This is a genomic window from Qipengyuania citrea, from assembly GCF_009828015.1.
GTDB lineage: Bacteria > Pseudomonadota > Alphaproteobacteria > Sphingomonadales > Sphingomonadaceae > Qipengyuania > Qipengyuania citrea.
The window spans coordinates 676513-731419 of sequence record NZ_WTYG01000002.1; the positions used below are offsets into that span (position 1 = coordinate 676513).

At 64.3% G+C, this 54907-nt stretch carries 61 protein-coding genes and 1 tRNA gene (2 of these 62 running past the window's edge); 40 read left to right on the forward strand and 22 right to left on the reverse strand.

Features of this window, described 5'->3' with window-relative positions; translation table 11 throughout:
- From GRI55_RS08765 to GRI55_RS08790, 6 genes are all read left to right on the forward strand, one after another.
- On the forward strand, window positions 1-92 hold the 3' end of the coding sequence (locus GRI55_RS08765; protein WP_050600571.1) for a PEP-CTERM sorting domain-containing protein. The gene continues 130 nt to the left of window position 1, outside the view; 92 of the gene's 222 nt are visible here — the last part of the coding sequence; its start codon lies off the left edge, out of view; it ends in the stop codon at window positions 90-92.
- Between the two features lie 80 nt (window positions 93-172).
- On the forward strand, window positions 173-1168 hold the full coding sequence (locus tag GRI55_RS08770; RefSeq protein WP_160766866.1) for an SDR family oxidoreductase: 996 nt from the start codon (window positions 173-175) through the stop codon (window positions 1166-1168).
- Between the two features lie 64 nt (window positions 1169-1232).
- Window positions 1233-2333 (forward strand): redox-regulated ATPase YchF, encoded by a 1101-nt coding sequence (ychF, locus tag GRI55_RS08775; RefSeq protein ID WP_160766867.1) that lies wholly within the window; start codon window positions 1233-1235, stop codon window positions 2331-2333.
- Between the two features lie 10 nt (window positions 2334-2343).
- Window positions 2344-3615 (forward strand): alkaline phosphatase family protein, encoded by a 1272-nt coding sequence (locus tag GRI55_RS08780; protein ID WP_160766868.1) that lies wholly within the window; start codon window positions 2344-2346, stop codon window positions 3613-3615.
- A 63-nt stretch (window positions 3616-3678) separates the two neighbouring features.
- Window positions 3679-4479, forward strand: coding sequence for a DUF1206 domain-containing protein (locus GRI55_RS08785; RefSeq protein WP_160766869.1), 801 nt, complete (start codon window positions 3679-3681; stop codon window positions 4477-4479).
- A gap of 122 nt (window positions 4480-4601) precedes the next feature.
- Window positions 4602-5060 (forward strand): MaoC family dehydratase, encoded by a 459-nt coding sequence (locus GRI55_RS08790; RefSeq protein ID WP_160766870.1) that lies wholly within the window; start codon window positions 4602-4604, stop codon window positions 5058-5060.
- Window position 5061: 1 nt separating this feature from the next.
- Here the strand turns inward: GRI55_RS08790 and GRI55_RS08795 are convergent, their stop codons facing one another.
- Together GRI55_RS08795 and mutL are read right to left on the reverse strand one after the other, a co-directional pair.
- Window positions 5062-5550: a hypothetical protein gene (locus GRI55_RS08795; RefSeq protein ID WP_160766871.1), complete on the reverse strand. Its 489-nt coding sequence runs from the start codon at window positions 5548-5550 to the stop codon at window positions 5062-5064.
- On the reverse strand, window positions 5550-7352 hold the full coding sequence (mutL, locus tag GRI55_RS08800) for a DNA mismatch repair endonuclease MutL (RefSeq protein WP_160766872.1): 1803 nt from the start codon (window positions 7350-7352) through the stop codon (window positions 5550-5552). The genes GRI55_RS08795 and mutL overlap by 1 nt, the downstream gene beginning before the upstream one ends.
- Before the next feature lie 194 nt (window positions 7353-7546).
- Between mutL and GRI55_RS08805 the strand changes: the two genes are divergently transcribed.
- Genes GRI55_RS08805 through rodA form a run of 5 tightly spaced genes read left to right on the forward strand, consistent with a single transcriptional unit; the run spans window position 7547 to window position 13277 of the window.
- On the forward strand, window positions 7547-8590 hold the full coding sequence (locus GRI55_RS08805) for a rod shape-determining protein (protein ID WP_050600579.1): 1044 nt from the start codon (window positions 7547-7549) through the stop codon (window positions 8588-8590).
- Between the two features lie 13 nt (window positions 8591-8603).
- Complete coding sequence (locus GRI55_RS08810; RefSeq protein ID WP_160766873.1) at window positions 8604-9494, forward strand: rod shape-determining protein MreC; 891 nt, start codon at window positions 8604-8606, stop codon at window positions 9492-9494.
- A complete protein-coding gene (mreD, locus tag GRI55_RS08815) occupies window positions 9494-10045 on the forward strand; it encodes a rod shape-determining protein MreD (protein ID WP_160766874.1) in 552 nt (183 codons plus the stop codon). The genes GRI55_RS08810 and mreD overlap by 1 nt, the downstream gene beginning before the upstream one ends.
- Window positions 10045-12162: a penicillin-binding protein 2 gene (mrdA, locus tag GRI55_RS08820; protein WP_160766875.1), complete on the forward strand. Its 2118-nt coding sequence runs from the start codon at window positions 10045-10047 to the stop codon at window positions 12160-12162. The genes mreD and mrdA overlap by 1 nt, the downstream gene beginning before the upstream one ends.
- Window positions 12159-13277 carry a rod shape-determining protein RodA gene (gene rodA, locus GRI55_RS08825; protein ID WP_063506109.1) on the forward strand — a complete coding sequence of 373 codons (1119 nt, stop codon included), beginning with the start codon at window positions 12159-12161 and terminating at the stop codon, window positions 13275-13277. The genes mrdA and rodA overlap by 4 nt, the downstream gene beginning before the upstream one ends.
- Here the strand turns inward: rodA and GRI55_RS08830 are convergent.
- Entirely contained in the window at window positions 13274-13984 is a 711-nt protein-coding gene (locus GRI55_RS08830; protein WP_050600584.1) for a helix-turn-helix transcriptional regulator, read from the reverse strand. The genes rodA and GRI55_RS08830 overlap by 4 nt on opposite strands.
- Window positions 13985-14119: 135 nt before the next feature.
- On the opposite strand from GRI55_RS08830, the gene GRI55_RS08835 reads away from it, so the two are divergent.
- The 4 genes from GRI55_RS08835 (at window position 14120) to ribH (ending at window position 16417) form a co-directional block, all read left to right on the forward strand.
- Window positions 14120-14443 (forward strand): hypothetical protein, encoded by a 324-nt coding sequence (locus tag GRI55_RS08835; RefSeq protein ID WP_160766876.1) that lies wholly within the window; start codon window positions 14120-14122, stop codon window positions 14441-14443.
- Window positions 14444-14540: 97 nt separating this feature from the next.
- Window positions 14541-14616: transfer RNA gene (locus GRI55_RS08840), tRNA-Lys, on the forward strand.
- A 128-nt stretch (window positions 14617-14744) separates the two neighbouring features.
- Window positions 14745-15989 (forward strand): 3,4-dihydroxy-2-butanone-4-phosphate synthase, encoded by a 1245-nt coding sequence (ribB, locus tag GRI55_RS08845; RefSeq protein ID WP_050600602.1) that lies wholly within the window; start codon window positions 14745-14747, stop codon window positions 15987-15989.
- 5 nt (window positions 15990-15994) lie between these two features.
- A complete protein-coding gene (gene ribH / locus GRI55_RS08850; protein WP_050600603.1) occupies window positions 15995-16417 on the forward strand; it encodes a 6,7-dimethyl-8-ribityllumazine synthase in 423 nt (140 codons plus the stop codon).
- On the opposite strand, the gene GRI55_RS08855 is transcribed toward ribH, so the two are convergent.
- Both GRI55_RS08855 and GRI55_RS08860 read right to left on the reverse strand, forming a co-directional pair.
- Entirely contained in the window at window positions 16414-17505 is a 1092-nt protein-coding gene (locus tag GRI55_RS08855) for a hypothetical protein (protein WP_160766877.1), read from the reverse strand. The genes ribH and GRI55_RS08855 overlap by 4 nt on opposite strands.
- Window positions 17505-18557: a phosphotransferase family protein gene (locus GRI55_RS08860; protein WP_237452458.1), complete on the reverse strand. Its 1053-nt coding sequence runs from the start codon at window positions 18555-18557 to the stop codon at window positions 17505-17507. The genes GRI55_RS08855 and GRI55_RS08860 overlap by 1 nt, the downstream gene beginning before the upstream one ends.
- Window positions 18558-18633: 76 nt before the next feature.
- On the opposite strand from GRI55_RS08860, the gene GRI55_RS08865 reads away from it, so the two are divergent.
- A complete protein-coding gene (locus tag GRI55_RS08865; RefSeq protein ID WP_050600605.1) occupies window positions 18634-18879 on the forward strand; it encodes a hypothetical protein in 246 nt (81 codons plus the stop codon).
- A 24-nt stretch (window positions 18880-18903) separates the two neighbouring features.
- Here GRI55_RS08865 and eno read toward each other — a convergent pair whose 3' ends face one another.
- Window positions 18904-20193, reverse strand: coding sequence for a phosphopyruvate hydratase (gene eno / locus GRI55_RS08870; RefSeq protein ID WP_063505823.1), 1290 nt, complete (start codon window positions 20191-20193; stop codon window positions 18904-18906).
- A gap of 159 nt (window positions 20194-20352) precedes the next feature.
- On the opposite strand from eno, the gene GRI55_RS08875 reads away from it, so the two are divergent.
- From GRI55_RS08875 to GRI55_RS08900, 6 genes are all read left to right on the forward strand, one after another.
- Window positions 20353-20970: a hypothetical protein gene (locus GRI55_RS08875; RefSeq protein ID WP_050600607.1), complete on the forward strand. Its 618-nt coding sequence runs from the start codon at window positions 20353-20355 to the stop codon at window positions 20968-20970.
- 23 nt (window positions 20971-20993) lie between these two features.
- Window positions 20994-21431, forward strand: coding sequence for a phage holin family protein (locus GRI55_RS08880; protein WP_082850766.1), 438 nt, complete (start codon window positions 20994-20996; stop codon window positions 21429-21431).
- Entirely contained in the window at window positions 21428-21751 is a 324-nt protein-coding gene (locus tag GRI55_RS08885) for a hypothetical protein (protein ID WP_160766878.1), read from the forward strand. The genes GRI55_RS08880 and GRI55_RS08885 overlap by 4 nt, the downstream gene beginning before the upstream one ends.
- A 48-nt stretch (window positions 21752-21799) precedes the next feature.
- Window positions 21800-22330, forward strand: coding sequence for a hypothetical protein (locus GRI55_RS08890; RefSeq protein WP_160766879.1), 531 nt, complete (start codon window positions 21800-21802; stop codon window positions 22328-22330).
- 107 nt (window positions 22331-22437) lie between these two features.
- Window positions 22438-22668, forward strand: coding sequence for a DUF4170 domain-containing protein (locus tag GRI55_RS08895; protein WP_050600611.1), 231 nt, complete (start codon window positions 22438-22440; stop codon window positions 22666-22668).
- 7 nt (window positions 22669-22675) lie between these two features.
- Window positions 22676-23164: a GNAT family N-acetyltransferase gene (locus tag GRI55_RS08900; protein WP_160766880.1), complete on the forward strand. Its 489-nt coding sequence runs from the start codon at window positions 22676-22678 to the stop codon at window positions 23162-23164.
- On the opposite strand, the gene greA is transcribed toward GRI55_RS08900, so the two are convergent.
- The 4 genes from greA to carA form a co-directional block, all read right to left on the reverse strand.
- Window positions 23157-23624, reverse strand: a complete 468-nt coding sequence (greA, locus tag GRI55_RS08905; RefSeq protein ID WP_050600716.1) for a transcription elongation factor GreA — start codon at window positions 23622-23624, stop codon at window positions 23157-23159. The two genes, GRI55_RS08900 and greA, sit on opposite strands and share 8 nt — an antisense overlap.
- A gap of 109 nt (window positions 23625-23733) precedes the next feature.
- Entirely contained in the window at window positions 23734-27057 is a 3324-nt protein-coding gene (gene carB / locus GRI55_RS08910; protein ID WP_160766881.1) for a carbamoyl-phosphate synthase large subunit, read from the reverse strand.
- 3 nt (window positions 27058-27060) lie between these two features.
- Window positions 27061-27729, reverse strand: coding sequence for a hypothetical protein (locus GRI55_RS08915; RefSeq protein ID WP_160766882.1), 669 nt, complete (start codon window positions 27727-27729; stop codon window positions 27061-27063).
- Window positions 27726-28919, reverse strand: coding sequence for a glutamine-hydrolyzing carbamoyl-phosphate synthase small subunit (gene carA / locus GRI55_RS08920; protein ID WP_160766883.1), 1194 nt, complete (start codon window positions 28917-28919; stop codon window positions 27726-27728). Before carA ends, GRI55_RS08915 begins: the two co-directional genes overlap by 4 nt.
- Window positions 28920-29068: 149 nt before the next feature.
- On the opposite strand from carA, the gene GRI55_RS08925 reads away from it, so the two are divergent.
- The 12 genes from GRI55_RS08925 (at window position 29069) to GRI55_RS08980 (ending at window position 40083) form a co-directional block, all read left to right on the forward strand.
- A complete protein-coding gene (locus GRI55_RS08925) occupies window positions 29069-29521 on the forward strand; it encodes a GatB/YqeY domain-containing protein (RefSeq protein WP_160766884.1) in 453 nt (150 codons plus the stop codon).
- On the forward strand, window positions 29518-30261 hold the full coding sequence (locus GRI55_RS08930) for a hypothetical protein (RefSeq protein WP_160766885.1): 744 nt from the start codon (window positions 29518-29520) through the stop codon (window positions 30259-30261). Before GRI55_RS08925 ends, GRI55_RS08930 begins: the two co-directional genes overlap by 4 nt.
- Before the next feature lie 4 nt (window positions 30262-30265).
- Window positions 30266-30967 (forward strand): hypothetical protein, encoded by a 702-nt coding sequence (locus GRI55_RS08935; protein WP_237452459.1) that lies wholly within the window; start codon window positions 30266-30268, stop codon window positions 30965-30967.
- Window positions 30968-31002: 35 nt separating this feature from the next.
- A complete protein-coding gene (dnaG, locus tag GRI55_RS08940) occupies window positions 31003-32859 on the forward strand; it encodes a DNA primase (RefSeq protein WP_160766886.1) in 1857 nt (618 codons plus the stop codon).
- A gap of 52 nt (window positions 32860-32911) precedes the next feature.
- The gene (rpoD, locus tag GRI55_RS08945; protein ID WP_050600620.1) at window positions 32912-34918 is read left to right on the forward strand and encodes an RNA polymerase sigma factor RpoD; all 2007 of its coding nucleotides are present in this window, start codon (window positions 32912-32914) and stop codon (window positions 34916-34918) included.
- Window positions 34919-35077: 159 nt separating this feature from the next.
- On the forward strand, window positions 35078-36493 hold the full coding sequence (locus tag GRI55_RS08950; RefSeq protein WP_237452460.1) for a sensor histidine kinase: 1416 nt from the start codon (window positions 35078-35080) through the stop codon (window positions 36491-36493).
- Window positions 36484-36831 (forward strand): response regulator, encoded by a 348-nt coding sequence (locus tag GRI55_RS08955; protein WP_063512472.1) that lies wholly within the window; start codon window positions 36484-36486, stop codon window positions 36829-36831. Before GRI55_RS08950 ends, GRI55_RS08955 begins: the two co-directional genes overlap by 10 nt.
- Before the next feature lie 75 nt (window positions 36832-36906).
- Window positions 36907-37344: a ribose 5-phosphate isomerase B gene (gene rpiB, locus GRI55_RS08960; protein WP_063512474.1), complete on the forward strand. Its 438-nt coding sequence runs from the start codon at window positions 36907-36909 to the stop codon at window positions 37342-37344.
- A 3-nt stretch (window positions 37345-37347) separates the two neighbouring features.
- Entirely contained in the window at window positions 37348-38661 is a 1314-nt protein-coding gene (glyA, locus tag GRI55_RS08965) for a serine hydroxymethyltransferase (RefSeq protein WP_160766888.1), read from the forward strand.
- Window positions 38662-38672: 11 nt separating this feature from the next.
- On the forward strand, window positions 38673-38897 hold the full coding sequence (locus GRI55_RS08970; RefSeq protein WP_160766889.1) for a hypothetical protein: 225 nt from the start codon (window positions 38673-38675) through the stop codon (window positions 38895-38897).
- Window positions 38898-39368, forward strand: a complete 471-nt coding sequence (gene nrdR, locus GRI55_RS08975; protein WP_050600624.1) for a transcriptional regulator NrdR — start codon at window positions 38898-38900, stop codon at window positions 39366-39368. It begins immediately after the preceding gene.
- Window positions 39355-40083, forward strand: coding sequence for an RNA methyltransferase (locus GRI55_RS08980; protein WP_050600625.1), 729 nt, complete (start codon window positions 39355-39357; stop codon window positions 40081-40083). The genes nrdR and GRI55_RS08980 overlap by 14 nt, the downstream gene beginning before the upstream one ends.
- On the opposite strand, the gene GRI55_RS08985 is transcribed toward GRI55_RS08980, so the two are convergent.
- Window positions 40073-40384, reverse strand: coding sequence for a chorismate mutase (locus GRI55_RS08985; RefSeq protein ID WP_160766890.1), 312 nt, complete (start codon window positions 40382-40384; stop codon window positions 40073-40075). The two genes, GRI55_RS08980 and GRI55_RS08985, sit on opposite strands and share 11 nt — an antisense overlap.
- A gap of 218 nt (window positions 40385-40602) precedes the next feature.
- On the opposite strand from GRI55_RS08985, the gene rpsD reads away from it, so the two are divergent.
- Window positions 40603-41217, forward strand: coding sequence for a 30S ribosomal protein S4 (rpsD, locus tag GRI55_RS08990; RefSeq protein WP_050600719.1), 615 nt, complete (start codon window positions 40603-40605; stop codon window positions 41215-41217).
- Window positions 41218-41281: 64 nt separating this feature from the next.
- Here the strand turns inward: rpsD and GRI55_RS08995 are convergent, their stop codons facing one another.
- From GRI55_RS08995 to GRI55_RS09020, 6 genes are all read right to left on the reverse strand, one after another.
- Window positions 41282-41965, reverse strand: coding sequence for a M50 family metallopeptidase (locus GRI55_RS08995; protein WP_063505838.1), 684 nt, complete (start codon window positions 41963-41965; stop codon window positions 41282-41284).
- Window positions 41966-42056: 91 nt separating this feature from the next.
- Window positions 42057-43181 (reverse strand): tRNA guanosine(34) transglycosylase Tgt, encoded by a 1125-nt coding sequence (gene tgt, locus GRI55_RS09000; RefSeq protein ID WP_160766891.1) that lies wholly within the window; start codon window positions 43179-43181, stop codon window positions 42057-42059.
- 2 nt (window positions 43182-43183) lie between these two features.
- Window positions 43184-44131 (reverse strand): DUF481 domain-containing protein, encoded by a 948-nt coding sequence (locus tag GRI55_RS09005; protein ID WP_050600629.1) that lies wholly within the window; start codon window positions 44129-44131, stop codon window positions 43184-43186.
- A gap of 56 nt (window positions 44132-44187) precedes the next feature.
- Window positions 44188-44952, reverse strand: coding sequence for an ABC transporter permease (locus GRI55_RS09010; RefSeq protein ID WP_063505840.1), 765 nt, complete (start codon window positions 44950-44952; stop codon window positions 44188-44190).
- Window positions 44949-45887 carry an ABC transporter ATP-binding protein gene (locus tag GRI55_RS09015; RefSeq protein WP_160766892.1) on the reverse strand — a complete coding sequence of 313 codons (939 nt, stop codon included), beginning with the start codon at window positions 45885-45887 and terminating at the stop codon, window positions 44949-44951. Before GRI55_RS09015 ends, GRI55_RS09010 begins: the two co-directional genes overlap by 4 nt.
- 5 nt (window positions 45888-45892) lie before the next feature.
- Window positions 45893-47323: an 8'-apo-carotenoid 13,14-cleaving dioxygenase gene (locus GRI55_RS09020; protein WP_160766893.1), complete on the reverse strand. Its 1431-nt coding sequence runs from the start codon at window positions 47321-47323 to the stop codon at window positions 45893-45895.
- Window positions 47324-47368: 45 nt separating this feature from the next.
- Here GRI55_RS09020 and GRI55_RS09025 point away from each other — a divergent pair, with 45 nt between their 5' ends.
- Window positions 47369-47968: a TetR/AcrR family transcriptional regulator gene (locus tag GRI55_RS09025; RefSeq protein WP_160766894.1), complete on the forward strand. Its 600-nt coding sequence runs from the start codon at window positions 47369-47371 to the stop codon at window positions 47966-47968.
- On the opposite strand, the gene queA is transcribed toward GRI55_RS09025, so the two are convergent.
- The 5 genes from queA to GRI55_RS09050 all read right to left on the reverse strand — a co-directional run bounded on the left by queA (window position 47932) and on the right by GRI55_RS09050 (window position 51458).
- On the reverse strand, window positions 47932-48966 hold the full coding sequence (queA, locus tag GRI55_RS09030; RefSeq protein WP_160766895.1) for a tRNA preQ1(34) S-adenosylmethionine ribosyltransferase-isomerase QueA: 1035 nt from the start codon (window positions 48964-48966) through the stop codon (window positions 47932-47934). The two genes, GRI55_RS09025 and queA, sit on opposite strands and share 37 nt — an antisense overlap.
- A gap of 37 nt (window positions 48967-49003) precedes the next feature.
- Window positions 49004-49705, reverse strand: a complete 702-nt coding sequence (locus tag GRI55_RS09035; protein ID WP_160766896.1) for a peptidylprolyl isomerase — start codon at window positions 49703-49705, stop codon at window positions 49004-49006.
- Window positions 49706-49786: 81 nt separating this feature from the next.
- Complete coding sequence (coaD, locus tag GRI55_RS09040) at window positions 49787-50296, reverse strand: pantetheine-phosphate adenylyltransferase (protein ID WP_063505806.1); 510 nt, start codon at window positions 50294-50296, stop codon at window positions 49787-49789.
- Window positions 50296-51186 (reverse strand): polyprenyl synthetase family protein, encoded by an 891-nt coding sequence (locus GRI55_RS09045; RefSeq protein ID WP_160767066.1) that lies wholly within the window; start codon window positions 51184-51186, stop codon window positions 50296-50298. The genes coaD and GRI55_RS09045 overlap by 1 nt, the downstream gene beginning before the upstream one ends.
- Window positions 51187-51200: 14 nt before the next feature.
- Window positions 51201-51458 carry an exodeoxyribonuclease VII small subunit gene (locus GRI55_RS09050; RefSeq protein ID WP_050600635.1) on the reverse strand — a complete coding sequence of 86 codons (258 nt, stop codon included), beginning with the start codon at window positions 51456-51458 and terminating at the stop codon, window positions 51201-51203.
- Between the two features lie 62 nt (window positions 51459-51520).
- On the opposite strand from GRI55_RS09050, the gene GRI55_RS09055 reads away from it, so the two are divergent.
- The 4 genes in view from GRI55_RS09055 to GRI55_RS09070 are tightly spaced (at most 10 nt apart) and all read left to right on the forward strand, a layout consistent with a single transcriptional unit that may run on beyond the window.
- Window positions 51521-51916: a DUF2177 family protein gene (locus GRI55_RS09055; RefSeq protein ID WP_160766897.1), complete on the forward strand. Its 396-nt coding sequence runs from the start codon at window positions 51521-51523 to the stop codon at window positions 51914-51916.
- A gap of 4 nt (window positions 51917-51920) precedes the next feature.
- Complete coding sequence (locus GRI55_RS09060) at window positions 51921-52601, forward strand: hypothetical protein (RefSeq protein ID WP_160766898.1); 681 nt, start codon at window positions 51921-51923, stop codon at window positions 52599-52601.
- A gap of 10 nt (window positions 52602-52611) precedes the next feature.
- Window positions 52612-54858 (forward strand): phosphoribosylformylglycinamidine synthase subunit PurL, encoded by a 2247-nt coding sequence (purL, locus tag GRI55_RS09065; protein WP_160766899.1) that lies wholly within the window; start codon window positions 52612-52614, stop codon window positions 54856-54858.
- A gap of 4 nt (window positions 54859-54862) precedes the next feature.
- On the forward strand, window positions 54863-54907 hold the start of the coding sequence (locus GRI55_RS09070) for a DUF3052 family protein (RefSeq protein WP_307019311.1). The gene runs 363 nt beyond the window's last position; 45 of the gene's 408 nt are visible here — the first part of the coding sequence; it begins with the start codon at window positions 54863-54865; the stop codon falls past the right edge of the window.

Consider the following 54907-nt stretch of genomic DNA (forward strand, 5'->3'; position numbering starts at 1 on the left):
CGGGCGCGTTGGCGATGATGGGGACCGGTATCGCGGGCTACGGTGCCGCAGTGGCGCTCTACCGCCGCAAGAAGCGCAAGCGGGGCGGCTAGCTTCGGTCCGGCGCGGCGGCCTTCGAACCGCTGGCCAATCGGGGCATTTGACGGCATGCTTCCGCGGAAGGGAGACTGCCATGCCTGATTTGACCCGCCGCACCCTGCTTGCCGGAGCCGCCGCCACCGGAGCGCTTGCCGCCACTGCCGTCCGGGCGCAGGACGACAAGCTGATCCCCGCGCCCGACCTGACGGGCAAGGCGATCCTCATCACCGGTTGCTCATCGGGCTTCGGGCGCCTCGCCGCCGAACATTTCGCCCGCGCCGGAGCGACTGTCTTCGCCACCATGCGCAACACGCCGCGGCCCGAGGCCGAAGAGCTGATGCAGCTGGCGCGCCACGAATCGCTCGATATCCGCGTACTGCGGCTCGACGTGCTGCTCGATCACGAGGTCAGCGAAGCCGTCGCCAGCGCCGAGCGCGAAATCGGGCGCGGGCTCGACGTGCTGGTCAACAATGCCGGGATCGGCATCACCGGCCCGGTCGAAGTCCAGGACATGGAAGCGACCAAGCTCGCCTTCGACACCAATGTGCTCGGCTACCACCGGCTGGCCCGCGCGGTGCTGCCCGGAATGCGCGCGCGCAAGCAGGGCCATATCTTCGCCGTGTCGAGCCAGCTCGGCCGGGTCATGGTACCCTATACCGGACATTATTCGGCGACCAAGTTCGCCGTCGAGGCGATGTTCGAACAGCTCGCCTACGAACTGGTCCCGCACAATATCGGCGTGACCGTGATCGAGCCGGGTGGCTACCCGACGCAGATCTGGGTCAACCGCAACCGCTATTCGCAACAGCTCAAGGACCGCTCCGACCAGACGCATCTGGACGGGTACCCACAGATCGTCGCGGGCATGGGAACGGCGGACGGTTCGGGCCGCAGCGCCGATCCGATGGATATCCCGCGCGCGATGATGCGGGTGTTGGGCATGGTCCCGGGGAGCCGGCCGGTACGCCTGCCGGTGAGCGGCGGAGCGATCCCGCAGACCGCGATCAACGAGGTCAGCGCGCAGACGCAGGTCGGGTGGCTGGGCGAAAGCGGCTACGGCCCGCTGATCAAGGCGGTGCACAACGTCTGACGCTCTGGCTATTCGCGTGCGGCGCGGCTAAGGCGCGCGCCACACACATATACCGGAGTTTCTGATGGGTTTCCGCTGCGGGATCGTCGGCCTGCCGAATGTCGGCAAGTCCACCCTGTTCAACGCACTGACCGAGACGCAGGCCGCGCAGGCCGCGAACTATCCGTTCTGCACGATCGAGCCGAATGTCGGCCAGGTCGCGGTGCCGGACGAGCGGCTCGACAAGATTGCCGCGATCGCCAAGTCGGCCAAGATCCTGCCGACGCAGCTGGCCTTCGTCGATATCGCCGGACTGGTCAAAGGCGCCAGCCAGGGCGAAGGGCTGGGCAACCAGTTCCTCGGCAATATCCGCGAAGTCGATGCGATCGTGCACGTGCTGCGCTGTTTCGAGGATGACGACATCCAGCACGTCGCCAACAAGGTCGACCCGCTGGCCGATGCCGAAGTGGTCGAGACCGAATTGCTGCTGGCCGATCTCGAAAGCCTCGAGAAGCGTGTCCCCGCTGCCGCCAAGCGTGCCACCAGCGGCGACAAGGAAGCCAAGCTGATGGCCAGCGTGCTCGGCCAGGCGCTCGAACTGCTCAGGGACGGCAAGCCTGCACGACTGACCGAACCCAAGGACGAGGAAGAGGCCCGCGTCTTCCAGCAGGCACAGCTGCTGACCGCCAAGCCGGTGCTCTATGTCTGCAACGTCGCCGAAGAGGACGCCGCCAGCGGCAATGCGCTGTCCGAGCTGGTTTTCGCCAAGGCCAAGACGGAAGGCGCCGAAGCCGTGGTGGTCTCGGCAGCGATCGAAGCCGAACTGGTCGCGATGCCGGTCGAAGATCGCGGCGAATTCCTCGCCGAACTGGGGCTGGAGGAATCGGGACTGAGCCGGGTGATCCGCGCCGGCTACAAGCTGCTCGGCCTGCAGACCTTCTTCACCGCCGGTCCGAAGGAAACGCGCGCCTGGACTTTCCCCACCGGGGCCAAGGCACCGCAGGCCGCGGGCGAGATCCACACTGATTTCGAGCGCGGGTTTATTCGCGCTGAAACAATTGCCTACGATGATTACCTTGCACTGGGCGGAGAAAGCGGTGCGCGCGAAGCGGGCAAGCTGCGCCAGGAGGGCAAGGAATATCTGGTACAGGACGGGGACGTCCTGCTGTTCAAGTTCAACGTCTGAGGTCACTTCCATGAACCGGATTGCCGCCGCCCTCGCCCTCGGTCTTGCCAGCGTGCTGGGCGGCTGCGCCGCCTATGCCGATGCGCCAGTCGCCAGCATGGCGGTGGCCCAGCAGCGCGAACCGGTAACGATCCTGGTATCGATCGACGGCTTCCACCCGGACTATCTCGAACGCGGGCTGACCCCGACGCTCTCGCAGTTGGCCAGCGACGGTACGCGCGCGGCGATGCGGCCGTCCTTCCCGACCAAAACCTTCCCCAATCACTGGACGCTGGTGACCGGCCTGGTGCCCGATCATCACGGCATCACCGCCAACCGCATGGAAGATGCCGCGCGCCCCGACGATCCCTTCACCATGGCCACAGTCGATCCCTATTGGTGGAGCGAAGCCAAGCCGGTCTGGGTCGAGGCCGAGGAAGCGGGCATCCGCAGCGCCGCAATGTTCTGGCCCGGCTCGGCCGTGGCCTGGGGCGGCACGGCAGTGCGCTACGGCCCGGTGACCGATGGGACGATGGCCAGCGACTGGCAGGCCTTCAGCATGCAGGTTTCGAACACCCAGCGCGTCAATTCGGTGCTCGACTGGCTGCGCCGGCCGGCCGAAATCCGCCCCGAATTCGTCACGCTCTATTTCGACACGGTCGACAGCGCGGGCCATGGCGCGGGGCCGGCTAGCGAGGAAACCGACGCCGCGCTGCGCGATATCGACCGGCACATCGCCAGTCTCGTCGCCGGGCTCGAGACGCTGGGCCAGCCCGCCAACCTGGTGATCGTTTCGGATCACGGCATGGCTGCGACAGGCTCGGACCGGGTCATTGCGCTGGCCGATATCGTCGATCCGGCGCTCTACCGGCTGGTCGAAGGCGGCGCCTATGCGACCTTCCAGCCCACCGAAGGCAATGCTGCGGCGCTCGAGGCGGCCCTGCTGCGCGATCACGCGCATATGGAATGCTGGCGCAAGGACGAAATCCCGGCGCGCTTCCAGTACGGCACGCATGATCGCATCCCGCCCTATCTGTGCCTGCCCGATACCGGCTGGACGATTTCGGCCACGGCGCCGGGCGCACAGTGGAGCGGCGGCAGTCACGGATACGATCCCTTCGCGCCGGAAATGGCATCGTTGTTCATTGCCCACGGGCCGGCCTTCCGCAACGGCGTGACGCTGGACGGCTTCCAGAACACCGCGGTCGCGCCGCTGCTGCGCCATCTTGTCGGCTTGCCGCAGGCAGCGCGCTCGGATGGCGACCTGGCCGATGTCCGCGGTGCTCTCGCCCAGCAAAATTAAGCGCCGGGCGGAACGAGACCGCCCCCACCCCGTTGCCAATCAAAGCTCAACGGGGAGACAGATGTGGTCGACAAGTCGGAAACATTCAGCACTTTGGTGCGCGTCGGATATTTCAGCCGCGCCATCCTCTATTCGGTGCTCGGCCTGATCGCGCTGACCAGCGCAGGCCGGATCAGCGAAGGCACCAACGGTATTTTCCAGGCGATCCGCGATTTCCCGCTCGGCACCGCCATCCTGTGGCTGATGGTGGTGGGATTGCTCGCCTATGCACTTTTCCGCTTCGCCTCGACATTCTTCGATATCGAGAACCACGGGACCGACACCAAGGGTTGGGCGGTAAGGCTTGGCCATGCGGGTAGCGCAATCGGCCACCTCGCCCTTGCCTATTCGGCCTACAAATTCGCCAGTTCCGGCAGCGACAGCAGCGGTGGCGGCGCACAGGACGCGGCTTCGGGTGTCCTGTCGATGGAGTTCGGCGGCGTGGTGCTGGGCCTGCTCGGCATCGCCTTCTTCGCAACTGCGATCTTCCAGGCCAAGAAGGGCGCGACCGGCAGCTTCATGAACCGGATCAGCGGCCGTGCACCCTCGCAGACCCGGATCGTCGGCGGCATCGGCTATATCGCCCGCGCCGTCGTCTTCCTCGTCATCGGCTGGTCGCTGTTCAAGGCCGGTTTCCTGTCGGGCGGCTCGGATCAGGTCAAGACACTGGGCGATGCCGTGGCGAGCCTTGCGGGCGAAGGTATCATCTTCACGCTGGTGGCGATCGGCCTGCTGGCCTTCGGGATCTTCAGCCTCGTGCTGGCCCGCTACCGGATCATTCCCGACATGGGTTCCGACGGCCGGGTCCCGCAGTTCCGGGCGTAGTTCCACCACCCATCCAACGCATCAGGCGCGCGGCTTTAAACCCGCGCGCCTTTTCGCGTTGCAGGGGCGCGACTGCATTTCCATGTTGCGTCGCTCGCGCGATTGATCCATTGCATTTTGCAATGCAGTTCTACGAAGACATCGCCATCGGGCACAAGCAGGCCTTCGGGCACTATGAAGTGACGCGTGAAGAGGTGATCGATTTCGCCAGGAAATACGATCCGCAACCCTTCCACCTCGATGACGAAGCCGCGGCGCAAACCCATTTCGGCCGCATCTCCGCCAGCGGCTGGCACACCTGTGCGATGACCATGTCGATGTTGGTCGCCAATCTCACCAAGCACAAGCAGGCGGGGCTCGGGTCACCCGGGGTCGACAAGCTGCGCTGGAAGAAGCCGGTCTATCCGGGCGACACGCTGCGCTGCGAAAGCGAAGTGATCGAGAAACGCCGCAGCGCCTCGCGCCCGGAAATGGGCATCTTCAAGAGCCATCTCACCGTCTTCAACCAGAATGACGAGCCGGTTATGGAAATGGTTTCGAACGGGCTGATCCGCACACGCGACCCGGAAGGGACCGACTAGCTCAGACGCCGCATTGCGCGATGCCCGACTTGCGATAGACCACCTGGTCGTTGGCATTCGAGATCGTCAGCGTGGCGGGAAAATCGCTGACTTCCGCAGCCACTTCCTCGCCCGCATCCTCGTCGATCTCCAGCGTCATGGAATAGGCCGTCCCGTCATACTTGCTGCGCGCAAGATAGGGCAGTTCGGCGCTGCCCTTGTCGGCAGCCAGCGTCTGCATTTCGCCATCGCGCAGAAAATGCCCGGTTTCGGCCATGGCCAGCGCCACCGCCGCCACTCCCCCGCCCGCGGGCGCAAAGCTGCAGCCTGCGCCGTAGAGGTCGTATTCCTCGATCTCGCGATAGCGGATCGCTCCGGGTTCGAGCTGTTCGGGCGGCGGCGTCTGGTGCGCCTCCACTTCCGCCACGGCGGCAGCCCGCTCTTCCTCGGTCGGCTCGTCCGCACAGGCCGCCAGTCCCAGCGCCAACAGGAGCGGTATGGTAATGCGCATCAATGCCTCCCGAACAGTTTCTCGACGTCTTCCATCGACAGCTTGACCCAGGTCGGCCGGCCGTGGTTGCATTGGCCTGAACGCGGGGTGCGTTCCATTTCGCGCAGCAGCGCGTTCATCTCGTCGACCCGCAGCACGCGCCCCGCGCGCACCGAACCGTGGCAGGCCATCGTGGCCAGAACGAGATCGAGCTTTTCGCCCAGCAGCAGCGCCTCGCCATTGAGCGCCAGATCGTCATCGATATCGCGCAGCAGTTTTTCAGGATCGGTGCGGGCGATGGCGTGCGGCAGACTGCGTACGAGCATTGCCCCGGGGCCGAAACGTTCGATCGCAAGCCCGTGTTCGGCCAGCCGGGGTGCAGCTTCCTCGAGCCGGTCGCAGCTGGTTTCGTCGAGCTCGACCACTTCGGGGATCAGCAGCGCCTGGCTGCGCGCGACCGCTTCTTCGGCGCCCGCAGCCCGCAGGCGTTCGAGCACGAGCCGTTCATGCGCGGCATGCTGGTCGACCAGCACCAGCCCGTCCCGCGCTTCGGCGACGATATAGGTGTTGGCGACCTGACCGCGGGCAATGCCCAGGGGATAGTCCGCCGCGGACGTATCCGCCGGTACCGCTTCCTCGGCCCGGCCACGCGGCTCGGCCATGGTGCCGCCCTCGCCCGCGTGCCAGGCCCGGCCCGGCTCGGCCACGCCGGTGGCAGGCGCGGACCAGTCGCGCCCTTCGAAGATCGAGCGCAGCGCGGGCGACGGCTCCTCGCGCACGGGTTCCTGCTGCCAGCGCGCCATGGCACCCGCGTCGGGGCTTTGCGCGCTGCGCTTGTCGCCCGTCGCCAGCGCGCGGCGCAGGCCCGAGACGATGAATCCGCGCACGCCCTGTGCATCGCGGAACCGCACCTCGGTCTTGGCGGGGTGGACGTTCACGTCGACTTCTTCTGCCGGGAGGTCGAGGAACAGCGCCAGCACCGCGTGGCGATCCCGCGCGAGCATGTCGGCATAGGCGCCGCGGACTGCACCGGTGAGCAGGCGGTCCTTCACCGGGCGGCCGTTGACGAACAGATACTGGTGGTCGGCCACGCCGCGGTTGTAGGTCGGCAGGCCCGCGATCCCGGTCAGGCGCATTCCGCCGCGGTCCATGTCGATCGCGACGCCGTTGTCCTTGAGCTCGCGCGCGATCAGCTGCGCGACGCGGTTGGTCAGCCCTTCCCCGCCCTGCAGCGCGAAGATTCGCCGCTCGCCGTGATCGAAGCTGATCGCCACGTCGGGCCGCGCCATGGCAAGCCGCACGACCACGTCCTTGCAGGCGGCGTATTCGCTCCGCGCCGTGCGCAGGAACTTGCGCCGCGCGGGGATCTTGCCGAACAGGTTTTCGACCCGCACCCGCGTGCCGGGCGGCAGCGCTGCGGGGCCTTCGGCGGCAATTTCGCCGTGATCGACCACCCGTTTCCAGCCCTGCTCGGCCCCGGCTGGACGGCTCTCGATCGTGAACCGGGCCACGCTGGCGATGCTCGGCAGCGCCTCGCCGCGAAACCCCAGTGTCGCGACCTGTTCGATCGCCTCGTCCGGCAGCTTCGATGTCGCGTGCCGTTCGAGCGCCAACGCCATTTCGTCGGGGCTCATCCCGCAGCCGTCGTCGGTCACCTCGAGACTGGTCAGTCCGCCTTCGACCAGCTTCACCGCGATCCGCGTGGCCCCGGCGTCGATCGCGTTTTCGACAAGCTCCTTGAGCGCCGAAGACGGCCGTTCGACCACCTCGCCCGCAGCGATGCGGTTGACCAGATTCTCGGGCAGGCGGCGGATTTGCGGCATGGGTAGATCGTTCTAGCGGTGAAGCGCCGCGATTCCGAGGCAATGCGTTCACCTATCCCCCACGGGAATAGCGGAAAATTTTGGCATTCCCGCGATAATCTCGCTAAGGCTCGCCCACCATTTCCTGCTGGAGAGGTGCGAGCGGGTCGCTCCCCTTCGCCGGATCACGCGACACAACGGAAAATCGAACGAAAATGGGCTTCTGGAACAATCTCTTCAAATTCGGCGTGCAGAACATGGCGATCGACCTCGGCACTGCCAACACGCTGGTTTACGTGCAGGACCAGGGTATCGTCCTGAACGAACCGAGCGTGGTTGCGCTCGAGACGATCAACGGCATGAAGCGCGTCAAGGCCGTGGGTGACGATGCCAAGATGATGATGGGCAAGACGCCCGATAGCATCGAGGCCATCCGCCCGCTGCGCGACGGCGTGATCGCCGATCTCGACGTGGCCGAAGAGATGATCAAGCACTTCATCCGCAAGGTAAACGGGCGCAAGAGCCTGATGCGCTATCCCGAAATCACCATCTGCGTGCCGTCGGGGTCGACCTCGGTCGAACGCCGCGCGATCCGCGATGCCGCATCGAATGCGGGTGCCAGCCAAGTCTATCTCATCCTCGAACCGATGGCCGCGGCGATCGGTGCCGACATGCCCGTGACCGAACCGGTCGGCAGCATGGTCGTCGACATCGGCGGCGGCACAACCGAAGTCGCCGTGCTGTCGCTGCGTGGCCTCGCCTACACCACCTCGGTCCGCACCGGCGGCGACAAGATGGACGAAGCGATCGTTTCCTATGTCCGCCGACATCACAACCTGCTGATCGGCGACAGCACCGCCGAGCGGATCAAGAAGGATTTCGGCGTCGCACGTCCGCCCGAAGACGGCGTGGGCGAAAGCATCACGCTGAAGGGCCGCGACCTCGTCAACGGCGTGCCCAAGGAAATCACGATCAACCAGGGCCACATCGCCGAAGCGCTGTCCGAACCCATCGGCGCGATCGTCGAAGGCGTGCGCATCGCGCTGGAAAACACCGCGCCCGAGCTGGCGGCCGACATCGTCGACCAGGGCATCGTGCTCACCGGCGGCGGCGCGCTGATCGGCGGGCTGGACGAATATCTGCGCGAGGAAACCGGCCTGCCGGTCACCATCGCGGAAGATCCGCTGTCCTGCGTCGCTCTCGGCACGGGCCGCGCAATGGAGGACCCGATCTACCGCGGCGTCCTGATGACGGCTTAGGAAAGGCAGGGGAATGGCGCCGACAGGCTCACGGCGCTCGGGGTATTCTCGCAGGGCGCAGTACAATCTGTTCACCGGATACGTGATCGCGGGCATCGGCGCGCTGATCGGCGCGATCCTGCTTGCGCTTTCGTTCTTCCAGCCGCAGTTGTTCGGCGGAGTACGCGGCGCGGCGCAGGGCGGCCTGTCGCCGGCCACCGAAACCGCCGCCACTGTGCGCACCGGATCGAAGAGCGTCTGGGAGAACATCAGCGGCTATTACCGCGCGGGTTCGAAGAACGCGCAGCTCAAGCGCGAAATGGAAATAGCGCGTATCCGGCTGCGCGAGGCCGAGGCCGTGAAGCAGGAAAACGTCCGCCTGAAGGGCCTGCTCGACCTGCACGAGGCCGAGACCAAGCCCGTCGCGGTGGCGCGGCTGGTGGGTTCGTCCGCCTCGAGCACGCGGCGGTTCGCCTATCTCGGCGCGGGCAGCGACGATGGCGTCGCGGTCGGAATGCCGGTGCGTTCACCGCGCGGCGTGGTCGGGCGGATCCTCGAAGCGGGCAGTTCCAGTTCGCGCGTCCTGCTGCTCACCGATACCGAAAGCGTGCTGCCGGTCCGCCGCGCGGGCGATGAAGTGGTCGCTTTCGCCGAAGGCCGCGGCGATGGCTTGCTCCGCATCAAGCTGATCAACCTCGGTATCAACCCGCTGGAGCCCGGCGACCTGTTCGTCACCAGCGGCGCTGGCGGCTATTACCGGCCGGGTATCGCAGTGGCGATCCTGACCGAGACGACCGATGATGGCGGTCTTGCGCGCATTGTCAGCGATCCGGCGGCCGCGGACTACGTCAGCGTGGAACAGATCTACGAACCCGAAGCGGCGCTGGGCGCGGAAACCCCGATCGAACGCGAGCTGACGGATTGATGGAGCGCAACGATCCACGGGCGCGCACCGATGCCTATGGCAGCCGGATAAACCGATCGCATTCGAACATGCTGGCCAATGCGATGCCCTGGGCATCGATCATGGTTGCGTCCATCCTGCCGGTATTCCCCATCGCCACCGCGCTGCCGGTGGTCCCGCCGCTGGGGCTGCTGATGCTGCTGGGGTGGCGGCTGGTACGGCCGGGCCTGTTGCCCGTCTGGGCCGGACTGCCACTGGGCCTGATCGACGATCTGTTCAGCGGTCAGCCCTTCGGCTTCGCGATGTTCGTCTGGTCGCTGATCATGCTGGCGATCGAAGTGGTCGAGATGCGCTTGCCGTGGCGAGCCTTCTGGCAGGACTGGTTCACGGCGGGTTTATTGATCGTCGGCTACCTGTTCGCAGGCTGGCTCCTGTCGGGCGCGCAGCCCACCATCCATTCGCTCGTCGCCCTGGTTCCGCAACTCGTGCTCACCATCCTGCTTTTCCCGATCGCGGCGCGTTTCGTGGCCATGCTCGACCGCTTCCGGCTGACCCGCTGGAGAGCGCTGTAATGCGCCTGCGCCGCCGTGCCCGGCCCCGCGAGGTCGTAACCCAGTCGACGCTGGACAATGCCTTCGACCGGCGAACCTTCGTCATCGGCACCGCCATGGGCGGGCTTGGCGTGCTGCTGGCCGCGCGAATGGGCTATATCGCCATCGCCGAGAACGAGAAATACGAGCTCGAAAGCGAGAGCAACCGCGTCAACCTGTCGCTGATCCCCCCGCGGCGCGGCTGGATGCTCGATCGCAACGGCGCTCCGCTGGCTTCGAACCGGGCCGATTTCCGCGTCGACATCATTCCCGATCGCACCGAAGACCCCGATGCGACGATCGACGCGCTTACGACCATTCTCAATCTCGACGACAATCAGGCCGCCGATATCCGCAAACGGGTCGACGATGGGCCCGGCTACCAGCCCGTCGAGATCGCCTCGGGTATCAGCTATGACGAATTCGCCGCAGTCAGCGTGCGCCTGCCCGACCTTCCCGGCGTGGTTCCGCAGCGCGGCTTTTCGCGGTTCTACCCGACCGGGCCCAGCGTCGGCCATTTGCTCGGCTATGTCGGTCCGGCCAATGCCGAGGAATACGAGGAGCAGGACCGCAACCCGCTCTTGATCACGCCCGGGTACAAGATCGGCAAGGATGCGCTGGAAAAGCAGTTCGAGCTCGACCTGCGCGGTGTGCCCGGCGCGCGCCGGGTCGAAGTCACCGCTTCGGGACGGATCATCCGCGATCTCGAGACCCGCGAAGACGTCCAGGGCGATCCCGTTCGGCTGACGATCGACGGCCCGCTGCAGGACTACGCGGCGCGCCGCATCGGCCTCGAAAGCGGCTCGGTCGTCGTCATGGATTGCGAGACGGGCGACCTCTTGTGCATGGCGTCCATGCCCAGTTTCGACCCCAACAGCTTTTCGCAAGGCATCGGGCGCGTCGAATACGCCATGCTGCGCGAAGACGAGCGCGTGCCGCTGCGCAACAAGGTGCTCAAGGGCCTCTATCCCCCCGGCTCGACGGTCAAGCCGATGCATTGCATGGCCTTCCTCGATGCGGGGATCAAACCCGACGAGGCGATCATGTGCGGTGGCGGGCGGCGGATCGGCAACCGCTTCTTCAATTGCTGGAGCAACCACGGCCGGGTCGACATGGCGAAAGCAATCTATCAGAGCTGCGACAGCTATTTCTACCATTTCGCGCAGAAGATCGGTTTCGCCAAAGTCGCCGAATGGGCGCACAAGATGGGTCTGGGCGAGGAATTCCCCCTCCCCGTCACCAGCCAGTTCTACGGCACCGTGCCCTCCCCCGAATGGAAGCAGCGCAAGCACGACAGTGCCTGGCAGCCCTATGACACGGTGAATTCCTCGATCGGCCAGGGTTACTACCTGACCAACCCGCTGCAGCTGGCGGTGATGAGCGCGCGGATGGCGACCGGGAACAGGGTCATGCCGCGCCTGCAGCTAACCGGCGAAACCCCGCAGTTCGAGCATTTCGATTTCAGCCCCGACGAGATCGGCTATGTCCGCCAGGCGATGAGCGACGTGGTCAACGGACCGGGCACCGCCGGGCGTGCGCGCTTGCCGTTCGACGACATCAAGATGGCCGGCAAGACCGGTACCGCGCAGGTTGTCTCGCTCAGCGTGTCCAATGGCCGGACCGGTCCCTGGAAGTATCGCGACCACGGATTGTTCGTGTTCTTCGCACCCTTCGACAAACCGAAATACGCCGGCGCGGTGGTGATCGAGCACGGCGGCGGCTCGGGCGCGGCCTATCCCATCGCCCGCGACGTGATGACCTTCATGTTCGACCCGGCCAAGGGCATGGACGCACTGCGCCCGCTCGAAGAACAGTGGGGCGGCAGCGCGCAGGAACGGCTGGATGCGAAATACCGCGCCTATGCCGCCGCGCAGGGTGAGGCGGTGCCCCCGGCCCCCTCGCGCGACGAGGATATCTTCGACCAGGTCGAGGCCGAAGCCCGCGTCGCGGCCCGCCAGCCCGAAAGCATTGCCGAAGAAGTCGGCCCCTCGCGCGTCGATACCCGCTCGCCCGAGGAAGTGTCGCAAGCCGCAGCCAGCGCGCGGGCCGACGCTACGCAGGGCGATCCTGCCGCGCCCACGCAGGACACCAGTGAATGAGCTCGATCGTTCCCGCGCCGATCGCACGGCAGCCTTGGCAGATGCTATTCCCGCTGTTCGTCCTGATCGCCTTCGGGGCGCTGGTCCTGTTCTCGGCGGCGGGTGGCAGCTGGGATCCCTACGCCTCGTCGCACGTGATCCGCTTCAGCGTGTTCCTGGTCATGGCGTTCGTCCTCAGCCGGTTCTCGCGCGAGCTGGTGCTGTTCTTCGCCTTCCCGATCTACGGCGTCGTCCTGGCAATGCTGCTTGCGGTGGAGGCGATCGGCTTCGTCGGTGGCGGCAGCCAGCGTTGGCTCAATCTGGGCTTCATGCAGCTACAACCGTCCGAGCTGATGAAGCCCGCCGTCGTGCTGGTTCTCGCACGCTACTATTCCGCATTGCCGGTCGGCATGGTCCCGACGCTCGGCGCGCTTCTCGTGCCCGGCCTGCTGATCCTGACACCCGTGGCGCTGGTGCTGCTGCAACCCGATCTGGGCACGTCGCTGGCGATCGTCTTCGGCGGGTCGATGGTGATGTTCGCCGCCGGCCTGCCGCTGCGCTGGTTCATCGGTGCGGCTGCGGCGGGCGCGGTTCTGGCGCCGGTCGCGTTCTTCTTCGGTCTGCAACCCTATCAGCAGAAGCGCGTGTTCACCTTCCTCGATCCCGAAAGTGACCCGCTGGGTGATGGCTATCACATCACCCAGTCGAAGATCGCCATCGGTTCGGGCGGTTTCTCGGGCAAGGGCTTCAACGAGGGTTCGCAGAGCCATCTCAACTACCTGCCCGAACCGCATACCGATTTCATCTTCGCCACCATGGCGGAAGAATGGGGTTTTCTGGGGGGAATCGTGGTGCTGGGCGCTTTCGCGATGATCCTGCGCTGGGGCCTGTCAGTCGCGCGCGCCAGCAGCGACCGCTTCGGCAAGCTGATCGCGCTGGGCATGACCGCGACGATTTTCTTCTACGTCGCGATCAATTTGATGATGGTCATGGGGCTTGCCCCCGTGGTGGGCATCCCGCTGCCGTTCATGAGCCATGGCGGCAGTTCGATGCTGACCAACATGATCTGCATCGGATCGCTGATGCTGGTCCACCGCTGGAACCGCAAGGCGCCGCGCACCGGGCTGCTGCGCTAAAGCTCGACCAATCCCAGCTTGAGCGCGCGCACCGTCGCGGTGACCCGGTCATTGGTGTCCAGCTTGTCGAAGATTCTTCGGGTATAGGTGCGTACGGTTTCAGGCGAAATGTCGAGGATCGTTCCGATATCGACCGACGACTTGCCCCGCCCCATCCATTCGAGCACCTCGCGTTCGCGCTCCGACAGCGAGACAGACGCCCGGCCGCCGTCCATGATCTTGCAGATCTGGAGATGCGCCGCGAGCAGCAGCGAATGGATCTGCTGCAATTGCTCGTTCGAGAAACCGGCCGGGTCGCGCTCGAATCGCATCGAGCAATAGGCATTGCGGTTGCGCGGGCCGAACACGGCGAAACCGACCCAGTTGTCGACCCCCGCAGTGACGGTTTCCTCGAAGAACCGCTCGGCTTTCGGGTCGCCGCGGCCGAGCTCGATCGCATCACGCCAGACCAGCACCGGTCCGTATTGGAACGTCAGTCGAGGAACCGGATCGATCTCGCGCCACGCACCACTGACGTAGCGCCGCTGGAATTCGAGCGGATAGTCACGCGACCAGATGAAGGTCTTCTTGGAAGTCTGCGATTCGAAGATCGGCGTGAAATGGTAGCTGAACCAGGTGGCACCATTGTCGAGGCAGTTTTCGTAGACGAATTCCAGGATGGCCTCGCAATCGGCCATCTTGGCAATATCTGCCGCAAAATCCCACATCGCCTAATCAGCCCAAGTGCTTGTCCCCAAATTGAGGGACTGCACATGTATCAGATTCGACTGCATAAGGACAACCAACGAACCGAAGGTGACGAAGGTAGGGCTAGTCACTGGACAACCAGGACATCTGACAGAATGGCGCCCGAAAACCATTTGCAGCAAATACACGACGGCGATTTTGCATCGTGCGGCAGCTGCAGCTTCGACACCTGCTGCCCCAAGATTCGCGACCTCGTCCTGTCCGCCGTGCGGCACGCCCAGGCCCGCGACAAGCCGATGACGGTCTGGGATCTGCCCAACGCGACCGACCTCACGCTGAAGGCCGCCTACGCCGCGGTACGGAATCTGGAATGCGAACGACTGCTGGTGATCGGCGACTGGTCGGGCCACCCGTTCGATGCGGTCCTGGCAGTGGCGGAGCCGGCGTCGGACACGAACCGGCACCAGCGCGCGGCATGATCCGCATTTAGGGCTTTTCATACGCGAGAAGCCCGCTATATGAGCGCCTCCCGAGTCGGGAACGCCCCTTCCACGGGGCCGCGGTACGCCGCAGTGTGGACGCATAGCTCAGTTGGTAGAGCAGCTGACTCTTAATCAGCGGGTCCTAGGTTCGAGCCCTAGTGCGTCCACCACCTTCCCCATTCCGTCATACCCCACACGCCGATCCCACGACCATGGTTTTGCGGGCGAGGACGGTTCGTCACACTCGATGTGATACGTGCCATTGGCAATCACATTGCGATGTGATACCTCGCCCACCATGGATACGATCGAAAAAGTTCGCACACTCGTCTCGCAGGGCCTGATGACTCGCGCCGGGCTTGCCCGGGCGGCTGGCCTGCACGCCAACACGCTGCGCGACTGCGCCGAGGACAGCTGGAACCCGACCTCCGAAACGCTCGGCAAACTCGAGGCTTTCCTCGAAGCCAATGACGACACGCCGGTTATCGTCGGCGCCGAGGAGATCATCGACGAGGCCCGCAACGGCCGCATGTACATCCTCGTCGACGATGAGGACCGTGAGAACGAGGGCGATCTGATCATCCCCGCGCAGATGGCCACGCCCAGCGCGATCAATTTCATGGCCACGCATGGCCGCGGGCTGATCTGCCTGTCGCTTGACCGCAAGCGCGTCGAGGCGCTGGGGCTCGAACCGATGAGCCGCGACAATCGCGAAAGCATGCAGACCGCTTTCACCACCTCGATCGAGGCCAAGGAAGGCGTCACCACGGGCATCAGCGCGGCTGACCGGGCCCGCACGGTCACCGTGGCGATCGATTCGGCCAAGGGTCCGGACGATATCGTCACCCCGGGTCATGTCTTCCCGCTCGCGGCGCGCGACGGCGGCGTGCTCGTCCGCGCCGGCCATACCGAGGCGGCGGTCGACATCTCGCGCCTTGCCGGGCTCAACCCCTCGGGCGTGATTTGCGAGATCATGAACGAGGACGGGACGATGGCCCGCCTCGATGATCTGATCGGCTTCGCGCGCAAGCACGACATGAAGATCGGCACGATCCGCGACCTGATCGAATACCGCATGCGGCATGACCACCTCGTCGAACGCGTGGCCGAAGACGGCTTCGAATCCGATTACGGCGGCGACTGGCGGCTGATCACCTATCGCAACACGGTCGACGAAAGCGAAAGCTACGTCCTGCAGAAGGGACATGTCGTCGAAGGCCAGCCCACGCTCGCGCGCGTCCACCCGATCTCGATCTTCGATGATGTCCTCGGCAAGCCCGGCCCGCGCAAGCGTACGCTGCAGCGCGCAATGCAGGCCGTGGGCGATCATGGCTCGGGCGTGATCGTGCTGATCACCGGGCGGCCCGCGGGCAATCGCGGCTACAGTGAAAGCGATTCCCAGCGCAATGTCGGCATCGGCTCGCAGATCCTCGCCGATCTCGGGATCGACGACATGATCCTGCTCAGCAATTCGCAGCCCAATGTCGTCGCGATCGAAGGCTACGGCCTCAACATCGTCGACCACCTGCCCATTCCGGAGTGACCCCCATGGCCCGTTTCCTTATTGTCGAAGCCCGTTTCTACGACCATCTCAATGACATGCTCGTAGCCGGCGCACGCGCCGCGCTCGAAGCGGCGGGACACGACGTCGATGTCCTCACCGTGCCCGGCGCACTGGAAATCCCCGGCGCGATCGCGCTGGCCTCGGAAAGCGGCCAGTATGACGGCTATGTCGGCATCGGCGTGGTCATCCGCGGCGAGACCTACCATTTCGAGATCGTCGCCGGCGAAAGCGCCCGCGGGATCATGGCATTGACGATGGACGGCATGGCCATCGGCAACGGCATCCTGACGGTCGAGAACGAGGACCAGGCGCTGGTTCGCGCGGACCCCAAGCAAAAGGACAAGGGCGGTGAAGCCGCGCAGGCAGCCATGGCCCTCCTGAAGCTGCAGGAACGCTTCGCCGGCTAACGCGCCCCGTCGAGGAACTCGTCGAGGCCCAGCGGGGCGAATGGGCCGATGATCAGCTGTTCGAACACGCCGATCCCTTCGGACCCATCGCTTCCCGTAACCAGGACGGGAACCTGGACATGCAGGTTTTCCGGAGCCAGCGGGTCGCAATCGGCCAGCACGATGTCTTCGCGTTCGATCCTGAGCGGGCCGTGGTGCATGCCGTGGCCCCACTCGGGGCTGGTGTAGCCCAGCCCGCGCATCTGGAACCGGCCCAACGGTTCGAAAGTGACCTGTTCGGGCGCACCGCGTAGCGCGAGCGACAGTGTGCCCCCCAGCGGCCAGCGAGTCCCCGGTTCAAGCCGGGTACGCATGCTGCCGTGCCCTTCTGCAACCTCTGCCGCGCCCGCGCCCTCCCCGGCCCATGCGGCGCGGGTGTTCCACGCCTTGCCGTGCTGGTCGTTGTTGACGTGGAAGAACAGGCTGCCGGCGGGGAAATTGATCGGCGTCCACTGCCAGAAAAAGCCGGGAAGCGGCGCACCGGGCATGGGCTGCGGGTCGCGCGCGCCGATCGGGCGGACACCCCAGCTGCGATCGCGCGTCCCCATCGAACCGGCTGCCAGGTCCTGCTTCTCGCCATCGACCTCGATCCACCCGGCATAGCGGCCGTTCTGGGTCATTCGCGTGTAATCCATGAAGGCGCGCGGGCCGATACGGTGCGTGAAGCGCGGCTCCTCGATCGGGAAGGTGCGCCCGGTGAAGGTGATATCCGCGGCGACTCCTTCGAACGGTTCCACGCGCAGGCGGAGCACATTGAGCGCCTCGACGATTTCGATCGAGATCGGCCCCACCGCCATCGCCATCCGCTCCATCCCCAGTTCCGCACTGGCGTGGACGCAGTGCTGGACCCCGTCGCGAACCACGGTGAAATGCGCATCGATGATGTCGAGATGTGGATAGACCCCCAGCGCGGCGGCGAAGAACCCGCTCCCGTCGGGGGCATAACCATTGAAGAAATAGCGGTCGTAGAAATTGCGATCGGTGCCCGAATAGGCCACCGGCTCGGCGGTCTGGTGAATCGGATATTCGTCTCCGCGGCTGAGAACCACTAGATCACCTCTTTCAATGCTTCGATACTGCCGCGCGCCTGCGCGAGCGAACAGGCGCCGCGCGCCATGGACAGGAAATTGGCATCCCCGCGTTCGGTCCGTTCCACGAAGGCGGCGCTGAACACTGCGGTCGAAACCCCGTGGAGGATCCCCAGTCGGTAATCGCGCTCGATCTCGTCGTGGGTCAGGGCAACGCCGCGCTCGCGCATTTCCGCGCGCCACAGGTCGAGCAACTCGCGCTCGTGTTCGCGCCATAGTCTTTCGCCCACGCCGCAGCCGATGAAGTAGCCGACATCGGTCATCGGGCGGCCGGCCGCGACGGTCTGCCAATCGAGTATGGCGATCGGTTCTTGCCCGCCGCGAATATCGAACAGCATGTTGTCGAGCCGGAAATCGCCATGCACGAGGCATTGCGGGGGATCCTCGCGCCCGAACCAGGCGGAACTCGCCTCGGCCAACTGGTCGCATACCGCCATGCAGTCCGGGTCGAGACTGTCGGCGTAGCGCTCGCGGAAAATCGCCTGGGCCTGCGGATACATCGCGCCGAGCCGTTCGCGCAGGTCCGGCGGCGGCGCGATCCAGTCCGCCTCGAGCAATTCGGCATGGGCCCAGCTCGGCGCGTGGATCGCGGCCGCCTGGCGGATTGCCGCACGGGCGTCGGCGATATCGCAGCCGTCAATCTGGTCTCCTTGCCGGGCGGGACCGACATCCTCGAACACCAGCAGGAAATTGGCGCCAGTCTCATCGGCATCCGCAAAGAAGACCCGCGGCGCGCGCACATCGAGCAGCGGCGCAGCCTCCCGGTAGAATGCCACTTCCTTGCGATAGAGGCCGAACATCGCGGCTGTCGTCCGGCTGGCGGTGTCTGCGGCGGGAAACTTGCCCGCCAGCGTCGGCGGCACATCGCCATCGCCCTCGATAAAGAACCGGACGCTGTCCCCGACCTGTCCGGTGCCGATCGGCTCCCAGCGCAGGGCATCGACCCGCACGCCGAGCTGTTCGCCCAGCCACGCAGCCGTGACCTCGTCCGGATGTACCGGAAATCGTTCCAAGCCCCTCTCCCCCAAGAGCAATGAGGGAACGCTAGCGGGCGATATGCGTCCTGACAATCATGCAGGATACAACCCCATGAACGGCCCCCTCGAATGGATCACCTCCATCGGGACGGTCGCCGCCGCATCGATGATCGCCTTCGACCTCGGACGCCGGGCAACCGCGTGGGGCTTCGTGCTGTTCTGCCTCGTTTCGGCGCTGTGGATCTACATCGGGCTGACCGAAGACGCAGTGCCGCTCGCCGCGATGAACGGCGTGCTGCTGCTGATCAACGCCTGGGGCGTATGGCAATACTGGTTCCACCCGAAGAACAGCGCCTAGCGCCGCTCTTGGCGGAAGCGCGGGTCAGGAACCGATACGGCCGAAGCAGTGACGCCCGGCATAGGCCGCGCTGTCGCCCAGTTCTTCCTCGATCCGGATCAGCTGGTTGTATTTCGCCAGACGGTCCGAACGCGCGAGGCTGCCGGTCTTGATCTGACCGCAATTGGTCGCGACCGCGAGATCGGCAATCGTCGCGTCTTCGGTTTCACCCGAACGGTGCGACATGACTGCCGTGTAACCCGCGCGGTTGGCGATGCTGACTGCTTCGAGCGTTTCCGACAGGGTGCCGATCTGGTTGACCTTGACCAGCAGCGAATTGGCGAGACCCTGGTCGATCCCGTCGCGCAGGCGCTGCGGGTTGGTGACGAACAGGTCGTCTCCCACCAGCTGGACGGTGTTGCCGATCCGATCGGTCAGCGCCTTCCAGCCTTCGAAATCGTCTTCCGCCATCCCGTCTTCGATCGAGCGGATCGGATAGTCGCGGCACAGCTTGTCGAGATATTCGGCCATGCCCGGCCCATCGAGCGACAGGTCCTCGCCCGAAATCCGGTACTTGCCGTCCTTGAAGAACTCGGTCGAGGCGCAGTCGAGCGCCAGCGCGATATCCTCGCCCGGCTTGAAGCCGGCCTGCTCGATCGAGGCCATGATGAAATCGAGCGCGTCGCGCGTGCTGGCGAGATCGGGGGCGAAGCCGCCCTCGTCGCCCACTGCGGTGGCGAGGCCTTTCTCATGCAGTTTCTTCTTGAGCGTGTGGAACACTTCGGCCCCCCAGCGGACCGCTTCGGCAAGGCTGTCCGCGCCGATCGGCATGACCATGAATTCCTGGATGTCGATCGGATTGTCGGCATGTTCGCCGCCATTGATGATGTTCATCATCGGCACCGGGAGGACGTGCGCCGAGACACCGCCGATATAGCTGTAGAGCGGCAGGCCGCGGGCATTTGCCGCCGCCTTGGCCACCGCCATGCTGGTGCCGAGAATGGCATTTGCGCCCAAGCGGCCCTTGTTCGCCGTGCCGTCGAGAGCGATCATCGAAAGGTCGATGTCGCGCTGGTCCTCGGCATCGAAGGCGCCGACCAACAGATCGCTGATTTCCGTGTTCACCGCGTCGACCGCCTTGGTCACGCCCTTGCCGAGATAGCGCTCGCCGTCACCGTCGCGCAGTTCGACCGCTTCATGCGCCCCGGTCGATGCGCCGCTCGGCACCGCGGCCCGGCCGAAGCTGCCGTCGTCGAGCAGGACATCGACTTCTACCGTGGGATTTCCGCGCGAGTCGAGGATTTCGCGGGCGTGAATGTCGATGATCGCGGTCATGGTTGGTGACGCTCCCGGCAAAGGTGTTGTAATTAGCTAAGACACTCCCGATCTGGGAGTCGCGGAGGCTCTATGCGCCGGAACATTGCTGCGCAAGTTGCGTTGCACCATCGAAGGCGTATCGCCGAACCAATACCGACCGAGGGGAAGGACAAAACGATGGCAGACACACCCGCAGCCGGCGCGCCGAAAAAGCGCAAGACCCCGGCCACCAAGACATCCGCAGCCAAGAAGACCAAGGCTGCCAAGAAACCCGCAGTACAGGAGACAGCCCCCATGACCGACACCGCTACTTCGACCGACCATCGCAGCGAAGCCAAGTCGCGCTTCAACGCCGCGCTTGAAGAAGCCAAGGCCGGTGCCGCCGCGCTGAAGGCGGAAGGCAAGGACCGCGCGAATGCTTATCGCGAGCAGGCGAAGGGCAAGGGCAACGACTGGACTGCCGATGCCAAGGCTGCCGGCGAAGACGCCAAGGTCAAGGGCGTCGAACTGGCCACCGAAGGCAAGGTCAAGGCAGGCGAAGGCCTCCGCTCGCTCAGCAAGATGGTGAACGAGAACGCCTATCAGATCGACGAGAAGCTGGGTGCCAAGTACGGCGACTATGCCCGCAACGCTTCGAAATCGCTCGACGGCTATGCCTCGCGCCTCGATGAGAAGAGCGTCGACGAGCTGGTCGAAGACGGCCGTGAATTCGTCCGTCGCAGCCCCGGCAAGGCGATCGGTATCGCCGCAGTCGTCGGCTTCATGGTTTCGCGCCTGTTTCGCGGTTCGCGCTAAGGACTGTGACGACGGGGGCATACATGCGCGATGACAACACCGAGCGGGCCGCGGATCATCCCGGCCCGCTCGATCTTCCCGATGGGCACGGCGCCGATCCCGCGCCGACCGATGCGAACCAGCAGCCCTTCTCGCTGGTGGACGACGTCTTCGCACTGATCGAAGACGGCAAGACTTATGCCGAGGCGGAAGTCCGCTTCCAGAAAAGCCGCGCCGGTTTCGTCGGCAACCGCATCAAGGGTGCGATTGCCTTCGGCCTTGGCGCGTTCGGCGTGTTTCACCTTGCCTTGATCGCCGCGACCGTCGGGCTGGTCATTGCACTGGCTCCCATCGTGGGGCCGTGGGGCGCAACCGCTATCGTGACGTTGGCACTGATCGCCGCCGGCATCGCGCTGCTGTGGCTGCTGAAGGGCCGTCTCGACGATATCCGCGACGCTTTCGACGATGGAGAGAGCGAATGACCGATCGTCTCGCCCGAATGCTCGAAGACAAGTATCTGCGCGATTCCGCGCGGGCCCTGGTTGAAGCGGATATCGAACATCTCAAGACCGACGTGGCTCAGAAAAGCCTTGCCACACGCGCGATGGAGCGCGCCCGCGAAGGCGCGGCCGAGCTCTATGACGAGGCCATCGACATCGCCGACGACAACAAGGGCGCACTCGCTGCCCTGCTTGCCGCAGTGGTCCTGTGGTTCGCGCGCAACCCGATCCTGGAGATGCTCGGCTTTGCATCCGACCATGACGGCGCAGACCGCGCTGATGACGACGATGCGGAACATTAGGCGCACGGCGCACGTTGGACTGACGAACAGCAAATTCGGAGAAACACCATGGCAGACACTGCAGAAAACAACGTCACGCCCATCAGCGCGGACAGCAAGCTGACCGATGAACAGAAGCGCGAAAAGCTGCGTGAACGCATCGAAGCAGGCGAACAGCGCAACGAGGAACGCACGCTGGCCGAACAGGCCAAGGATGCTGCCGATAGCGCAATGGAATTCACCAAGAAGCATCCCTTTGCAGTCGTCGGCGGTGTGCTGCTTGCCGGCCTCGCAATTGGCGCGATGACGCGTCCAGGCCGCCGGATCGGGCGGCGCGGCGGTGCCTTCGCGGCGCTCGCGGCCGACACCGCCCTCGCCTATGGCGCGCGGATGGTCGACGGAGTGCTCGATGGAGCGCAATATGCCGGGGACCGGATCGAAGACCTGGGCGAAAGCACCGCGACCACCGCACGTGGTCTGCGCCGCGACGCCGCTTACAAGCTCGATGTTGCCGGCGACGCGCTGCGCGCCTCGAGCCGCAAGGCCAGCCGCAAGGGCAGCCGCGCCTACCGTTCGTTGCGGACGCGCATCACCCACTGATCGCGTGAAACAAACCGATGCCGTAGCGGCGCGCCGGGCTTGCCTGTCGCGCCGCTTTCGCTATGTGCGGCACGCATTCCTCCCTCCCCATCGAGAAAGAAACAGCCATGGAAGAAAAAGAGAGCAAACAGACGCTCTACCTCGTCATGGGCGGCCGTGTGTCCGACCCGCGCAGCGTGACCTTCACCGATCCCGAGAGCCTGCATGTCGCGGGTGTGTACAGCACCTATGAAAATGCGGTCGAAGCGTGGCGCTCGAACGCGCAGCGCACCGTGGACGATGCCGAAATGAAGTATGTGATCGTCCACCTGCACAAGCTGCTCGATCCCGGCGCCTGATCGCGCGATGGCCCATGTCGTCAGGCCTTACCGCGATGACGATGCCGAAGCGCTGGCCGGGATACTGGCGGCGGCGATCACCCGGATCGGCCCCGCCGCCTATTCCGCCGAGCAGGTCGCTGCCTGGTCGGCGCGGCATCCCGGGGCCGCGCAGTACCGCCAGCGCGCGGGGGCAGGCGATGTCATCTTCGTGGCCGCGGATCCCGCCGATCTGCCGGTCGCGTATCTGCTGATGGAACCCGATGGTCATGTCGACCATCTCTATATCCATCCCGATCACACGCGGTGCGGACTGGCCACGCAACTGCTTGCCGCGGCCGAGACGCATGCCCGGCGCGAGGAGTTCAGCCGCCTCTACACCGAGGCGAGCGATCTTGCGCGCCCCGTTTTCGCCCGCGCAGGCTATACGGCGACGAAAAAGCGCGAATTCGCCATCGCCCATGAGGGCCGGGACGTCCCGATCCACAATTGGGCGATGGAAAAGACGCTCAGATGAACTCGATTTTCTCGATCAGGTAGAACTTTTCGCCCGAGGGCACGGTCACTTCGACCTCTTCCCCGAGCTGCTTGCCGATCAGCGCGCGGCCGATGGGCGAATTGTAGCTGATCCGGCCCTTCCCCGCATCGGCCTCGGTCTGGCCGACGATCTGGTACCTGATCGGCTTCTCGTCCTCGTCCAGCAACGTCACCGTGGCACCGAAAATGACGCGGTCGCCCGAAAGCGTCGCCGGATCGATGATCTGCGCGCGGCTGACCTTGTCTTCGATATCGGAAATGCTCGCCTCGACCTGGCCCTGGCGTTCCTTGGCCGCGTGGTATTCGGCATTTTCCGACAGGTCGCCATGCGCTCGCGCTTCCTCGATCGCATCGACGATCAACGGGCGCTCGGCGCGCAGGACCTTGAGGTCTGCAGTCAGCTTTTCATAGCCCTCGGCCAACATCGGCACTTTTTCCATGGGCTTGTGTCCTTCCTGTTCCAGCATTCCTTCCCGACAATCCTACCGCGGCCCGCAGCGTGCGGAACCCGGCCGGTTCGAATATGAGGAGGAATACGCGTGTTCTTCGTCAGCTATAATAGTCTTGCAACGAACGCACTTCAAGCTGGTCGGGCGAAACCTCTGCTATCGCCTGTGCAACGGCAAGGCAGGCAGCGGCGGTGGTGTAATAGGGCAGCTTCTTTTCCAGCGCGGCTTCGCGGATCGACTTGCTGTCGAGCAATGATTGCCACCCCTCGGTGGTGTTGAAGATCAGCTGCACATCGCCGTCGATGATCGTGTCGACCACATGCGGGCGCCCTTCGGCCACCTTGTTGACCAGTTCTACGTCCACGCCCTGCTGCGCGAGGTAGGACTGCGTGCCGTCGGTGGCGATGACGCGGAAGCCCTTGTCCAGCAGCGTGCGCACTGCCGGCACGATCAGCGGCTTGTCGGTGTCCTTGACCGATACGAACAGCGTGCCCGACTGCGGCGGTGTCATGCCTGCACCCAGCTGCGACTTGAGGAAGGCCGCCGCGAATCCGCGGTCGATGCCCATCACTTCGCCGGTCGATTTCATTTCGGGCGACAGCACGGGGTCCGCCCCCGGGAAGCGCGCGAAGGGGAACACCGCTTCCTTGACCGCCATGTGGTCGGGGTTGAGATCGAACGGTTCGAACGCGCTCAGCGGCTCGCCCGCCATGACGCGCGCCGCGACCTTGGCAATGGGCCGGCCGATCGCCTTGGCGACGAAGGGCACCGTGCGGCTGGCGCGCGGATTGACCTCGATCAGGTAAACCTCGCCATCCTTGACCGCGAACTGTACGTTCATCAGGCCGCGTACGCTCAGCGCCACCGCCAGTTCGGTAGCCTGGCGTTCCATCTCGCCGATGATCTCGGCGGGCAGGCTGTAAGGTGGCAGCGTGCAGGCGCTGTCGCCCGAATGGACCCCGGCTTCCTCGATATGCTGCATCACGCCGGCGATCCGCACCTCGGTGCCGTCGGCGACCACATCGACATCGCATTCGATCGCGTCGCGCAGATACTGGTCGACCAGCACCGGGCTGTCGCCGCTGACATTGACCGCCGTGGCGATGTAGTCGTCGAGCTGCGCTTCGCTGTCGACGATTTCCATCGCGCGGCCGCCGAGCACGTAGCTCGGGCGCAGCAGCACGGGATAGCCGATCCGCGCCGCGACCGCGGCGGCCTCGTCGCGGCTCTTGGCGATGCCGTTCATCGGCTGCTTGAGCTTGAGCTTGTTGATTAGCTTGGCAAAGCGTTCGCGGTCTTCGGCAAGGTCGATCGCATCGGGCGAAGTGCCGAGGATCGGAATCCCTTCACGTTCGAGCGCGGCAGCCAGCTTGAGCGGGGTCTGCCCGCCGAACTGGACGATGACCCCGACCACTTCGCCTTTCGACATCTCGACGCGCATGATCTCGAGCACGTCTTCTTCGGTCAGCGGTTCGAAATAGAGCCGGTCGGAAGTGTCGTAATCGGTCGAGACGGTTTCCGGATTGCAATTGACCATGATGGTTTCGAACCCGGCCTCGGCCAGTGCGAAACAGGCGTGGACGCAGCAATAGTCGAACTCGATACCCTGCCCGATGCGGTTGGGTCCGCCGCCCAGGATCACGATCTTCTTGCGGTCGGACGGCATCGCCTCGTCCTCGGCCTCGCCGAAGCTGGGCGCTTCGTAGGTCGAATACATATAGGGCGTGATCGCCTCGAATTCGGCGGCGCAGCTGTCGATCCGCTTGTAGACCGGATAGACCCCGAGCTTGCGGCGCAGGTCGCGCACTTCCTGCTCGCTGGTGGCCCCCGCCATGGCACGCAGCGCGTCATGCAGCAGCCCCGAACGCTTGGCCTGCGTCTCGCCGAGCCCGCCGGCCACACCGACCGAGCGGACCGCGAGCGTGGCCAGGCGCTTGTCGGAGAAGCCCATCGCTTTCAGCCGGCGCATTTCGTCCGCCGTATTGGGCAGCCCGTTGTGCGCGATCATCTTCTCTTCGTAGATGATCGCTTCGATCTGGCGCAGGAACCACGGGTCGAAACCGGTGATCCGGGCGATTTCCTCGACGGTGAAATCCTCGCGGAAGGCCTGAGCGATCTTGAGGATGCGGTCGGGCGTCCGCTTGGACAGCGAGGCGGTGATGACCTCGCGGCTGACGCCTTCGAATTCGGTGATGCGGTTGAACCCGTCGAGCCCGGTTTCGAGCCCGCGCAGCGCCTTCTGCATCGATTCGGCGAAACAGCGGCCGATCGCCATGACCTCGCCGACCGATTTCATCGCGGTCGACAGCTCGTTCTTCGATCCCTTGAACTTCTCGAATGCGAAGCGCGGGATCTTGGTGACCACGTAGTCGATCGTCGGCTCGAAGCTGGCCGGGGTCGCGCCAGTGATCTCGTTCTGGATCTCGTCGAGCGTGTAGCCCACCGCCAGCTTGGCGGCGACGCGCGCGATCGGGAAGCCGGTGGCCTTCGATGCCAGCGCGGAGGAACGCGACACGCGCGGGTTCATCTCGATCACGATCAGGCGGCCGTCGGCGGGATTGACCGCGAACTGGACATTCGACCCGCCGGTTTCGACACCGATCTCGCGCAGCACGTTGATGCTGGCGGTGCGCATGATCTGGTATTCCTTGTCGGTCAGCGTCAGCGCGGGCGCCACGGTGATGCTGTCGCCGGTATGCACCCCCATCGGATCGACATTCTCGATCGCGCAGATGATGATGCAATTGTCCTTGCGGTCGCGCACCACCTCCATCTCGTATTCCTTCCACCCGAGGAGCGATTCCTCGATCAGGACTTCCGTGGTGGGCGAGGCATCGAGCCCGTCGCGGACGATCCGTTCGAACTCGGCCTTGTTGTAGGCAATGCCGCCGCCGGTCCCGCCCAGCGTGAAGCTGGGGCGGATGATCGACGGCAGGCCGGTGCGTTCGAGCACCGCATAGGCCTCGTCGACCGTGGTGGCGACGCCGCTGCGTGCGCTTTCGAGGCCGATCTTGTCCATCGCCTCGCGGAAACGCTGGCGGTTCTCGGCCTTGTCAATCGCATCGGCATCGGCGCCGATCATCTGCACGCCGTATTTCTCGAAAGTGCCGTCGTTGAACAAAGCCAGCGCGCAGTTGAGCGCGGTCTGCCCGCCCATCGTCGGCAGCACCGCATCGGGGCGTTCCTTCTCGATGATCTTGGCGACGATCTCGGGCGTGATCGGCTCGACATAGGTCGCGTCGGCCATTTCCGGATCGGTCATGATCGTGGCGGGGTTGGAGTTGACCAGGATAACCCGGTAGCCCTCCTCCTTCAGCGCCTTGATCGCCTGCGTGCCGGAATAGTCGAACTCGCAGGCCTGGCCGATGATGATCGGGCCAGCGCCGATGACGAGGATCGAGGAGATGTCAGTGCGTTTGGGCATTACTCAACCAATCTCTTTCATCATTTTGATGAATGCCTTTATCCCTTCGACGAGCAATTCGCCGCGCGCCATCTTGAAGGAGATTTTCAGCTGTTCCTGCGCTCTCTCAAGCGCCAATAATATGCCAACCTCGTACTGAATACGTGTGAGTTGGAACGCTTTCCAGAGCTCGTTAGCCCCGCGAAGTCCAGCGATAAGAGATGCGTGTTCATCCCCGGATATACCGTTAGGACGAGTCTGCTCGGCCAGGTCTATTGCATTCTCAAATGCCTCGACAACTTCTGCATATGCAGCTTGATTGTGATCAAGAGTGACCAAGCCATCCGATGCCGGGATGTCAGGAGTTGGCCCTTGGCCGCCGTCCCACTGAGATGATGCGCTGTCCAACTGCTGCAGAAGATAGCTAAGCGCTGGAACTCCTTCGAGGAAAACCAATCCCTCATCCGAGATGGTGTAGTGAGGAAGTGACGTCTCGTCATATTGATCAATGATAATCAAGCCGTCATCTGACAAACTTCTGAGAATTCGCCGAACAAATCCGGCGCTAAATTTTTGCTCAACTCTTTTATATATATCGTCGGCGCTGAAAGCCTCATATTCTGCAAAATAGAGCAAATTCTCGTAGGTCGCTGCAAGCACAACAGCTTTGGCTTGGTCGACGGTGACTCTCACCCCAACATCCCCACGAACTTCTCGAACAGGTAGAAGCTGTCCTGCGGCCCCGGACTCGCTTCGGGATGGTACTGCACGCCAAACGCCCGCTTACCCGTGATCGCGATGCCGCAATTGGTGCCGTCGAACAGCGAGACGTGGGTTTGCTCCACGCCATCGGGTAAAGTCTCGCCATCGACCGCGAAGCCGTGGTTCATGCTGGTGATCTCGACCAGGCCGGTGCTTTCGCCCCAGCCTTCGCCCTCCTCCCCGTAAGCAACGCGCTGGACGGGGTGGTTGGCGCCGCGGTGGCCCTGGAACATCTTGGCGGTCTTCGCCCCCGCGGCGAGGCCGAGCATCTGGTGGCCGAGGCAGATGCCGAACAGCGGCACGTCGCGTTCAAGCAGTCCCTTGATCACCGGTACGGCATATTCGCCCGTCGCCGCCGGGTCGCCCGGCCCGTTCGAGAGGAACACGCCATCGGGCTGCAGCGCGAGCACTTCGTCGAGCGAGGTGCGCGCGGGCACGACGGTCACCTTGGCCCCTGCCTGCACGAGGTTGCGGAAGATGTTGTCCTTGGCGCCGTAGTCGATAGCAACGACATGCGGCTTGGTGGCCTTACCCTCGCCATAGCCGAAGCCGAGCTGCCAGTGGCCGCCGGTCCAGTCTTCATTGGCATCGCGGGTCACGCCGGGGACGAGATCGAGCCCCTCGAGCCCGCTCCATTCGGCGGCCTGTGCCTTCAGTGCCGGAAGGTCGAATTCGCCGCGCGGGCTGTGCGCGATCACCGCATTGGGCGCGCCGGCCATCCGGATGCGGCGGGTCAGCGCGCGCGTATCGACACCCGACAGGCCGATCTTGCCGTGGTCCTTCATCCATTCGACAAATTCGTTCTGCGCGCGGAAATTCGAATGCGGGGTCACTTCCTGCCGCACCACGCAGCCCACCGCGCCGAGGCCGCGGCTTTCGTGGTCTTCCTCGTTCGCGCCGACATTGCCGATATGCGGGAAGGTAAAGGTGACGATCTGGCTGTCGTAGGACGGATCGGTCATCACTTCCTGATAGCCGGTCATCGCGGTGTTGAAGCAGACTTCACCCACCGCGCTGCCGGTGGCACCGAACCCCTTGCCCCAGATGACGGTGCCGTCACCCAGCACGAGGACTCCCGTCGCGCCTGAGGGTTGCGCGTGCGAAGATGCGGACAGGGCCATGGGCACTCCGGGTAAAAGTTTTCCAGCGATGTTGCTAAGCCTCAGCCGCTAGAGACGCGCAGCCGTTCCGTCAAGCGCAACACTTGGCTTTGCGGCAGCTTGTTCTACAGGACATATGAACCATCCACAGTCCAGCGCATAGAGGCCCCATGCTCCGCGAGAAAATCCAGTCCGAAACCGTTACCTCGATGAAGGCCAAGGACAAGGAACGCACGGCCGCGCTCCGCCTGATCGGCGCGAAGATCAAGGACCGCGACATCGAATTGCGCACCGCGGACACCAAGCCGGACGATGACGCCATGGTCACCGACGTGTTGATGAAGATGGCCAAGCAGCGCCGCGAATCGATCGAGATGTACGAAGACGGCGGACGCACCGAACTGGCCGAGAAGGAAAAGGCCGAACTGGCGGTGATCGAGGAATTCCTTCCCCAGCAGATGAGCGAGGATGAAACGCGCGCCGCGATCGCGCAGATCAAGGCCGACCTCGGCGCGGAGGGAATGAAGGACATGAGCCGCGTGATGGGGGAACTCAAAGCCCGCCACGGCGCTACTCTCGACATGAGCAAGGCCAGCGGGCTGGTAAAGGAAGCGCTGTCATGAACCGATTGTTTCTCGCCCTTCCGCTGGCGGCGGCGCTGTCCGCCTGCGGCAGCGCGGACGAACCGCCCACCGACCTTGAAGCCGCGCGCAGCGACGGCGAGGCGCAGGCGCTGGCGCGTAATATCGAAGCGGGCGATTTCCTCGACCTTGCGCTCGGCCCCAAGATCGCCGGGCCGCAGGGCGAGGAAGTGGAAAGCGCGCTTTCGAACGCGGAAGGCAATTTCGCCGACATGCGCAGCTTCGTCGCGTGCCCCGCTGCAATGGCAGTGTGCGATCCGCAGACCGCGCCGGAGGGGACCATCTATACCTATGTCCACGTCGTATTCCCCGGCGAGGACAATGAAGCGGGCACCGGCAGCGGCGAAGCCAACGATTCGTCCGATGTCGAACGTGCAACGTCCTTCCGCATGACGCAGCCGGCGACCGGTTTCACTGGCGCGGCAGGCTATTCCAAGGACGAAGCGCTGGCCGCTATCGGCATGAAAGCGGACGTCGTCATCACCTGCGACGAAGGCGCGCTGGTATGGACGGTCAGCGCAGGCGACGGCGGCGACCAGTGGGAACAGGCCGAACCGCTGACCTTCTGGTGGCAATCGACCGTGCCGCCCGCGGGGCCCGCACCGGCTTATGCCATTCTCGCCAATTACACCCCTGCGACCGGCAGTGGTCCCTGTCCCGCTGCGGCACCCGGCGCAGTCAACGCCTGCCTCGCACCATCGCTCGACGGATCAGAGGATTGATCGCTTGACCAGACTGAAGAATTTCGCGGCACCGCTGGCATGCATGGTGCTGGCGGCTTGCGGGTCAAGCGAGCCCGAGCCCGCGCCGACCCCCACGCCCACCGTAGCCGCGCCGCGCACGCTGATCGGTGCCGATCTCGACCTGTCGACGCTGGGCGCGCGCATCGTCGGCCCGCAGGGCGCGGAGATCGAAACCGCTCTCAGCAACGGCACCCGCCAGGTGGGCACGCTGGTGAGCTATGTCGCGTGTCCGGAAGGCATCGAGACCTGCAACCCCGGCGAATTGCCGGACGACACGGTCTATACCTATGTCCACAAGATCACTCTGGCCGAGATCGACGACGTGGGCGCGGACGAGGCCATCGATGCGCCTGCCACCGGCGAGGCCCCGCCGACGCTGTTCCGCACGACGCGAAAGGTGAGCGGGTTCACCCAGTCGGTCGGTTATTCGACCGCCGAGGCCGAAGCCGCGCTGGGCGATCCCGACGCGATTTCGATCATCAACGACAATGGCAATCTGATCTGGCGCGTCGCCCGCGGCCCCGGCTGGCAACCCGGCGGCACGGTCACGCTGTGGTGGCGTTCGACCATGGCACCGCAAGGGCCGGCAGAGGCCTATCTGCTGGAAGTGGATGGCGAACAGATCGCTGCCACCGGCCCCTTCCCGCCCGAAGAGAAGCCTGTGGAGGGTTCGGCCGCGCGCTAGCGGTATACGCCGGGCTGCAGTAGGATAGCGCCTTCATGGCCCTGTCACCCCAATGGTTAGACGAATTGCGCATGCGGACCACGCTGTCCGCGGTGATCGGTCGCACCCTGCGGTTGACCAAGGCCGGGCGCGAATTCAAGGCCTGCTGCCCGTTCCACAACGAAAAGACGCCGAGCTTCTACGTCAATGACGAGAAGGGCTTCTACCACTGCTTCGGCTGCGAAGCGCATGGCGATGCGATCCGCTGGCTGACCGACCAGCGCGGCCTCCCGTTCATGGACGCGGTGAAGGAACTGGCGGCCGAAGCGGGCATGGAAGTCCCCGCCCCCGATCCGCGCGCCGCCCAGCGCGCGGAAAAGCGCGCCAGCCTGCACGATGTGACCGCCGCGGCGCAGGCCTGGTTCGAAGGCAATCTGCGCGGTGCCGACGGGTCGCAGCCACGCGCCTATCTGTCCCGCCGCGGGTTTTCGGACGCCACGATCCGCGAATTCGGCTTCGGCTATGCCCCGGGCGACCGGCAGGCGCTCAAGCGCGCGCTTGGACAGTTCGATGAAACCATGCTGAGCGAAGCCGGCATGCGGATCGAGGTCGAAGGCAAGGATCCCTACGACCGCTTCCGCAACCGGCTGATGCTGCCGATCCACGATGCACGCGGCCGGGTCATTGCCTTTGGCGGCCGCATTCTCGACAGTGAGGCCAACCCCAGCGCCCCGAAATATCTCAACAGTCCCGACACGCCGTTGTTCGACAAGGGCCGCACGCTCTACAATCTGCACCGCGCCGCCCCCGCCGCGCGGCAAAGCGGGCGGATGATCGTCGTCGAGGGCTATATGGATGCGATCGCGCTGGCCAACGCGGGCATCCGCGAGGCGGTCGCCCCGCTGGGGACCGCGCTGACCGAGAACCAGATCGAATTGCTGTGGCGGCAGGTCGAGCGCCCGATCCTGTGTTTCGATGGCGACAATGCCGGACAGCGCGCCGCAATGCGCGCCATAGCGCGGGCGCTGCCCATGCTGCGCCCGGCGCATTCGCTGGCTATCGTGCGCCTGCCCGCGGGGATGGATCCCGACGACCTGATCAAGGACAAGGGCCACGAGGCGATGGAAGCGCTGCTGGCGCAGCCCGACAGCCTGCTCGACACGCTGTGGGAATTCGAACGCGCGGCCTCGCCCCTCAATTCGCCCGAAGACAAGGCCGGGCTGAAGGCGAGGCTGCTCGACCATGTCGACAGCATCCAGCACCCCGATATCCGCGCGCTGTACAAGCGGGAATTGCTCGAGCGCTTTTCCGCCTTCGCCTTTCCGCCGCGCCCCCCGCGCGAAGCGCGGCCGCGGGGAGACTGGAAGAAGTCCGGCTTCAAACCGGCAGCCCCGACGCTGGCACCCGAGGCGCGCGAGCGGCTGATCCGCGCGATGCAGGGCGGCGCACGCGACGCGTTGACCCGGGCGGTGATCGCCGGTCTGGTGCGTTTTCCCGACCAGATCATGCGCCATGAAGACACGCTTTCGGAACTGGCGCGGCGTGATCCAAATGTCGGCCCCGCCATCGATTCGCTGCTTGAAGCTGCCGAGGCGCTTGATTTGTCCGCGCAATCGACCATATCGCTTGAAACAGGCCTACCCGCCCCACCGGAAAAAACCTTGTTCGCCTTCCTCGATGAAGGCACCGACCCGGATGATGCGCGCGAGGATCTGGCCGAAGCCGTGTCGTTGCTGGTCGAAAGGCCGGCGCTGGAATCCGCCCTTTCGGCGGCTACAGCGCGGTTCGAACGCGATCCTGAAGGCTCCATCGCCGAACAGGCCCGATTGCGCGAGCGGTTGTTGGCCCTTAACGAGCGGTTGAAGCGTTTTGGTCGCAGGAAGGCTGCAGCGGCCGACGAATCGGAATCATGATCCCCACGGGTGCGCGGCCCAAGGGCAAGACAAGACTGGACTGAATTACCTCATGGCCACCAAGTCGAAGACCAAGGACGACGGCGACGCTCCCCTGATCGATCTCAACGAGGCATCGGTCAAGAAGCTAATCACCAAGGCAAAGCGCAAGGGTTACGTCACTTACGACGAGCTCAACGATGCGCTGCCCCAGGGCGAGATGAGTTCGGACCAGATCGAGGATATCCAGTCCGCGCTGTCCGATATGGGCGTGCAGATCGTCGAAAGCGACGAGGAAGCCGAGGCCGCTGCCGAGGAAGCCGACGAAGTCGAAGAACTGGCGGCCAGCGCCAAGAAGGACACCAAGACCGCGGCAAAGCCCGCAGTCAAGAAGGCTGCCACCGGCGAACGCACTGACGATCCGGTGCGCATGTATCTGCGCGAAATGGGCGCGGTCGAGCTGCTGAGCCGCGAGGGCGAAATCGCCATTGCCAAGCGGATCGAGGCGGGCCGGGACATGATGATCATGGGCCTGTGCCAGAGCCCGATCACTTTCCACGCTATTATCCAGTGGTCCGAAGCGCTCAATGCCGAGGAAATGCAGCTGCGCGAGATTCTCGATCTCGATGCCATGCTGTCGAAGGAACCCCCGCCCGAGAAGATGGCGGAGGAAGAGGAAGACGATGACGGCGAGATCTCGGAAGAGACCGCCGGTCCGACCATCCGTGACGACGACGATGACGATTCGGACGAGGAAGGCGAAGACGGCGAGGAAGGTTCGTCCAAGCGCGACGACGAAGAGGAAGAGGACAACACCATGTCCCTTGCTCAGATGGAAGCCGCGCTGAAGCCCGACGCAATCGAACGCTTTGCCCGGATCACCGACTTGTTCGGCAAGTTCGAAAAGCTCCAGAACGAGCGCGTCGATCTGATGGCCCGCGGCGAGACCTTCACCGCGGCCAAGGAAAAGAAGTACGAGGCGCTGTCCGAGCAGCTGACCGCGGAAGTCGAAAGCGTGCAGTTCCACGCGACCAAGATCGAATTCCTGGTCGACAATCTCTATGCCTTCAACCGCCGGCTGACCGCGCTGGGCGGCCAGATGCTGCGTCTGGCTGAGCGTCACAAGGTCAAGCGGGTCGATTTCCTCGATGCCTATATCGGCAATGAGCTCGACGATGCGTGGCTCAAGGAGCGCGCCAAGAAGGACAAGAAGTGGGCCGCCTTCGCCGAGAAGGAAGCCGACGCGGTCGAGCGTATCCGGACCGAGATTTCCGATATCGCCAGCCAGACCGGCATGGCGCTGGAAGAATTCCGGCGCATCGTGACCAAGGTCCAGAAGGGTGAACGCGAAGCGCGGATCGCCAAGCGCGAAATGGTCGAGGCGAACCTGCGCCTCGTGATCTCGATCGCCAAGAAATACACCAACCGCGGCCTGCAGTTCCTCGACCTGATCCAGGAAGGCAACATCGGCCTGATGAAAGCGGTCGACAAATTCGAATACCGCCGCGGCTACAAGTTCAGCACCTACGCCACCTGGTGGATCCGTCAGGCGATCACCCGCTCGATTGCCGACCAGGCGCGTACGATCCGAATTCCGGTGCACATGATCGAAACGATCAACAAGCTGGTGCGCTGCAGCCGCCAGTTCCTGCACGATCAGGGCCGCGAACCGACACCCGAAGAGATGGCCGAGAAACTCTCGATGCCGCTCGAGAAGGTGCGCAAGGTGATGAAGATCGCCAAGGAACCGATCAGCCTCGAGACGCCGATCGGCGACGAGGAAGATTCGCATCTCGGCGATTTCATCGAGGACAAGAACGCGATCATCCCCGTCGATGCAGCGATTCAGGCGAACCTCAAGGAAACCGTGACCCGGGTTCTGGCCAGCCTGACCCCGCGCGAAGAACGTGTGCTGCGCATGCGGTTCGGTATCGGCATGAACACCGATCATACGCTCGAGGAGGTCGGCCAGCAGTTCTCGGTTACCCGTGAACGTATCCGGCAGATCGAGGCGAAGGCGCTCCGCAAACTGAAGCACCCGAGCCGCAGCCGCAAGATGCGCTCGTTCCTCGACCAGTAAGCACACGCGCGGCCAGCGGCTGCGCTTGTGCCTCATAGTGCCTCGAACAAATATTTCCGACAGGCGGGAACCGCATGGCGCCCTATGCTTTCAGGCGCAATGAGGGGAAAAACAAATGGGGCCACGGTCGGGGGATCGACCGACGCTCGAAAGATGCCGATGTCGGACGGGTCCATTGATTTCAGGCGGGTGCTCGAGCACTCTCCCAACCCCTATCTGCTGCTCGATGCCGATTTGCACATTAGCTGGGCCAATCATGCGTATCTCGCAGCCGTAGGCCGCGAATTGGACGATATTGCGGGCAGCCACGTGTTCGACGCCTTTCCCGGCGCGGGCGAAAGCCATCACCTTATCGAATCGTCTTTCGAGCGCGTGCTAGAGACGGGCGAACCTGACGAGATCGCCCATCTCAAATACGATATTCCCAACGCCTCGGGCGGTATGGACGCGCACATCTGGAGCACGACCCAGGTGCCGATCCTCGACGACAGCGGGGCGGTCCGATACATCCTCCAGCACCCGGTTCAGATCACCAAGATCGAGCAGCGCGACACGGCGAGCGTGGTCCGCCGCGCCGAAGCGGTCGAACAGCGTTGGCGCGGCGCAACGAAGGAGCTCGAGCGATTGCGCGCCTTGCTGGAACAAGCGCCCGGCTTCGTCGCCGTGCTCGCCGGGCCGGAACATCGTTTCGTCATGTCGAATGCAGCCTATCGCCGGCTGATCGGCGAGCGCGACCTCGACGGAAAGAGCGTGGCAGAAGCCCTGCCCGAGATCGCCGAACAGGGCTTCGTTGACATCCTCGACAAGGTCATGGAGACCGGCGAACCCTATTTCGGGCGCCGGGAAAAGGTCATGCTCAAAAGCGGCGAGCATGACGAGTTGCGCGAACGGCATCTTGAATTCATTTTCCAGCCCATCAGCGGCCCGGATCGCTTCGACGGGGTTCTGGTCCAAGGGTATGACGTGACCGAGGAAGTGCTGGCTGAAGACAGCCAGCGCATCCTGATCAACGAACTCAACCACCGCGTGAAGAACACGCTGGCCGTCGTCCAGGGGCTGGCCCAGCAGTCGTTCAAAGGGGACAAGCAGAACCCCCAACTCGATATCTTTGTCGAGCGGCTCGCCGCGCTGGCCAGTGCGCACAGCCTGCTGACCGAGCGGCGCTGGGAATCCGCCGACCTCAGAACGATCGTGCGCGGCGCGCTCGAGGCGACGGCCGGGACCCAGCAATCGCGCTACACGCTCGACGGGCCGGACATCAGGCTGGAACCGCAACCCGCCGTTGCGCTGTCGATGGTCATCCACGAACTGTCGACCAACGCCGTGAAATACGGTGCCTTTTCCACCGACGATGGCTCGGTCGACATTCAATGGTCGTTCGAAGCCGGGGAAGATGGCGGCACGCTGATACTCGACTGGCGCGAGAGCGGCGGTCCTTCAGTCGCCACGCCGGATCGCACGGGTTTCGGTTCGCGACTCATCCAGCGCGGGCTGGGAACACCGGGTAGCCGGACGGCGATCGAATATCTGCCGGACGGGCTGCATTGCCGGCTCGAGGGCAAACTATGCCTCTGAGTGGCAAACGGATTCTCGTCGTCGAAGACGAACCCATTATCGCGTTTGCGCTCGAGGACATGCTGCTCGAGGACGGCGCCGATGTGGTCGCCGTCGGTTCGCTCGAGGAAGGTCTCGACCAGGCCGAAGCAGGGGTGTTCGATTTCGCCATTCTCGATATCAACCTGCATGGCGAGAAAAGCTACCCAATCGCCTTCCGGCTGGGGAGCAAGGGCGTACGATTCGTCTTCGCCAGCGGCTATGGCGATGCCGAACATCCCGAAGAACTGGCGCATGTCACCACGCTGACGAAACCCTATGTCCTCGCCGACATCCGCAATATCGCAGTGGGCGGCTGACGGGCCGGAGCTGAGCGTGGGCAAACCGCCACAAGGAGGTGGCGAGCGGCACCGGAAACGACTATGGGGCTGCGCATGCGTATTGCCATTGCTTCCGACCACGCCGCTTTCGATCTAAAAGCCGATTTGCGCGACTGGTTGATCGAACAGGGTCACGAGGTCGCCGATCTCGGCCCGGATACCGCCGACAGCGTCGATTACCCCGACTACGGGTACAAGCTGGCCGCGGTTGTCGCCGATGGGACCGCAGATCGCGGCGTTGCCCTGTGCGGCAGCGGGCTTGGCATCTCGATGAGCATCAATCGCCATCCCGCCATCCGCTGCGCGCTGGTTTCCGAACCGTTGTCCGCTTCGCTGGCGCGGGAACACAACGATGCCAACTGCATCGCGATGGGCGCCCGCCTCGTCGGCAGCGACATGGCCAAGGCGTGCCTGTCCGCCTTCCTCGAAACCGATTTCGCCGGCGGCCGCCACCAGCGCCGCATCGACAAGCTATCCAACCCGGACATCTGATCTATGGCTACCCAGGCACAAGACACCGCGCGCGACCCTATGGACCGTTTCTGGCACGATACGCTGGCGGAAGCAGACCCCGAGATCCACAATGCGATCCGCAATGAACTGGCGCGTCAGCAGGACAAGATCGAGCTGATCGCCAGCGAGAATATCGCCTCCACCGCGGTTCTCGAAGCCACGGGCAGCGTGTTCACCAACAAATATGCCGAAGGCTATCCGGGCAAGCGCTATTACGGCGGCTGCGATTATGCCGACGTCATCGAAACGCTGGCGATCGAGCGCGCGAAGCAGTTGTTCGGGTGCAATTTCGCCAACGTCCAGCCCAATTCGGGCAGCCAGATGAACCAGGCGGTTTTCCTCGCGCTGCTGCAGCCGGGCGATACCTTCATGGGTCTCGACCTCAATTCGGGTGGTCACCTCACGCATGGATCGCCGGTCAACATGAGCGGCAAGTGGTTCAACCCCGTCAGCTACGGCGTGCGCCAGGATAACGAGCTGATCGACATGGACGAAGTGATGGCGCTGGCGAAGGAGCACAAGCCCAAGCTCATTATCGCCGGTGGCACCGCCTATTCGCGTAGCTGGGACTGGGAAGCCTTCCGCAAGGTGGCCGACGAGGTCGGGGCCTACCTGATGGTCGACATGAGCCACATCTCCGGGCTCGTCGCGGGCGGCGCGCATGCCAACCCCTTCCCCCATGCCCACGTCGTCACCAGCACCACTCACAAATCCCTCCGCGGGCCGCGTTCGGGCGTGATCCTGTGGAACGACGAGGAACTCACCAAGCCGTTCAACATGGCGGTGTTCCCGGGCATGCAGGGCGGCCCGCTGATGCATGTCGTGGCTGCCAAGGCAGTCGCCTTCGGCGAAGCGCTGCGCCCGGACTTCAAGGATTACGCCGCGCGCGTGGTCGAAAATGCCCGCGCTCTGGCCGAAGCCATCGAAGCCAATGGCCTGCGCGTCGTGTCGGGCGGGACGGACAACCATTCGATGCTGGTCGATCTTACGGCCAAGGACGTGACCGGTAAGGCCGCCGAAACCGGTCTCGATCGCGCATGGCTGACCTGTAACAAGAACGGCATTCCCTACGACACGCGCAGCCCCTTTGTGACCAGCGGCATCCGCCTCGGCACTCCGGCAGGGACCACGCGGGGCTTCGGCCCTGAGGAATTCCGGACGATCGGCGCGCTGATCTGCGAGGTGGTGGATGGAATGTCGCGCAATGGCCCCGAAGGCGATGGGCAGGTGGAAGACAAGGTGCGCGGCAAGGTGGCCGAATTGTGCGCTGCCTTCCCCGTCTATCCCGGCCGCTGAGGAGAAAAGCGATGGACGACCAGAATCCCAAGCACCAGGATCACGAACTGCTTTCCGACGCGAAGCACGAAGTGAAGGACATGGCGAGCAAGGGCCTCGACCACCCTTCGACGAAACCCGTGCTGACCGGTGCTGCCGTGGGCGCAATCGCAGGGGGCCTGCTGCCCGTCGTGACCTGGCCGATCGGGCTCGTCGCGGGCGCGGGATACATGCTCTACAAGCGTATCCGACCGTAAATGCGGTGCCCTTTCTGCGCGCATGACGACAGCCAGGTAAAGGACAGTCGTCCGACCGAGGATTCGACCTCGATCCGGCGGCGCCGGCAATGTTCGAGCTGCGGCGCGCGCTTTACCACCTTCGAACGGGTCCAGCTGCGCGAAGTCACCGTGGTCAAGTCGGGCGACCGCCGCCAGCCCTTCGAACGCAGCAAGCTCGAACAGTCGATCGCGCTCGCCTGCCGCAAGCGCGACGTTCCGCAGGAACGCATCGACCAGCTGGTCAGCGGGATCCAGCGCCAAGTCGAAACCGCGGGCGAGGCCGAAATAGCCTCGCAGCGTATCGGCGAAATGGTCATGGACGGGCTCCGCGGGCTCGACAGCGTCGCCTATATCCGCTTCGCCTCGGTCTATCGCGACTTCAGCGAAGCGCGCGATTTCGAGGAATTTGCCAGTACGGTACAGGAAGCGGCCGCCAATGAACGCGGCTGACACGCACAAACCCGTCGTTGTGCTGGTTCGTCCGCAGCTGGGCGAGAACATCGGCAAGGCAGCCCGCGCGATGCTCAATTTCGGGCTGACCGAGATGCGACTGGTCGAACCGCGCGATGGCTGGCCCAACCCTTCGGCGGGTCCGGCAGCGGCCGGGGCCGATGTCGTGCTCGACCGGGCACAGGTCTTTGCGACCACTGCGGAGGCGGTGGCCGATTGCGCGCATGTCTACGCCACTACGGTGCGCAAGCGCGGAGTGACCAAGCCGGTCGTCACGCCCGAGGAAGCAAGCCAGGAAATGGCCGCCGCTCAGGGACGCAGTGCAATCCTGTTCGGACCAGAACGCTCGGGCCTGGAAACCGAGGACGTCGCGCTTGCGCGGGCGATCCTGACGGTGCCGATCAATCCGGAATTCGGATCGCTCAATCTGGCGCAGGCGGTAATCCTGTGCGCTTATGAATGGTCGAAGCACGAGCAACTGGTGCAGCCCACGCAGGAAGAGCTGCTCCCCCCTGCACCTCAAGAAGAGCTCGACGGGCTGATCGCGCATCTGGAAACCATGCTCGAACCCAAGGGCTATTTCCTGCCCGCGGCGCGCGCGGAAGCCACCCGGCGGACCTTGCGCGGAGTGCTTACCAAGCCCGGCTGGAACCATCTCGAGGTGCGGACGCTGCGCGGTGTCCTGTCGTCGCTAGGGCGCGGACCTAAGCCCTGATCCGGTCCCATTCGGCCAGTTCGTAGTCGATCGACGTCTCGACCAGCATTTCCCAGATCTGCGCAATCGGCTCTGCCGGCAGCGAGCGGTCCTGCGCATCGCGGCGCGCATTGTCGATGACCGCGCGCTTGCGTGCTTCGTCGCGCACGATCGCCCGATCGGGCTTGATCCGCGCGGCCGCCCGCATGTAGCCGAACCGCCGGTCGAGCAATTCCATCAGCTCGCGGTCGGTGGCATCGACGCCGGCGCGTACATCACGCATGTCGGCGCAATTTTCAGGCAGCTTGAAATCGTCGTTCATGGCAATGCGCCCTGCACCGCCTGCCGGTGCTTGTCGAGCGCCTATCTTCGTGCTTGACGAACCGCGCCATATTGCTACTAGCGCGCCTTCGCGAATTGGCTCCGCACCCCGGTGAAGCGGTAGCCGCGTCGAACTCCTGAGCGTGTCGAAGGAACGACGGTGCGATGCCGGGTTGAATGGCCGTCAACGGGATGGCCCAGCAAATTGAAGGAAAGACTATGACGAAGCGCACCCGCGCCAAGTACAAGCTCGACCGCCGGATGGGTGAAAACATCTGGGGTCGCCCGAACAGCCCCGTCAACAAGCGCTCCTACGGTCCGGGCCAGCATGGCCAGCGCCGCAAGAGCAAGACGAGCGACTTCGGTCTCCAGCTGCGCGCCAAGCAGAAGCTCAAGGGCTATTACGGCGACGTGACCGAGAAGCAGTTCAAGCGCACCTACATGGAAGCGTCGCGGATCAAGGGCGACACCGGTCAGAACCTGATCGGCCTGCTCGAACAGCGCCTCGACATGGTCGTTTATCGCGCCAAGTTCGCACCGACCATCTTCGCTGCGCGCCAGATCGTGAGCCACGGCCATATCTATCTCAACGGTGTGAAGACCAACGTCGCCTCGGCGCGCGTCAAGGTCGGCGACGTCGTTTCGCTGGGCAAGAAGGCGCAGGAAATGGCGCTGGTCATCGAAGCGCAGAGCCTGCCCGAGCGTGACATTCCCGACTACGTCAGCCCCGATGGCAACGACAAGGTGACCTTCACCCGCGTGCCCAAGCTCGACGAAGTGCCCTACCCGGTCACGATGGAACCGAACCTCGTGGTCGAGTTCTACTCGCGCTAAGCCCAAGCGGCAGCGACACAGCAAAAGGGCGGTCCCTCACGGGACCGCCTTTTTTGTTGTCCGGTCAGTATCGGCTGGCAAACCGAAGCGACAGCCACACCATGACGAGGATCGTCAGCGTGATCAGGCCGCCCCAGAACCAGTAGGGCAGGAACAAAGCGTCGGCGATGAGGCCGGTGTCGGATCGCGCGGACATGCCGCCGACCGTGCCGCCCGGGCTGAACAAATAGCCAAGGTCCTGATAGACGCTCACCACGCCTTGTACCCCGAGGAATTCCGCCGTGATCCGCTGCCATTTGGCACTGCCGCGTAACGCGATGTACCCGGCTGCTGCAGCGAACAGCGGAAGCACCACCCATCCGGCGACCGAGCGCACCCACACCGCCGTCGAGATCGCGAGCGCCGATGCGAGAACCAGCAGCGCCAGCTGCGTGGCCCGCCGCGAGCGTGATGCGACGATCAACAGGCAGCCCGCGACACTGGGACCCAGCAGCCCTGCCGCCGCAATGGCCGCCTGCCCGAGGTGGCCGATGCTGCCGGAGAACTCGGCAAAGCCCGAGCCATTGGCGAAGATCACGAGGCGATGGAATTCAGCGCCGAGCGCAATCGCGCTCAGCCCGTGCGCCATTTCGTGAAACCAGGTGGCCAGCAACGTGAACGGCATCAGCGCAAGCGTTCCGAAGCCGGTCTGCCAGGCAAGGATCGTCAGCCCGGCAAAGGCGAGAATATAGCTCTGTTCGCGCGGCATTGCCTTGCGATTGGGGGAAAGCCCCCATCTCGCGGGAGCAGCGGAACCGGCGCGGCCTTTTCTCATACCGGCACGGTATCGCCGGTTCGTCTCACTGCAAGTAGTCGCGGCGGAAATCGCGCGCGAACTGGGCGAACCGCGCTTCCGCGATCGCATCGCGCATCGCCTGCATCAGCTGCTGGTAAAAGGCGATATTGTGCTCGGTCATCAGCATCGCGCCGAGGATTTCCTGTGATTTCACCAGATGGTGCAGGTATGCGCGCGAGTAGGTCCCGCAGGTATCGCAGGTGCAGCGGCTGTCGAGCGGTTCCTCGTCTTCGGCAAAACGCGCATTGCGCAGGTTGATCGGGCCGTTCCAGGTAAACGCCTGTCCGTTGCGCCCGGACCGGCTGGGCAGCACGCAGTCGAACATGTCCACCCCGCGGTCCACCGCACCGACGAGGTCGTCGGGCTTGCCGACCCCCATCAGATAGCGGGGCCGGTCGGCGGGCAATTGGCCGGGTGCGAAGTCAAGTGTGGCGAACATCGCTTCCTGGCCTTCGCCGACCGCCAGCCCGCCTATGGCATAGCCGTCGAAACCGATATCGGTGAGCTTGTCCGCGCTTATGCGGCGCAATTCCTCGTCCAGCGCGCCCTGCTGGATACCGAACAATGCGGATCGCTCCGCGTGTTCGCCGCCCGCATCGAACCCATCGCGGCTGCGCCGGGCCCAGCGCATGCTCATTTCCATGCTCGCGGCGATTTCGTCGCGCGGCCGATCGGCGCGCGGGCATTCGTCGAACGCCATCACGATGTCGCTGCCCAGCATGCGCTGGATTTCCATGCTGCGTTCGGGCGTAAGCATGTGCTTGGAACCGTCGATGTGGCTGCGGAATTCGACCCCCTTCTCGGTGAGCTTGCGCAGTTCGGACAGGCTCATCACCTGGTAGCCGCCACTGTCGGTCAGGATGGGCCGTTGCCAGTTCATGAACTTGTGCAGGCCGCCAAGCCTCGCCATCCGCTCGGCGCCGGGTCGCAGCATGAGGTGGTAGGTGTTGCCGAGGATTATGTCGGCTCCTGTCTTGCGGACGGTTTCGGGCTTCATCGCCTTGACTGTCGCTGCAGTACCGACCGGCATGAAGGCAGGCGTGCGAATGGTGCCGCGCTGCATGGCGATGCGCCCGGTGCGCGCAGCCCCGTCGGTCGCGTCGATGGTGAATGCGAAACGTTCGCTCATGGTCAGAAGCCGTAGATGAGAGTGGCACGGGTCAGCGTGTCGGTGCCTTCCGACCCCGCTGGCGGATTGCTGTCGTACTCGACCTTGTAGGAAAGGCGCGAACGCAGACGGTTGCTCACGCGAAAATCGAGACCGGTCACCAGATTGATCGTGGTGTTCGCGCCATCGAAAATCAACGTTGCCTCGCCTCCCGTTTCCGCCAGTGCCTCGACATCCTGGGTCAGCTTGAGACGGTCCAGCATCTGCCAGTCGAAATCGAGCCCGACGAGTCCCGCGAGCCGATCCGCGCTGGTCCCGTCTGTAAAATCCGTTACCCGGTAGGCAGGGCCTGCCTTGAGTGAGAGCTTGAGCTTCGGATTATCGATAACGCGATAACCGAAACCACCCGACACCGAATAGCGCGAAGAGAAGCCCTGGATCCGGTCGCGTTCGTATTGCGCCAGGCCATAGGCGAAGATGTTCTCGTCGAACTGCCAGCGCGGTTCGTAGGATGCGGCGAACTGTTCGCGGCTGGTCGATCCGTTCTGCCGCTGGTAGTCCGCGCGCAATCTGATCGAATGGGTCCAGTCGATGCCCTCGCGATCAAGGCGCAACGCGGCCGCCACCCCGACCGACTCGGTGTTGCCGCTCGACTGGAAAGCCCCCAGTTCGCCCTCGCCGCTCCAGCGGTCGAACATCCCGGCGTTGATCAGCGCGGTTTGCTCCGCCTCGGCCTCGGCCGCGCGGCGCGCAGCCAGGGTGATCTTCCACTGGTCGTTAATCGCATCGATCGTGCTGCGTTCTTCGGGCCATGTGCTGCGCGCGAGACCGATCACCGTGGCGACCTTCCTTTCGTCGCCGCTGGCTATGGCTGCATCGATCATCGCGCGTGCGCCTTCGGGAAGCTCAGCTTGCGCGGCAGTCGCAGCACAACCCAGCAGGGCGGAAAAGATCAACGGGGCGAAGCGCATCGGGTGCGCCTAGCGCCTTGTTTTGCGCCTCGCCACCCTTCAATCGATGGAATATGTCACGCGCGCAGGCGCCATCCCGTGCGGAAAATGAACGCAATAACGGCCACGCAGATCGCCAGGAAACCCAGCGTTATGCCGAAGCTGATCCAGATGTTCACATCGCTCTGGCCATAGAAAGTCCACCGCAGGCCGCTGACCAGGTAGACGATCGGATTGGCCAGCGCGATCGTGTCCCACGGCCTGGGCAGCATATCGATCGAATAGAACGTCCCCCCGAGAAAGGTCAGCGGCGTGAGGAACAGCATCGGGATGATGCCCAGCTTCTCGAAATTATCCGCCCAGATGCCGAGGATGAACCCGAACAGGCTGAAGGCCGCCGCGACGAGCATGATATAGAACACCGCCAGCACAGGGTGCGCGATCGAATAGTCGACGAAAAGGCGCGCGGTGAGCAGGATGATCGCGGCGAGCAGCAGGCTCTTGGTCATTGCCGCACCGACGAACCCCAGCAACGTCTCCGATACTCCGACAGGCGCGCTGAGCAGTTCGTAGATCGTCCCGGTGAAACGCGGCATGTAGATCCCGAAACTGGAATTGCTGGTGGTTTCGCCCAGCAGGGTGAGCATCAGCAGGCCCGGAATGATGAAGGCGCCGTAATCCACCCCGCCCAGATCAGGCATGCGCCCTCCGATCGCCGCGCCAAAGACGATGAAATATAGCGATGTGGTAAGTACCGGCGCGAGCACCGACTGGAAGGCGGTGCGCAGGAAGCGCATCAGTTCGCGGGTGTAGATCGACCAGGTCGAGCGCCACGAGATCATGCTGCCTTCCCTTCACCGAGCAGCGAAACGAAGATTTCCTCGAGGCTGCTTTCGCGTGTGTCGATGCCGACGTAATCGATGTCCGCGGCGATCAACGCCTTGGTCAGCGCAGCCACTTCGGCCTTTCCCTTCCCCGTTCCGTCGCCGCCGCGGTAGCACAGCACTTCCCCACCCGGTTCGAGTTCTACAGGGAAGCGGGCGATTTCGGACGGCAAGGCGGAAAGGGGCCTGGCCAGCGTGATATGCGCTTCGGTTCGGCCGAGCCGCGCCATCATCGCATCCTTCTGGTCCACCATCAGCAGTTTGCCGCGATTGATGATGCCGACACGGTCGGCCATCAGCTCGGCTTCCTCGATATAATGCGTGGTGAGAATTATCGTGACACCGCGCTCGCGCATCGTGTCGACGATCGCCCACATTCCCTTGCGCAACTCGACATCGACGCCTGCCGTGGGTTCATCGAGAAACAGCAGGTCCGGCTCATGTGCCAGAGCCTTGGCGATCAGTACCCGGCGCTTCATCCCGCCGGACAAGGCCATGATGCGCTCGTCGCGCTTGTCCCACAGGCTGAGCGACCGCAGGATTTCCTCGATCCGGTCCCTGTCGGGGGCAAGCCCGAACAAGCCGCGCGAATAGCTTACCGCGCGGTGGACGGGTTCGAACATGTCGGTGCTGAGTTCCTGAGGAACCAGGCCGATACGATTGCGTGCGCGGCGCCAGTCGGACGCCAGATCGTGCCCGAAAGCGCGAATACTTCCCGAAGTCGGGCGCACGAGCCCGCATACTGCCCCGATCAGCGTGGTCTTGCCTGCCCCGTTAGGCCCGAGAAGAGCAAAGACCTCGCCCTTGTTGATGGTAAGATCGACATTGTCGAGCGCGGTCAGCCCGCCGGGATAGACCTTCGACAGGCCGGAGAGTTCGAGAATCGGCTCCACATCTCCTAGCTAGCGGCGATCCAGTTGCCGTGGAAGCCCGGAGGGATCAGGTGCGGGATCTCGACCGTCCCGACCACGCCGAGCGTCATCGCGTCGAGAATCTCAAGCGCGCTGGTCTGCCGGTTGCGGTCGATGACATAACCCATCATCCAGCCATCGCCTTCGGCAGCATCGGGCGTGCGCGGAACGAAAACGAATTCACCGGGAATGCGGCCTTCGCCGAAATCGCGCTGCACCCGTTCGCCGGTGGCAAGGTCGTGGCGATAGAGCGGCATCGGCGCAACGAATTCGAGATCGCCATCGGCGGGCATGCCGATCGCCCACAGGTAGCGATGCGCCTTGGTAAAATAGCGTTCGTCCGGTCGCGGGAATTCCTGTCCCGCCGTATCGAGCGTGTCGCGGACGACTTTCCCGCCCTGCCCGTCCACCGTCCAGCGCTCGAGCCCCAGAGGCTTGCCGTATGGCCCGGGCATTTCGCCGTCGAAGATGGTTTCATAGGGCCAGACGTCGATGATCACCCGGCCGGTTTCGTCTTCGAAACTGTTGCCGACGTGGAAGACATAGCAGGGGTCGACCTCGTGCCACACCACATCCTCGTTGCTACCCCCGCGCGGCAGCAATCCGACCCGCGCGCGGTGGCTGCGGTTCCAGCGATAGGGGAACTTGTGGCCCGCAATCAGCGCCTGCATCGAGAAGGTCACCGGCAGGTCGAGGATGACCACGAAGTTCTGGGTCAGCGCGCAGTCGTGGATCGAGGGGCCATGCCTTACCGCGATCTCGGTTTCGCTCAGCACCCTGCCGCTGCGGTCCATGGTGACGTGGCGGATGGTATCCTGCGACGGGCCATCGTAGCAGATCGCATGGTATTCGCCGGTGTCCGGGCATTGATGCGGGTGCGCGGTAAAGGAGCCGGTAAGCCCGCCGCCGAAGTCGGAATAGGCGACGCTATCGAGATTGCCGTCGAGTTCGACAGGGAAGCTGTTGGCCTCGACCAGCGCCATGATCTTGCCGCCGATATCGAGGACATTGGTGTTGACCGTATCGCCGAAGCCGCGCCGCGGACCGCCAACCGCCGCCGGGCCGCCCTTGCCTTCAAGTTCGGCGGAACGGATGAAGCGGTTGCGGTACCACTCGGCCTTGCCGTCCTTCAGCCGGACGCCGTGAACCATCCCGTCGCCGAGGAACCAGTGATGGCCCTTCCCCGCCTTGCCGAAGGGATTTGGCCCGATGCGGACATACCGCCCGTCAAGCTCAGCGGGAATGGCTCCGGTTACGGTGGGATTCGCGAGCGTCAGCTCATCGGCCATCGGGGTATGGATACCCCGCAGGAAAGGGTTTTCACCCGGACCGGGCAAGCGCGCCCGGTTGATGCTGGCAACTGCCTGTACGGCAGGCGTAACCGCCCTTCGGATGGTTTTCTCGACGACACTTGCCATGACCGACTCGCTCCGATTAAAGTGAACGCCGTAAACATAGAGGTTATGATAACAGTGTCAACATCGCCCGAAGCCTATCATCACGGGAACCTGCGCGACGCCTTGCTGGCAGCCGGACTGGCCGCGCTCGAGGGTGCCGAAGGCAAAGCGCCTTCGCTGCGCGAATTGGCGCGCGTGGTCGGGGTCTCGGCGACCGCAGTCTATCGGCACTTTCCCGACAAGCAGGCACTCGATGCCGCGCTCGCCCGCGCGGGTCTGGACCTGCTGGGCAAGGAACAGGCCGCTGCCGCCGAACGTGCGGGCGGTGGATCGCAAGGTTTTACCGAAACAGGCCGGACCTACGTCCGCTTTGCGCTCGCCCACCCTGCCCTGTTCAGGCTGATGTTCACCCAGGGCCACCCGGTGGACGGATCGGCAACACCCGATGAAGCATACGCATTGCTGACAGCCAATTCACGCGCGCTGGTCGGCGATCCAGATGGCGCCGAAACGCTCGCCCTGCAGTCGTGGGCAATGGTGCACGGTATCGCCATGCTGATGCTCGACGGGCGCATCCCCGCCGACGACGCTTTGATCGAGCGGTTGCTCGATACCGGCAATCTGTCCGCTCAGTCGTGTGGCAGCAGCAGCGAGGAATCGCCATAGCTGTAGAAGCGATATTCGCTGTCGATGGCGTGTGCGTAAGCGTCCATCATGCGTTCGCGGCCCATCAGGGCGCTCACCAGCATCATCAGCGTCGATTTCGGCAGGTGAAAATTGGTCATCAGGCCATCGACCGCGCGAAAGCGGTATCCCGGGGTGATGAAGATATCGGTATCGCCAGCGAAGGCACCGATAATCCCGTCTTCCCCCGTCGCGCTTTCGAGCAAGCGCAGGCTGGTCGTCCCCACCGCTATCACCCTGCCGCCGGCCGCGCGCACGGCGTTCAGGCGTGCCGCGGCTTCGGGTTCGATCCGGCCCCATTCGGAGTGCATCGCGTGATCGCTGGTATCGTCAGCCTTCACCGGGAGGAAGGTGCCCGCACCGACATGCAATGTCAGCGTCTCGCGCCCGATCCCCGCAGCGTCGAGCGCATCAATAAGTTCAGGTGTAAAGTGCAGCGCGGCAGTCGGCGCGGCAACCGCGCCGTCCTCGGCTGCGAACATCGTCTGGTAGTCTTCACGGTCCTGCGCATCGGTGGCGCGCTTGCCGGCGATATAGGGCGGCAATGGCATACGTCCGGCGCGTTCGAGCAGGATTTCGACGGGCTCTTCGCCCGCGAAGGCCAACACGAAACTACCATCCTCGAGCCGGTCTTCCGCGGTCGCTGCCACGCCGCCGCCGAATTCCACGACATCGCCGATCCGCAATCGCTTGGCATTGCGCACAAAAGCCTGCCAGCGTCTCAGGTCGATCCGCTTGTGCAACGTCGCGCCGATCCGGGCTTCTCCCCGCCGCCCTTCGAGCTGCGCAGGTATGACGCGGGTGTCATTGAACACGAGCACGTCGCCTGCCCGCAACATCTCTGGCAGGTCGCGCACGCCGCGATCCTCGAAGGCGCCAGCGCCGCGCACCACAAGCATGCGTGCGGCATCGCGCGGGCGCGCGGGCCGAAGCGCGATCCGCTCGGGCGGGAGTTCGAAATCGAAAAGGTCGACTTTCATCGCGCCGCCCCTAGTCTGGGTGCGACGCGATGGAAAGTCAGTTGCCGAGCGGCGCGTTCAGATCGCTGGCCGAAATGTCTTCGTCCTGCACCCGCGGAGCTGTCATGGCCGGCACCGGCTTGTTGTCCGCCGCGATCGAAGCCTGCACGATCCGCGTTGGATTCGCGGGTGGCTCGCCGCGCTGGATCGCATCGACTGCGGGCATGTTGGCGATCACGCGCCCGAAGTTGGTGTAGTTCTGGTCGAGGTTGAAACGTGGATAGAAAACGATGAAGAACTGGCTGTTGGCGCTGTCGGGGCTGCCCGCGCGCGCCATCGAGACGGTACCGCGGACATGCGGCATGCCGTGAAACTCTTCCGCGATGTCGGGCAGCTGCGATCCGCCCGTGCCGGTACCGGTGGGATCACCGGTCTGAGCCATGAAGCCGTCGATGACGCGGTGGAAAATCACCCCGTCGTAGAATCCCTGCCGGGTCAGCGTCTTGATGCGTTCGACATGGTTGGGCGCCCAGTCGGGCTTCAGCCGGATCGCGACGCGTTCGCCGTTCGCCAGGTCGAGCAGCAGGATGTTTTCGCGGTCTTCTTCGACATTGAAGTTCACTGGCGAAAACACCCGCGTATCCGCAGCGGTTTCCTCCGTAGCGGCAGCGTCGACAGCGGCGTCGTCCTGCGCCTGGGCGGCGAAGGGTGTCGAAGCGAGCGCCAATGCGGCGGCAAGGGCAAGCGAAGTCTTGAGCATCGTCATTCCGTGGCAATGTCCTGGGTTGCAGGCCCCTAGCGAGGGGCGTCTGTCCGTTCAATGAATAGGTGCCTGCGAAGCTCAGCCCCCGCGCGGCCCGAGTTTCTTCACTCGCGCCTCGACGTCCTGCCGCACGGCAGGCGTGACGAACTTGCCGATCGGGCCGCCGTAGAAGGCGATTTCCTTTACCAGGCGGCTGGCGATCGGCTGCAGTTCGACATCGGCCATCAGGAATACCGTTTCGATGTGATCGTTGAGCTGCCGGTTCATCCCGGTGAGCTGGTATTCATATTCGAAATCGGTCACCCCGCGGATGCCGCGGATCACGATGCCCGCTTTCATCTGGTCGGCGAAATCCATCAGCAATGAATTGAACCCGACCACACGGATGCTCTGGCTGGCAATGCCGGCAACTTCGCGTTCGACCATGGCGATACGTTCGTCGTCATCGAACATCGGCGACTTCGCGATATTGGTGGTCACGCCGATGATCAGTTCGTCGACCAGCTTCGCGCCGCGCTCGATTATGTCCATGTGACCCAGCGTGATTGGATCGAACGTGCCCGGATAGATGCCGATGCGCTTGGCCATTAATGGTCCCTCTTAACAATGAAATGCGCCAGTTCGACAAGCAGCCGGGCATCGTCGCCGTAGGTGGCGAGATGGTCGCCCGCCTGTTCCACCAGCATCGTCGCCTGCGCCCGCGCCTGTTCGACGCCCATCAGCGTGACGAAGGTCTGCTTTCCCTGTTCCTCGTCCTTGCGCAGCGCCTTGCCGGCCAGCGTCTCGTCGCCTTCGACATCGAGCAGGTCGTCGGCAATCTGGAAGGCGAGCCCGATATCGCGCGCATAGGCGCGCAGATGGGTGCGTCCTTCGGGCGCCACCCGCCCCAGCACCGCGCCCATCTCGACACTGGCGGCCAGCAGGGCACCGGTCTTGAGCTGCTGCAGCCGGGTGACCTGGCGTAGGTCGTAGGATTGTTCTTCGGAGACGATATCCATCATCTGGCCGCCCGCCATCCCGTCGTGCCCGCTGGCGCGCGCCAGCGTGGCAACCAGTTCCGCGCGAACGAAGGGATCGGTGCTGGTGTCCGGCTGGGTCAGAATGTCGAACGCCAGCGCATGCAGGCTGTCCCCCGCAAGCACGGCAGTCGCTTCGTCGAACGCCTTGTGCAGGGTCGGCTTGCCGTGCCGCATCTCGTCATCGTCCATGCACGGCAGATCGTCGTGGATGAGCGAATAGGCATGGATCGCTTCGACTGCGCAGCCCGCGTTGATCGCGGCGTTGCGATTGACGCCGAACAGTTCCGCGGTCGCCACCAGCAGCAGCGGGCGCACCCGCTTGCCGCCTCCGATCACGGCGTAACGCATCGCCTCGATCAGCCGGGCGCGCGTATCGTCGGGCACGGGAAGGAACGCATCGAAGACGCTATCGACTTCAGACTGGACCTGCTCGAAAGCCTGGCCGAGCAGGCTGGGCATCGCGGTTGCGACGCTCACGCGGCCCCGCCCGCATCGAACGGCTCGGTACCCGCGGGCTTGCCGTCGCTGCCCGCTACGATCTTCTCGATCCGCGCCTGTGCAGCGTCCAGCCGCGACTGGCATGCCTTGCGCAGTTGTTCGCCGCGCTCGTACAGATCGATGCTCTCGTCGAGCGGGACATCGCCGCTTTCGAGACGCCGGACGACACTCTCAAGCTCGCGCAGGGCCTGCTCGAAGCTCATCTCGGAAATATGTGACTGTTCCTCTGCCATTGCCCGCGAGCATTGACGGTCCGCCTGCGCCCGGTCAAGTATACCGAAACGGGGGAGCGAATATGACGTGGATTGTCGCCTTCATCGCCGCAGCTCTGGTCTTCGGCGCTTTGGACGCCGCGTGGCTCGGCTGGGCAGGGCCCAATTTCTACCGTCCCCGGCTGGGAGACATCCTGGCCGACAGTTTCCGCATGGCTCCAGCGCTGGTATTCTACGCTGCCTATATCGCCGCCATCGTCTGGTTCGCGGTGCGCCCGGGACTGGCCCAGGGGGTTGCCGCCGCTGCGCTCAACGGGGCGCTGCTGGGGGCGATTTGCTACGCGACCTACGATCTGACCAACCAGGCGACGATGCGCACCTGGTCCACTGCGGTGACCGTGGCCGACATTGCCTGGGGCGCATTTGCTACCGCCCTGGCCGCTTCTGCCGCGACGCTGGCCGCCGACAAATTCGGCTGAGCGCATGTTCATAGGCCATTTCGCTCCCGCATTCCTGGCGCGCGGGATCAGCGAGGACGCCCCGCGGCTCGGCGTGCTGTTCATCGGGGCGCAGCTGACCGACTGGGCCTTGTTCACGCTGACCCTCGGCGGGATCGAGAAATTGCGGATCGTGCCCGGTATCACCGCGATGAACCCGCTCGACCTCTACTATATGCCCTATACGCACAGCCTGCTGGGCACCGCACTCTGGGCGCTCGGCTTCGCCGCCTTGATCTGGCTGGGGACACGAAGTCTGGTGGCTGCGAGCTGGGCGGCCTTCGTCGTCGCAAGTCACTGGGTGCTCGACCTGCTCGTCCACAGGCCGGATCTGACGCTTGCCGGAGGCGCGGAGAAGTACGGCCTCGGACTGTGGAACTTCCCCATCGTCGCGATCCCGCTCGAGCTGGGCCTCCTGCTGCTCGCCTATGGTTTCTATATCGCCCGCACCAAGGGGCCGCTGCTTCCTCCGCTGATCCTGCTGGCCGCCTTGCTGCTGTTCCAGGCACTGAACTGGTTCGGCTCCGAACCCGAACACGCCGGGGCGTCCTTTTCTGCGACCGCCTTCCTGGCCTTCGGCATACTGACTGCGCTCGCGTTCTGGGTGCAGTCGACCCGGTGGCATAAAAACCACGTGGGACTGGCGGTCGGGAGCGTGCAGCGCTAAGCGCGCGCGCATGGCATCTGTCGAATCCGCGATCACCCCCGAAGTCGTCGAGCAGCACGGCTTCAGCCCCGAAGAATACGACCGCGTCCTGAACGCGCTTGGCCGCGAGCCCAATTTGGTCGAGCTGGGGATTTTCTCGGTCATGTGGTCCGAGCACTGCTCCTACAAGAGCTCGCGCCTGCATCTCAAAAAACTGCCGACCGAGGCGCCCTGGGTGATCTGCGGCCCCGGCGAGAACGCCGGCGTCATCGACATCGGCGACGGGCAGGCGGCGATCTTCAAGATGGAGAGCCACAACCACCCGAGCTATATCGAGCCCTACCAGGGCGCGGCGACCGGCGTGGGCGGCATCCTGCGTGATGTCTTCACCATGGGCGCGCGCCCGGTGGCGAATGCCAATGCGCTGCGTTTCGGGCGGCCCGACCACCCCAAGATGCAGCACCTGGTCAAGGGCGTCGTCTCCGGCATCGGCGGCTATGGCAATTGCGTCGGCGTGCCGACTGTATGCGGAGAGACCAACTTCCACCCCGCCTATGACGGCAATATCCTCGTCAATGCGATGACCGTGGGCGTGGCCGATCAGGACAAGATCTTCTATTCCGCCGCCACCGGAGTCGGCAATCCGATCGTCTATGTCGGATCGAAGACCGGGCGCGACGGAATTCACGGCGCGACCATGGCCAGCGCCGATTTCGAGGAAGACGCCGATGCCAAGCGCCCCACCGTGCAGGTGGGCGACCCCTTCACCGAAAAGCTGCTGATCGAGGCCTGCCTCGAACTCATGGCGACCGACGCGATCGTCGCGATCCAGGATATGGGCGCCGCGGGCCTGACCTCTTCCAGCGTCGAAATGGCGACCAATGGCAAGGCGGGCATCCGTCTCGACATGAACATGGTGCCGTGCCGCGAAGACGGGATGACGCCCTACGAGATGATGCTGAGCGAAAGCCAGGAGCGGATGCTCATGGTCCTCAAGCCCGGCAAGGAAGCCATGGCGCAGGCCATCTTCGACAAGTGGGAGCTCGATTTCGCGATCATCGGCGAAGTGACCGATACGCAGCACATGGTGCTCGAATTCGATGGCGAAGTCGTCTGCGACATTCCGCTCGGCCCGCTGGCGGCAGACGCGCCCGAATACGACCGGCCCTATCTGTCCAAGGAAGACTACACTGCCTGGGCAGGCATTGCGCCGATGCGCGAGCGTCCCGACACCGACGATGTGGGCGGTGACGTGATGAAGCTGCTCGCCTCGCCCAACCTGTCCTCGCGCCGCTGGATCGCCGAACAATACGACAGCCAGGTCGGCGCGGATACGCTGCAGACCGGCGGCGATGCCGGTGTCGTTCGCGTGCATGGAACGAAGAAGGCGCTCGCGATCACTACCGATTGCACTCCGCGCTATGTTCATGCCGATCCCTATGAAGGCGGCAAGCAGGCGATTGCCGAAGCCTACCGCAATCTGTGCGCGGTCGGCGCGCGCCCGCTGGCGGTGACCAATTGCCTCAATTTCGCCAACCCGCAGCGCCCCGAGATCATGAGCCAGTTCGTCCATGCGCTCGAAGGCATGGGCGCCGCCTGCCGGCTGCTCGACTTCCCGATCGTGTCGGGCAATGTCTCGCTCTACAACGAGAGCAAGGCGACTGGGGGTGGCAGTGCAATCCTGCCCACACCCGCTATCGGCGGCGTCGGCCTGATCGACGATTACGACCACATGATGACCATGCCATTCAAGGCAGCGGGCGAAACGATCTACCTGCTCCATGCGGAGGAGTGGGCGACCGCGGACCCCGAGCGTTCGCATCTCGGCAAGTCGCTGTGGCTCAGCGAAATCCATGGCCGCGACGAAGGCCGTACCCCGCCGACCGACCTCACCGTCGAAAAGAACGCGGGCCGCATCGTCCGCCAGTTGATCGCCGACGGCCTCGTCAGCGCAGTGCACGACGTTTCCGACGGCGGTCTCGCCATCGCGCTTGCAGAAATGGCGATGGCGGGCGGTATCGGCGCCGAGGTCGAGTGGAACGAAGAGTATTCCAGGGCAGCCTGGTGGTTCGGCGAGGATCAGGGCCGCTATGTCGTTACTGTTCCCGACACCCAAGCACTCAACGAGGCGCTCGCCAAGGGCACTGAAAACGATGAAACCGCCTCGATCGGTTTCCGCCGCATCGGTCGCACCGGGGGCGATACGCTGTTCGGCAATTCGGTCGCGGCGATGCGCGCCGCACATCAGAGCTTTTTCGTCGACTGGATGGAAGGCTGACCGCGTGAAGGCTGACTATCGCGAGACACCTCTGGCGAAGAAGCTCAGC

Excerpts from the sequence above, each read along its gene's own strand:
- GRI55_RS08770 (WP_160766866.1), top strand. The coding sequence starts at position 173 with ATGCCTGATTTGACCCGCCGCACCCTGCTTGCCGGAGCCGCCGCCACC.
- ychF (WP_160766867.1), top strand. The coding sequence starts at position 1,233 with ATGGGTTTCCGCTGCGGGATCGTCGGCCTGCCGAATGTCGGCAAGTCC.
- GRI55_RS08780 (WP_160766868.1), top strand. The coding sequence starts at position 2,344 with ATGAACCGGATTGCCGCCGCCCTCGCCCTCGGTCTTGCCAGCGTGCTG.
- GRI55_RS08790 (WP_160766870.1), top strand. The coding sequence starts at position 4,602 with ATGCAGTTCTACGAAGACATCGCCATCGGGCACAAGCAGGCCTTCGGG.
- GRI55_RS08795 (WP_160766871.1), bottom strand. The coding sequence starts at position 5,550 with ATGCGCATTACCATACCGCTCCTGTTGGCGCTGGGACTGGCGGCCTGT.
- mutL (WP_160766872.1), bottom strand. The coding sequence starts at position 7,352 with ATGCCGCAAATCCGCCGCCTGCCCGAGAATCTGGTCAACCGCATCGCT.
- GRI55_RS08805 (WP_050600579.1), top strand. The coding sequence starts at position 7,547 with ATGGGCTTCTGGAACAATCTCTTCAAATTCGGCGTGCAGAACATGGCG.
- GRI55_RS08810 (WP_160766873.1), top strand. The coding sequence starts at position 8,604 with ATGGCGCCGACAGGCTCACGGCGCTCGGGGTATTCTCGCAGGGCGCAG.
- mreD (WP_160766874.1), top strand. The coding sequence starts at position 9,494 with ATGGAGCGCAACGATCCACGGGCGCGCACCGATGCCTATGGCAGCCGG.
- mrdA (WP_160766875.1), top strand. The coding sequence starts at position 10,045 with ATGCGCCTGCGCCGCCGTGCCCGGCCCCGCGAGGTCGTAACCCAGTCG.
- rodA (WP_063506109.1), top strand. The coding sequence starts at position 12,159 with ATGAGCTCGATCGTTCCCGCGCCGATCGCACGGCAGCCTTGGCAGATG.
- GRI55_RS08830 (WP_050600584.1), bottom strand. The coding sequence starts at position 13,984 with ATGTGGGATTTTGCGGCAGATATTGCCAAGATGGCCGATTGCGAGGCC.
- GRI55_RS08835 (WP_160766876.1), top strand. The coding sequence starts at position 14,120 with ATGGCGCCCGAAAACCATTTGCAGCAAATACACGACGGCGATTTTGCA.
- ribB (WP_050600602.1), top strand. The coding sequence starts at position 14,745 with ATGGATACGATCGAAAAAGTTCGCACACTCGTCTCGCAGGGCCTGATG.
- ribH (WP_050600603.1), top strand. The coding sequence starts at position 15,995 with ATGGCCCGTTTCCTTATTGTCGAAGCCCGTTTCTACGACCATCTCAAT.
- GRI55_RS08865 (WP_050600605.1), top strand. The coding sequence starts at position 18,634 with ATGAACGGCCCCCTCGAATGGATCACCTCCATCGGGACGGTCGCCGCC.
- eno (WP_063505823.1), bottom strand. The coding sequence starts at position 20,193 with ATGACCGCGATCATCGACATTCACGCCCGCGAAATCCTCGACTCGCGC.
- GRI55_RS08875 (WP_050600607.1), top strand. The coding sequence starts at position 20,353 with ATGGCAGACACACCCGCAGCCGGCGCGCCGAAAAAGCGCAAGACCCCG.
- GRI55_RS08880 (WP_082850766.1), top strand. The coding sequence starts at position 20,994 with ATGCGCGATGACAACACCGAGCGGGCCGCGGATCATCCCGGCCCGCTC.
- GRI55_RS08885 (WP_160766878.1), top strand. The coding sequence starts at position 21,428 with ATGACCGATCGTCTCGCCCGAATGCTCGAAGACAAGTATCTGCGCGAT.
- GRI55_RS08890 (WP_160766879.1), top strand. The coding sequence starts at position 21,800 with ATGGCAGACACTGCAGAAAACAACGTCACGCCCATCAGCGCGGACAGC.
- GRI55_RS08895 (WP_050600611.1), top strand. The coding sequence starts at position 22,438 with ATGGAAGAAAAAGAGAGCAAACAGACGCTCTACCTCGTCATGGGCGGC.
- GRI55_RS08900 (WP_160766880.1), top strand. The coding sequence starts at position 22,676 with ATGGCCCATGTCGTCAGGCCTTACCGCGATGACGATGCCGAAGCGCTG.
- greA (WP_050600716.1), bottom strand. The coding sequence starts at position 23,624 with ATGGAAAAAGTGCCGATGTTGGCCGAGGGCTATGAAAAGCTGACTGCA.
- carB (WP_160766881.1), bottom strand. The coding sequence starts at position 27,057 with ATGCCCAAACGCACTGACATCTCCTCGATCCTCGTCATCGGCGCTGGC.
- carA (WP_160766883.1), bottom strand. The coding sequence starts at position 28,919 with ATGGCCCTGTCCGCATCTTCGCACGCGCAACCCTCAGGCGCGACGGGA.
- GRI55_RS08925 (WP_160766884.1), top strand. The coding sequence starts at position 29,069 with ATGCTCCGCGAGAAAATCCAGTCCGAAACCGTTACCTCGATGAAGGCC.
- GRI55_RS08930 (WP_160766885.1), top strand. The coding sequence starts at position 29,518 with ATGAACCGATTGTTTCTCGCCCTTCCGCTGGCGGCGGCGCTGTCCGCC.
- dnaG (WP_160766886.1), top strand. The coding sequence starts at position 31,003 with ATGGCCCTGTCACCCCAATGGTTAGACGAATTGCGCATGCGGACCACG.
- rpoD (WP_050600620.1), top strand. The coding sequence starts at position 32,912 with ATGGCCACCAAGTCGAAGACCAAGGACGACGGCGACGCTCCCCTGATC.
- GRI55_RS08950 (WP_237452460.1), top strand. The coding sequence starts at position 35,078 with ATGTCGGACGGGTCCATTGATTTCAGGCGGGTGCTCGAGCACTCTCCC.
- GRI55_RS08955 (WP_063512472.1), top strand. The coding sequence starts at position 36,484 with ATGCCTCTGAGTGGCAAACGGATTCTCGTCGTCGAAGACGAACCCATT.
- rpiB (WP_063512474.1), top strand. The coding sequence starts at position 36,907 with ATGCGTATTGCCATTGCTTCCGACCACGCCGCTTTCGATCTAAAAGCC.
- glyA (WP_160766888.1), top strand. The coding sequence starts at position 37,348 with ATGGCTACCCAGGCACAAGACACCGCGCGCGACCCTATGGACCGTTTC.
- GRI55_RS08970 (WP_160766889.1), top strand. The coding sequence starts at position 38,673 with ATGGACGACCAGAATCCCAAGCACCAGGATCACGAACTGCTTTCCGAC.
- nrdR (WP_050600624.1), top strand. The coding sequence starts at position 38,898 with ATGCGGTGCCCTTTCTGCGCGCATGACGACAGCCAGGTAAAGGACAGT.
- GRI55_RS08980 (WP_050600625.1), top strand. The coding sequence starts at position 39,355 with ATGAACGCGGCTGACACGCACAAACCCGTCGTTGTGCTGGTTCGTCCG.
- GRI55_RS08985 (WP_160766890.1), bottom strand. The coding sequence starts at position 40,384 with ATGAACGACGATTTCAAGCTGCCTGAAAATTGCGCCGACATGCGTGAT.
- rpsD (WP_050600719.1), top strand. The coding sequence starts at position 40,603 with ATGACGAAGCGCACCCGCGCCAAGTACAAGCTCGACCGCCGGATGGGT.
- GRI55_RS08995 (WP_063505838.1), bottom strand. The coding sequence starts at position 41,965 with ATGCCGCGCGAACAGAGCTATATTCTCGCCTTTGCCGGGCTGACGATC.
- tgt (WP_160766891.1), bottom strand. The coding sequence starts at position 43,181 with ATGAGCGAACGTTTCGCATTCACCATCGACGCGACCGACGGGGCTGCG.
- GRI55_RS09005 (WP_050600629.1), bottom strand. The coding sequence starts at position 44,131 with ATGCGCTTCGCCCCGTTGATCTTTTCCGCCCTGCTGGGTTGTGCTGCG.
- GRI55_RS09010 (WP_063505840.1), bottom strand. The coding sequence starts at position 44,952 with ATGATCTCGTGGCGCTCGACCTGGTCGATCTACACCCGCGAACTGATG.
- GRI55_RS09020 (WP_160766893.1), bottom strand. The coding sequence starts at position 47,323 with ATGGCAAGTGTCGTCGAGAAAACCATCCGAAGGGCGGTTACGCCTGCC.
- GRI55_RS09025 (WP_160766894.1), top strand. The coding sequence starts at position 47,369 with ATGATAACAGTGTCAACATCGCCCGAAGCCTATCATCACGGGAACCTG.
- queA (WP_160766895.1), bottom strand. The coding sequence starts at position 48,966 with ATGAAAGTCGACCTTTTCGATTTCGAACTCCCGCCCGAGCGGATCGCG.
- GRI55_RS09035 (WP_160766896.1), bottom strand. The coding sequence starts at position 49,705 with ATGCTCAAGACTTCGCTTGCCCTTGCCGCCGCATTGGCGCTCGCTTCG.
- coaD (WP_063505806.1), bottom strand. The coding sequence starts at position 50,296 with ATGGCCAAGCGCATCGGCATCTATCCGGGCACGTTCGATCCAATCACG.
- GRI55_RS09045 (WP_160767066.1), bottom strand. The coding sequence starts at position 51,186 with ATGCCCAGCCTGCTCGGCCAGGCTTTCGAGCAGGTCCAGTCTGAAGTC.
- GRI55_RS09050 (WP_050600635.1), bottom strand. The coding sequence starts at position 51,458 with ATGGCAGAGGAACAGTCACATATTTCCGAGATGAGCTTCGAGCAGGCC.
- GRI55_RS09055 (WP_160766897.1), top strand. The coding sequence starts at position 51,521 with ATGACGTGGATTGTCGCCTTCATCGCCGCAGCTCTGGTCTTCGGCGCT.
- GRI55_RS09060 (WP_160766898.1), top strand. The coding sequence starts at position 51,921 with ATGTTCATAGGCCATTTCGCTCCCGCATTCCTGGCGCGCGGGATCAGC.
- purL (WP_160766899.1), top strand. The coding sequence starts at position 52,612 with ATGGCATCTGTCGAATCCGCGATCACCCCCGAAGTCGTCGAGCAGCAC.